Genomic DNA, 55,839 nt, shown 5'->3' on the forward strand with positions numbered 1-55,839 from the left:
GGCCGTCACCCGGGCCGGGAGGGTCATCGCCTCGAACGGCGTGTTGTGCGAGATGCTGGCCAGCTCGCTGCCGCGCACCGTCCAGCTCGCGGTCGGGTCGACCAGCGTCAAGTTGGCCGGTTCCCCGACCTCGAGCGGCCTGCCCTGGTCGTCCAAGCCGACGATCTCGGCCGGACGCTCGCTCATCACGCGCGCGACTCCGCGCCAGTCCAGCAGGCCCGGCTGCACCATGGTCCGCACGATGATCGACAGCGCGGTCTCCAGGCCGAGCATGCCGGGCCGGGCCGCGGCGAACTCGCAGCACTTGTCCTGCTCCGCGTGCGGGGCATGGTCGGTGGCGACGCAGTCGATGACCCCGTCGGCCAGCGCCTGCCGCAGCGCGGCGGCGTCGGAGGCTTCACGCAGCGGCGGGTTGACCTTGTTGACCGCGTCGTAGGTCTCCAACCGGGAGTCGTCGAGCAGCAGGTGGTGCGGGGTGACCTCGGCGGTGATCGAGATGCCCTGGGACTTCGCCCATTTCACCAGCTCCACGGTGCCCGCGGTGGAGGCGTGGCAGATGTGCACCCTGGCGCCGGCGTCGCGGGCCAGCAGGGCGTCCCGGGCGACGATGGACTCCTCGGCCGCCCGCGGCCAGCCCGCCAAGCCGAGCCGGGCCGCGGTCGCGCCCTCGTGCGCGACCGCGCCCTTGGTCAGCCTCGGTTCCTCGGCGTGCTGCGCGATCAGCACGCCCAGCGAGTTCGCGTACTCCAAGGCGCGGCGCATGATCAGCGGGTCGTAGACGCAGTGGCCGTCGTCGGAGAACATGCGCACCGCCGCGACGCCCGCGGCCATGGTGCCCATCTCGGCGAGCTGCTTGCCTTCCAGCCCGACCGTGACCGCGCCGACCGGGTACACGTCGACCAGGCCGACCTCCCGGCCGCGGCGCCACACGTGGTCGGTGACTACTACCGAGTCGGCGACCGGGTTCGTGTTGGCCATCGCGAACACCGCGGTGTAACCGCCGAGCGCGGCGGCGGCGGAACCGGACTCGATGGTCTCGGTGTCCTCGCGCCCCGGCTCGCGCAGGTGGGTGTGCAGGTCGACGAAGCCGGGCAGCAGGATCTGACCCTGCGCGTCGATGATCTCGGCCCCGACCACGCCGAGATCGGTGCCGATCTCGCGGATCTCGCCGTCCGCGACGAGCACGTCGACCGGCTCGCCCGCGCCGTACCGCAGTACGCCCTTGATCAGGACGGTGGAGTTCTCCGAGCCACTCATGCCACTGCCTCCTGTGTTCCGACGAGCAGGCGGAACAGGACGGCCATGCGCATGTGCACACCGTTGGTGACCTGTTGCAGCACTGCGGCTTTCGGGGAGTCCGCGACCGAGGACGCGATCTCCATGCCGCGCAGCATCGGGCCGGGGTGCAGCACGACGGCGTGGTCGTCCAGCAGGGCCAGCCTGCGCTCGGACAGTCCGTAGGTGATCGAGTATTCGCGGGCCGACGGGAAGAACCCGCCGTTCATCCGCTCGGCTTGCACGCGCAGCATCAGCACCGCGTCGGCGCCGATCAACTCGGCGTCCAAGTGGTGCGAGACGCGGGCGGGCCAGGTCTCGACGCCGACCGGCAGCAGCGTGCGCGGGGCGACCAGCACCACCTCCGCGCCGAGGGTGGCCAGCAGGAAGACGTTGGACCGGGCGACCCGGCTGTGCAGGATGTCGCCGACGATGACCACCCGCTTGCCCTCGATGTCGCCGAGTCGCTGCCGCAGGGTCAGCGCGTCCAGCAGCGCCTGGGTCGGGTGTTCGTGCGTACCGTCGCCCGCGTTCACGACGGCCGGGCCGGAGGCGCGTCCCGCCGAGACCGCCCACTCGTCCATCCACCGGGCGATCTGGTGCGCGGCGCCGGAGGCCGGGTGCCGCACGATCAGCGCGTCCGCGCCCGCGGCATGCAAGGTCAGCGCGGTGTCGCGCAGCGACTCGCCTTTGGCGACCGAGGAACTGCTCGCGCTGACGTTGATCACGTCCGCGCTCATCCATTTGCCCGCGACCTCGAAGGACACCCGGGTGCGGGTGGAGTTCTCGTAGAAGACCGTCATCACGGTGCGGCCGCGCAGTGTGGGCAGCTTGTGCACCTCGCGGCCGAGCAGGGCCTGTTCGAACCGTTCGGCCTCGTCGAGCAGTTCGGTCGCGGTGGCGCGATCCAGCGCGGCGACCGACAGCAGATGCCTCACGCGCCCGCCTCCTGTTCCGAGCCGTGGCGCAGGTAGACGCCGTCGCGGCCGTCGTGCTCGGTGAGCAGCACCGAGATGTCCTCGGACCGGTTGGTCGGCACGTTCTTGCCGACGTAGTCGGCGCGGATCGGCAGTTCCCGATGACCGCGGTCGACGAGCACCGCCAACTGCACGGCGCGCGGCCGGCCCAGATCGCGCAGGCCGTCGAGCGCGGAACGCACGGTGCGGCCGGAGAACAGGACGTCGTCGACCAGGACGACCAGCGCGTCCTCGATGCCGCCCTCGGGTACCGAGGTGCGCTCCAGCGGCCGGTGCGGGCGGCTGCGCAGGTCGTCGCGATAGAGGGTGATGTCCAGCGAGCCAAGCGCCGGGCGGACACCGGAGAATTCCTCGATCTTGTCGGTGAGCCGCGCGGCCAGCGTGGTGCCCCGGGTGGGAATGCCGATCAGCACGACGCGCGGCGCGTCCGGCTCGCCCGCGTCCAACGCGGTCTTCTCGATGATCTGATGTGCGATGCGCGCGATGGTCCGCCCGACATCCGAAGCCGACAACAGCTCTCGCCCCGCCGCCACCCCCTCGGGGGTATGTCGCTGCGATGTCTCGGCAGCGCCGGACTTGGCGGCCCGTTCTTCGGGCACGGCCATGCCGACCTCCTTCCCCGCCTCACCGGACGGTCCGTTAAAGGATGTCTTACGGCAAGCAGACTAGCAGCGCCCCCAACCGCCGTTTCACCAGCCGTATCCCGCTGTGAGCGGCGCCACGACCGGCACGCCCGCAAGCCACATCGGGTTCAGCCGCCAAATCGGTCTCGGCAACCCGGGCCGATCCGGTTCAGCGTCCATGTCGCGCGCGAAACCCGCGGATGCGATCGACACTGACCGAAAACCGCTAGCACATACGTTCGATGAGCGGTACGCTCGGCACCATGTCCGCATCGCTGCAGGGGTCGCTGCTCGACGGGTTCGGTGACACCGAATTCGGGTCGCTTCGCGATATCCGCCGCACCATGCTCGACCGCGGCGCCTGGGTGGATCTGTTGCCCGGATGGCTGTCCGGCGCCGACGCGCTGTTCGATCGGCTGGTCGAGTGCGTGCCGTGGAAGGCCGAGCGCAGGCCGATGTACGACCGGGTGGTCGACGTGCCCCGGCTGCTGAAGTTCTACGAGGAGCACGAACCACTCCCGGATCCCGCCCTGGCCGACGCGCGCACGATCTTGTCCGAGCACTACCGGCACGAACTCGGCGAGCCGTTCCGCACGGCCGGACTGTGCTACTACCGGGACGGGCGCGACAGCGTGGCCTGGCACGGCGACACCTTCGGCCGCGGCGCGACGCACGACACGATGGTCGCGATCGTGTCGATCGGAGCGCCGAGGGCGCTGCTGCTGCGACCGCGCGGCGGCGGGGCAAGCGTGAAATACGTTGTCGGACATGGCGATCTGCTGGTCATGGGCGGCTCCTGCCAGCGGACCTGGGAGCACTCGGTGCCGAAGACGCGCAAGCCCACCGGCCCGCGGATCAGCATCCAATACCGTCCGCGCGGCGTGCGGTGACATCCCGGCCCGCTGTGCGGCGGGCAACGGCGAGACCCACTTGACCTGAACCGTTGTCGAGGTTGGAAGCTCGTCCGCATGAGCTTCACAGCATTCACGCCGCCCCTGGTCGAGGACACGACGGTCGACCACACCGACGACGTCGCCGCGATCCGGCAGATCATCGCCAACGCCGAGACCGCGTTCAATACCAATGACGCCGACCTGCTGACCGGCGACTTCGCCGCCAACGCGGCCGTCGTCAACGCGGCGGGCGCGCTGATCACCGGCTTCGACGCCCTGCTCGACGCGAACCGCCGTGGTCTGGCCGGTTTCCTGAAAGACCAGTACGCCCACTACGAGGTCGCCGACATCACGTTCCTGCGACCCGACGTCGCGATCGCTCACAAGCGCGCCTGGGCGACCACGGCCGACGGCGAGCTCCTCGACCACGACCACGCCATGATCGCGCTCTACGTCCTCGTCAAACAGGGCGATCGCTGGTACACGGTGGCCAGGCAGAACACCCTGGTACCCAAGGACGAGTAATCGGCCGTGTCACCCGTTTTCGCATCCCACCACCTACCGTTAGCCTGGCATTATGAGCAATCCTGGGGCGGGGGTCTTGGCCGTGATGCCGCTGCACACGATCAGCGAGGTCTACGGCGAGGCCGGGCTGCGCGAACGACTACTGCTGGAAATCGCCGAGTTACCGGATACACCACGGCTGGCGGCGGCGCTCGATCTCGCGGCTGATCTGCATCGCGACGATCGTTATGGACGCGAACCGTACCTCAGCCATCTACTGCGGGTGGCGATCCGGATCATCAGCTACTACGAGGTCAGGGATCCGGACGTCGTAGCGGCGGGGCTGCTGCACGATGCGGTCGAGGATCACGCCACGGAGCTGGCCGCCGACCGTCCCGGCCCGACCGTAGACGCCGCGCTGGGCACGCTGACCGACCGGTTCGGTGAACGAGTGGCCGATCTGGTGGCCGCCGTGACCAATCCGGAACCCGACCCGTCGCGCGATCGGCAGGCCCAGTACCGCGAGCACGTCGCGACCAATCTGGACCGCGACCCGTGGGCTCGCGTCATCAAACTGTCCGATTTCACCGACAACGGCGTCGGCATCCTCTACGCCACCGGCCCCGCGATGCCCAGGCTCGCCGCCAAGTACCGCCCGCTCACCGCGGTGTACCGCGACTTGGTCACCCGGCCGGATACGCCCTTGGCCGAGCACGTCCGGCAGCACATCCTCGACCAACTCGACCGCGCGGACGAGCGGTTCGACGCCATTCTCGCGCACGACTGATCGCCGCCCGAACGTCGTGACCCTCACGGCGAGCGCAGCACCGACTCGACCAACTCACGCACCGCGCCCAGTAATCGATCCGTCTCGCCCGCGCGGACCATCCGCTGCACCAACTCGCCGCTGAGCGCACCCAGCAGCAGGCGGCCGACCACCTCGGCGTCCAGGTCGGGACGAGCTTCGCGCAGCAGCGTGGTGATGTGGTTGTCCCAGAACGCGTGGAACTCCGCGGTCCGCGGATGCGGCGGCACGGTGCGGTAAGCCACCATCAGCTCGGAATTGTCGATCACCAGCCGCGTCATCGCATCGAAGTAGGCGATCAGGCGGGCATCGGCGGGCGCGCCGGGACCCAGCGGCGGCGGCCCGCTGGTGATCGCCTCCATGAGCGTGAGCGCGCTCTCGGCGACCATTTCGTGCAGCAGCCCGGCGCGGTTGCCGAAACGATGGAAGATCGTTCCTTTTCCCACCCCGGCGGCGGCGGCCACGCGGTCCATGGTGATCGCCTCGGCGCCGTGCTCGGCGAGCAGAGCGGCGGTGGCGTCCAGGATCGCGCGCCGGTTGCGCGCCGCATCCACCCGTTCCTTCGGCCGTTCGCCGCCCATCGCACCCGCTTTCTGGACAACTTGACCGTCGGTCCATATTCTCGCGGAGGTAAGTGGACCGACAGTCAAGTTATGGAGTTCGTGATGCAGGCAATCGTAATGACGAGCACCGGAGATCCCGATGTGCTCGTGGCCAGCGAGGTTCCGGAGCCACGGGCGGGCGCGGACGAGGTGGTGATCCGCGCCGAGGCGATCCCCGTGCTGTTCCCGGAGACCAAGTTGCGCTCCGGGGAGTTTCCACTCGGCGCGCCGCCGCCGCTCGTCTTCGGTTTTCAGGCGGCGGGCGTGGTCACCGAGGTCGGCAGTAACGTCGATCCCGCATTGATCGGGCAGCGCGTGATCGTGGCGACCAAGGGTTTCGGCGCGTACGCCGAATTCGTCGCCGCGCCAGCGGATGCGGTGACGTTCATTCCGGACGGCCTGTCCGCGGTGGACGCGGCGGCGGTGCTGATGAACGGATCGGTGGCGATTCCGCTCCTGGAGACCGCCGCGCTGACCGGCGTGGAGACCGTCCTCGTCGAGGCCGCGGCGACGGGCATCGGCAGCGCCCTGACCCAGCTGGCGAAGGAGTACGGCGCGGCCCGCGTCGTCGCGACGGCCGGTGGCCCGGCGAAGGCGGCGCAGGCTCGTGAGCTGGGCGCCGATGTGGTGATCGACCACACCGACCCGGCGTGGACCACGCGGTTGCGCGAAACCCTCGGCGGGGCAACGGTGGACGTCGTCTTCGATGCGATCGGCGGTGCGAGCGCCGCCGAACTGCTCGATCTCATGACACCGCTGCGCGGCCGGATGCTGGGCTATGGCTGGCTGTCCGGCGCGCCCGCGCAGGTGTCGGCGAGCGATCTGATCATGCGGGGACTCACCTTCACCGGCTGCGCCGGACCGGACTGGCTCGCCCGGGTCGCCGAGGCGGGCACCGCCGTCCTGGCCCGCGCCGCGGAGGGCGGGCTCGACGCACTGGTCGAGGCGGTGCTGCCACTGGACCAGGCGAGCCGCGCCCACCGGCTGCTGGAGGATCGGGCACCACTGGGCAAGATCGTGCTGCGGCCGGAGCCCGGCGTGTCGTAGGACGACGCGAGGCCGACGCCGCCGCGGATAGTGTGGGGTCGTGCGGACTTCCCTGGAACTCCATGTCGGTGCGGCCAACGCACTCACCGCTCGATGGTGTGCGGAGGTAGGGCAGAGCGACTTCGTCGTGTCCGGCGCGGGCGTGTGGCCATTGTCGGCCCTGCTCGCGTCGGCGGCCGAGGGTCCGGCGCGGGACGAGCTCGCGTCGGCGATCGGAGTGCCCGCGGCGACCGGGCAGGATGGGGCGCTGCGGTTGCTGCGCGATATCGAACGCGCGGAAGCGGTATCGGCCGCGCTCGGGGTGTGGGTGCGCAACGATCTTCCGCTGCACCGGGACTGGTCGGGTCGCCTGCCCGCGGGCGTCCTCGGGCGGCTGGCCGGACAGGCCGAACTCGACAGCTGGGCGGCCGAGCACACCGAGGGGCTCATCGATCGATTCCCGCTTTCCGTGGATCCAGAGACGCTGCTGGTGCTCGCCACCGCGCTTGTCGCGAAGACCCGGTGGCGTGTGCCGTTCGATGCCGGGATGCTGACGCCGAACGAAGGCCCGTGGCAGGGTCATCGCGGCCCGGGGTTGTCTCGCACGAGCGCCCGCCTCGCCGACGCCGCGATTCTGGACGTGCCGCAGCCAGTGACGCGGGTCGTGGTCGAAGGCGTCGACGATCTCGACGTCCACCTCCTCCTCGGTCCGGGTACGCCCGGCGCCGTACTCGGAACCGGCCTGGCGGCGTTGTCGGGCGCGGTGCCGATCCGCACCGGCCTGCCGGTCGGGACCAATGGGCCAGGGCTCACCGTGCGCACCGAGCCGGTCCGTGCCGCCACCGACCAGCTGCGGATCGAGCTGCCACCCTTCGAAGTTCGATCGACCCACGATCTGCTCGCTCGACCCGGCCTGTTCGGACTGACCACCGCGACCGACTGCACCAGCGGTCATTTCCCCGCGATCTCCCCCGTGCCGCTGTGCGTAGGCCAAGGCGCTCAAGAGGTCCTGGCACGGTTCAGCCATGAGGGTTTCGAAGCCGCCGCGGTGACTGCGTTCGGCTTACGCGCGGCCAGCGGGGCACTCCAGAACCACCAGGCGACCGTCATCTCGGTGACGTTCGACCGCCCCTTCGGCTTCCTCGCCGTGCACCGGCCCACGGGTCTGGCAGTCGTCGCGGGGTGGATTGCCACCCCACCCACTTCCTCTCCCACCGGTTCGGTGTAATCGGTCTCGGCTCGCAGGCGCGGCACTCAAACACAGCGCGCGAAGTGCGGTGCGTGTTCGGGTCGCACGCCGCGGGCGATCAGGAACGGCGGCACGCTGCGCAGTACGGGAATTCGACGCAGGACGCGGACCGGCAACGGGGCACGAGGCGCACCGGCGATATCGATGCGTCCGTCGAGGGCGGGTGCGATGGCCCAGGCGTGCAGGAAGCGTTGCATCGCCTGCGTCGCCACCGTCGGGAACCGCCGCCGTCGCTGCACCTTCGCCAAATCCTTGGTGCCTACCGTGCCCGAGAGCAGGGGCGCGGCGAGAATCCTCGCCGCGGCGACGGCGTCCTGGACGGCCAGATTGATGCCGACACCTCCGGCCGGGGACATGGCATGCGCGGCGTCGCCGAGGCAGAGCAGGCCGCCCGTGTACCACTTTGTCAGACGGTCGAGCTTCACCTCGAGCAGCTTCACCTGGTCCCAGCTGGTCAAGGCGTCGACACGGTCTCGGAGCCAGGGTGCGGCGTCGGCCAGGGTTCGCATGATGTCCTCGACCGGCCCGCGGCGCGCGGACTCGTCGGCGCCCTTGGCGATCAGGGTCGCGCACTGCCAGTAGTCGCCGCGGTCGAGCAGGACCGCCACCCGCCGGGCGGTGACGATCGGCAGCGCGCCCGCGGGATCGATCTCGGTGCGCGGCAGGCGGAACCACCACACATCCATCGGCGTCGACCACTTGCGGGTCGGCAGCCCGGCCGCCGAACGCAGCACCGATCCGCGACCGTCACAGGCCACCGTGAGATCGGCCTCGATCGCGCCCGTCGCGCCGTCGAGGGTCCGATAGGCGACGCCGCCGACCCGGCCGTCGATCCAGATCAGATCGGTGGCCTCGGTGTTCATCCGCAGCCGGAAGGTCGGTTCGGCCTCGGCGGCACGCGCGAGCAGATCCAGCAGATCCCACTGCGGCACCATGGCGATGTACTTGTGCTTGCCCGGCAGGTTCTTCAGCGTCACGAACGTCTGCACGCCACCCCCGACCGGCAGCTGCACCTGATCCAGTTTGCGCGCGGGCAGTTTCGCGAACTCCGCGCCAAGGCCCAGCTCGTCGAGCAGGTCGAGGGTGGTGGGATGCACGGTGTCGCCGCGGAAATCCCGCAGGAAGTCCTTGTGCTTCTCCAGCACCGTGACCTCGACACCCGCACGGGCCAACAGCAGTCCGAGGATCATTCCGGCCGGTCCCCCACCGACCACCAGGCAGGTCGTGCGTTCCATCGACTGTCCCTTCCTCGGTCGCCGTATCGCCGCAAAGGTGTCGCTGTTCGCGCGAAAGCCTAGTGCGGTGCGAGCGCCGCCGGACCTGGATCGGCGACGGTCGTCCGGTTCCGCGGCAACCTCACCCGATCTCCCTGCGCAGGACGAAGAAATACGGCTCGGCCATGCCGCGCAGGTCCATCACGCCGAGCAGGGTGTGCTCGTCCGCGCGCCGGAAGTGATCGATGATCGGCAGGTGATCGTAGATCATGGCGGCACTGGTCACGCCGCGGTATTCCACCTCGCGCAGACGCGCGGTCGGCGCGTGGGTTCGCAAGGCGGGTCGCAGGATCGGCAGCATCCTGCGCACAGCGCGCACTCCGGACAGTGGCACGCGCCCGGCCAGTGCGAGTGGCACCCGTCGCGGATCGACCGGAAACACCGCATCCCCCGCGGTGAACAGCAGCGGATGCACAGCGTCGGGGCTATCGAATTGCTTGCCGTACCACCCGGACGCCTCCAGCACGCCGTCGAGTGGATGGCCGGTGTGCAGTTCGGCGCCGCGCCAGCGCCCGGTCGTGATCGCCTCGACCCGGGCCGCGGGAAGGCGGTCGAACAGTGCCCATGCCTCCTCCGTGGTGCGGACCTCCAACACTGTCGGCTCGTTCGGGGCCATGTCTCCCAACTTCCTCCCAAAGGCAACGTTGCGATAGATATCGTATCGTTCTCTCAGGATGGCGGCTGCATCCTCCCCGCCTGTCTGCGGCCACGCGAGGACACCGTCGAGATGCTGTCATGATGTCGGATGTGCTCGAACAGGTCGATTCCCCCGATCGCACCTCGCCCGCGCGGGTCACAGCCGCGGCATCGGGAAAGACTCCGCGGCTCGGTGTCTTGGACTGGGTCCGACTGGGATTGCTGCTCGCCGGTCTGCTGTGCGTGATCACCGGACTGCTGCCCCACGACGACGCCATCGCGAACATGCGCCGGATCAGTCCTCTGCTGCTGTTTCTGGGCAGTGTGATCGTGCTGGCCGAACTCACCAGGCAGGCCAAGGTTTTCGACGCCATCGCGCATCGCATGGCGATCCTCGGTCGCGGTCACTACCCCGCTCTGTTCATCCTGTGCGTGCTGTTCGCCTCGGCCACCACGATCCTGCTGAATCTGGACACCACGGCCGTGCTGATCACCCCGGTGATGCTGGCGCTGGCTGCGCCTGCCCGCATTCCGCCGCTGCCGCTGGCCATGACCACCCTGTGGCTGGCCAACACCGCAAGCCTGCTGCTGCCGGTATCCAACCTGACCAATCTGCTCGCCGCCGACCGGGTGACGCTCACCGCGACGGAATTCGCGGCGAAAATGTTGGCGCCGCAAGTCGTTTCCATTGCCGCGACGATGGTCTGCCTGTGGCTCTGGTATTGGCGGCGCGGGCGACGCGAGAGTGATCGCTATGTGCCGCCCGACCCGATCCGACCCGCGAATTCCCGGGAACGCGCACTACTTTTCACCACAGCGGGGGCATGCCTGCTGTTCATCGTCGCGATTCCCCTCGGCGGCGACCACATCGGCATCGCGGCCACTTTGGCGGCGGGCATCGCGGTGGCCGGTTTCGCGGTCTTCGACCGCGGCGCCTTGCGGCTGTCGCTCATCCCATGGCGGCTGCTGGTTTTCGTGGTCGGCCTGTTCCTGGTGGTGCCCACTCTGAGCCGATTCGGCCTCGCCGATCTCATGCACACCTTGATCGGCGACGACGGCGGCGCGTCCGGCGCCTACCGGGCCGCCGCCGCGGGCGCCGTCCTGTCCAATGTCGCCAACAACCTCCCCGCTTACACCGCAGGGGAGGCGGTGATCCCGGCGGGAAACGGGAATCAGCTTCTCGCGCTGCTGATCGGGTCGAATATCGGCCCCATCGTCACCCCGTGGGCATCGCTCGCCACACTGCTGTGCCTGGAGTTCTGTCGCACGCATGACGTCCGGGTTCCGATGGCGCGCTTCGTGCTCACCGGCCTCGCCCTCGCGCTCGTCGCCACCACGGGCGCCGTCGCGGCGCTGCTGGTGACGGGTTGAGTGCTCCACGGCACATTCACGCTCTTGACCTCGAGCGCGGTCGAGGTAAGAGGATTGGGCCGAGGCCGAATCGAGAAACACTTCGATTCGATCTCGCACGCCGAACCACCCGGTTCCGGTGGGGCTCCCGCTGGTCCATCCGTACACCCCCAGCGGGAGTCAGCGTGTACCCCCAATCGTGCTGCGCGCCCACCCGCTACAGCCCGCCCTGGTCACCAGCCGACAAGGACAGCCGCCCAGCTGCGGGTTTCCGCTCGGGACGACCCCACCAGCGGCTGTCGTGTGTTCAGGCGGAGACGGTGATCTCCCACTCGTAGACCGTCAACTCCGAGGACCCGGTCGTGTGGACCGGGTCGGTGCGGACGATCTCCCATGCGGCATCCAGGTTTTCGGCCCGGATGACGTAGGCGCCGCCGGTGCCATCGGTGAATTTGCCGCTCTCGACCAGGTGACCACGCTCGAGCAACCCCGTCAGGAACTCCCGGTGCGGTTCGATCACGGCGGCGTCGAAACGCGGGGTGCGCATCACCAGCACGAGGTACTTGTTCACGCCTCGGGCTCCCGGCGAGGAGCGCGGGTGGCCGCCGCCGCGGCGCGCACCTGCGGCGCCACCAGGACGACCTGACCGAGCACACCGTTGACGAAGGACGGCGAGTCGTCGGTGGACAGCTCCTTCGCCAGCTCCACCGCCTCGTCGACGGCGACGACCGGTGGGACGTCGGTCGCGTGGAACAACTCCCACACCGCGATGCGCAGAATCGCGCGATCCACCGCCGGAAGCCGCGACAGGGTCCAGTCCTGCAAGTACGACTCGATGGTGCCGTCCACCCGGTCGAGGTCGTCGGCGACGCCCTCGACGACGGTGCGGGTGTAGGGGTGCACCGGCGCGACGGCCTGGTCGCGGGTGGCGAGCTCGGCGCGCTCGTCGAGCAGTTCGGCGGCGTCGACGTCCCTGGCCTCGGCCTCGAACAGCAGATCAACCGCGCGCCGGCGGGCCTTGTGCCGAGCGCCGAGCTTCTTGTACGTGGACTTCTTGTCCACGGGCTGTTCCGCCACGGTCACATTATCCCGGATCGGCTGGTCCGCCGGATCAGGCGTTGACCCGGCCGAGGTAGCTGCCGTCGCGCGAGTCGATCCGCAGCTTGTCGCCGGTGTTGATGAACAGCGGGACCTGGACCTCGGCGCCGGTCTCCAGGGTCGCGGGCTTGGTGCCGCCGGTGGAGCGATCACCCTGCAGGCCGATATCGGTGTGGGTGACCTCGAGCTCGACCGAGACCGGCAACTCGACATACAGCGGCACGCCCTCATGCGTGGCGACCTGCACGGTCATGTTCTCCAGCAGGAAGCGGGCTCCGCTGCCGATGGTCTCCTCGCCGATGGAGATCTGGTCGAAGGTCTCGCCGTCCATGAAGACGTAGTCGGTGCCGTCGTGGTAGAGGTAGGTCATGTCGCGGCGGTCGACGTTGGCGGTCTCGACCTTCACACCGGCGTTGAAGGTCTTGTCGACCACCTTGCCGGACACGACGTTCTTCAGCTTGGTCCGCACGAAGGCGGGGCCCTTGCCCGGCTTGACGTGCTGGAATTCGACGATCTGCTGGAGCTGGCCGTCGATCTTCAGCACAAGGCCGTTCTTGAAGTCGCTGGTGTCCGCCACTGTCTTCGGATCTCCTCGTTCTACCACTTGGTCTCGGGCCGACCGGCGTCAGTCGACGACGGTCAAGTCTTTGCTGGTGTGGGTGAGCAGTTCCGGGCCCCCTTCGCGCACCACGAGCGTGTCCTCGATCCGGACCCCGCCGCGGCCGGGAAAGTACACACCTGGTTCGACGGTCACCGCCACGCCAGACAGAAGTGTACCGGTTCCGGTTTTCGCGATTCCGGGCGCTTCGTGGATCTGCAAACCCACCCCGTGGCCGAGACCGTGCACGAACAACTTGCCGTGCCCGGCGGCCTCGATCACCGCCCGCGACGCCGCGTCGACATCGGCCACCGGCGCCCCGGGGCGCAGCGCCTCGCGCCCCGCCCGCTGCGCCTGCTGGACCAGCGCGTACACCTCCCGCTGCCAGTCGGTCGGCGCGCCGAGCACGAAGGTGCGGGTCATGTCCGAGTGGTAGCCGCCGACCACGGCACCGAAGTCCAGCTTCACGAAGTCGCCCGCCGCCAGCACGGCATCGGTCGGCCGGTGATGCGGGACAGCCGAGTTGGCTCCGGTCGCCACGATGGTTTCGAACGACACCGCTTCGGCGCCGTGCTCGAACATGGCCCACTCCAGATCTCGGGCCACCTGACGCTCGGTGCGCCCGGGACGCAGCCCGCCACGGGCCAGCAGCGTGGCCAGACCGGCGTCGCCCGCCGCGCACGCCGCCCGCAACTGTTCGACTTCGTAGGCGTCCTTGACCATGCGCAACTGCTCGACCAGTCCCGGCGTCGCGACGAGGTCCAAGCCGGTTCGCTGCTCGAGGAAGCCGCGATGCTGGTCGACGGTCACGACGTGGCTTTCGAAGCCGACGCGGCCGAGTTGCCACTCCCCGGCCAGCTGCACGATCCGGCGCGCGGTGGCCCGCGCTATCTCCGCCCGCAGGTCCGGGACCTGCTCGGCGACTTGGGTGCGGTACCGGCCGTCGGTGGCGATCACGCTGCGGTCCTCGGCGGCGCGGGTGTCCCAGGAGTGCACGAGCAGCGCCGCATTGGAACCGGTGAACCCGGTCAGGTACCTGATGTTCACCAGATCGGTGACCAGCAGGGCGTCCACCCCGTTCTCCACCAGCAGGCTGCGCAGCGCGCCACGCCGTGCCGCGTAGTCGGGCGCGTGGCCCTGGCGATCGGAACACATGGGTCAAAACTACCGCCGACACGCCGCGGGCCGTCACGCAACACGTGCTCGATGCGCCGCGCGCCGGTCGCGATCGGCCGGTGTGCGACCTGATGGGCTGGCGCACAAGGGTTTTCGTTTGCCAAGACGACAGTGCGGAGCATTCGCTGTTCACATTCGCTCGAATTGTGCACATTTCGGCCCGGCGCGACTTCCGGGCGCCGGTGCGGGGCGAGGGTGGAGACATGTCTCCTTTCGCGTTCACCGCCCTCGCCGCGTGGTGTGTGACATTGACCGTGCTCGACCTCCGGGAACGACGCCTTCCGAACAGACTGACCGGTTTCGGCGCGCTGGCGGTGCTCGGATACGCGTCGATCGCAGGGCAATTCACGGCCGCGGCACTCGGTGCGGCATTCCTCGCCACGCCGTATCTGCTGGTCCACTTGGCCGCACCCGCCGCGCTGGGCGCGGGCGATGTCAAACTCGCGGTCGGCCTGGGCGCGGCGGCCGCGCTCGGCGGTGCCCAGGTGTGGGTCTGGGCGGCGCTCAGCGCACCGGCGCTCACGGCCTGCGTCGCGTCCGTCGCGCTGGCCGCTCGGCACATGCGCCCGTCCGGCAGCGCCGCGGGCGACCCGCGGTTCACCGTGCCACACGGACCTTCGATGTGTCTGTCGACGCTGCTCGTCCTCGTATCGCCGGTCATGGACTCCGGCTGAGCCGCGCTGCCGCGGCGCCGAAGAGTCCCCTTCGAGGCGCGAACCGGACAACCCGTCGGGCGGATGGTGAAGCCAGCGAATACAGCGCACTTCGTCGGTACGATCAATCGCAGGCAACGACTTCCCCGAGCAGCCGCTCGAGCTGCGGTAGCGAGGTGCGGCCCTCGGCGAGTTGCCACTCGAGTGCGCCAGGACAGCGATGCAGCGTCGAGAAGGAGCCGCCGAGTGAATCCGAGGCATCCATCGCGGAGGCCGATCATCGTCGGAACCGACGGGTCCGCCGAGTCCATCGTCGCGGTGCGCTGGGCGGCACAGACCGCCGCGCTGCACGACGCGCCCTTGCACATCCAGCTCGTCATGGAGTCGCCGCCGGGGTCCGACACCGACAACCCGCCGCGTCCGGCCGCGCTGCTACGGGTGCGGGAGGCGGATGAGGCGATCGAACGGGCCGCGAACGCCGCCGAAGCCGCCGCGCACGTGGTCCGTGACATCGCCATCGGCACCGAGATCCGCACCGCGCACATCGCCACCGCCCTGATCGAGCGCTCCCGGAACGCGGCGATGCTCGTGGTCGGCACGCGCGGTGTCGGCCGGATCCAGCGCGTGCTGCTGGGATCGGTCAGCGCGGCCGTCGCACGGGATGCGGACTGCCCGGTCGCCGTGGTGCCCGCCGAGGCGCCGCTGTGGGATCGGGCGAGCACCAGCCCGGTCGTCGTCGGGGTGGACGGTTCGGGCGCCGAGCAAGCCGCCATCGAGGTCGCCGTGACCGAGGCATCCCTGCGCGGGGTCGAACTGGTGGCGGTGCACACCTTTGGCGACATCGAGGCGCCCGCGGCGACCGGCAGCGACGGGACAGCCTTGCGCCGGAGCGAGGAAGCGGTGCTGGCCACGAGCCTGGCCGGATGGCAGGAGCGGTACCCGGAGGTGCCCATTCGCCGTGAGGTCGTGCGCGACCGCCCGGAGCGACGCCTGCTCGAACGCTCTCGTGACGGCCAGCTGCTCGTCGTCGGCAACCGCGGCCGCGGTGTCCTGGGCCGTCTGCTGTTCGGCTCGGTCGGCGACGCACTGCGGCGGTCGGTCGATCGCACCATCGTGATCGCCCGCTGACCTCCCCGTGCCGCGCGTTCCGGCCCGCCGCGGGCGTGCGCGTCATCACGGCGGGCCGCGTTCCGGAGCACGGGCGCCGACATGGGAAGATGGACGACGTGCTGCGTTGGATAACTGCCGGAGAATCCCATGGTCCCGCTCTCGTCGCCATCCTGGAGGGGATGGTGGCAGGCGTCGAGGTGACATCCGAGGAGATCTCCGCGCAGCTGGCGCGCCGCAGGCTGGGATACGGGCGCGGCGCACGGATGAAGTTCGAGGCCGACAAGGTCACCGTCATCGGCGGCGTGCGGCACGGGCGCACGATGGGCGGCCCGGTCGCCATCGAGGTCGCCAACTCGGAGTGGCCGAAGTGGGTCACCGTGATGTCGGCCGACCCGGTGGATCCGGCCGAGCTCGCCGAGCTGGCTCGCAACGCTCCGCTGACCCGGCCCCGCCCCGGGCACGCCGACTATTCCGGCATGCTCAAGTACAACTTCGACGACGCCCGCAACGTGCTCGAGCGGGCCAGCGCCAGGGAGACCGCCGCGCGCGTCGCGGCGGGCACCGTGGCGCGCAACTTCCTGCGCCAGGCGTTCGGCGCCGAGGTCGTCTCGCATGTGATCTCCATCGGCACCGCGCAGAACACGACGGGCATCGTCCCGACCGCCGCCGATCTCGCCGCGGTGGACGAGAGTCCCGTGCGCGCGTTCGACAAGGATGCCGAGGCGGCGATGATCGCCGAGATCGAGGCGGCCAAGAAGGACGGCGACACGCTCGGCGGCGTGGTCGAGGTGGTCGTCGAGGGCCTTCCGGTCGGACTCGGCTCGTTCACCAGCGGCGAGAACCGCCTGGACTCGCGTCTCGCGGCCGCGCTCATGGGTATCCAGGCCATCAAGGGCGTCGAGGTCGGCGACGGCTTCGAGACCGCGCGCCGCCGCGGCAGCCAGGCGCACGACGAGATGCGGCCCGGTCCGGACGGAGTGCTGCGCTCCACCAACCGCGCGGGCGGTTTGGAGGGCGGCATGACCAACGGCGAGGCGCTGCGCGTGCGTGCGGCGATGAAGCCGATCTCCACGGTGCCGCGCGCGCTGTCCACGGTCGACATGACGACCGGCGCCGAAGCGGTGGCGATCCACCAGCGCTCGGACGTGTGCGCCGTGCCCGCGGCGGGTGTGGTCGCCGAATCCATGGTGGCGCTGGTCGTGGCGCAGGCCGCGCTGGAGAAGTTCGGCGGCGACTCGCTCACCGAGACGGCCGAGAACATCACCAGCTACGTCAAGCGCATCAGCACCCGCCCACACGTCCCCGCGGACAGTCGGTCGCAATGATCGTGCAGACCGATCCGCGCGCCCCGCGCGTGGTGCTGGTCGGACCGCCGGGAGCGGGGAAGTCCACGATCGGCCGCAAGCTCGCCAGGGAACTCGGTGTCGAGCTGTACGACACCGACGCCGGTATCGAGCGCGAGACCGGTCGCACCATTCCGGAGATCTTCGCCGAAGACGGTGAGCCCGAATTCCGCAGGATCGAAGAGCGGGTGGTGCGCCGCGCCATCCTGGCCGAGCGCGGCGTCGTCTCTCTCGGCGGCGGCGCGGTGCTGTCCGCGGACACCAGGGCGCTGCTGCGCAACCGCACCGTCGTCTACCTGGAAATCAGCGTGGCCGAGGGCCTGCGGCGCACCGGAGCGAGCACGCAGCGGCCGCTGCTCAACGGCGCGGATCCCGGCGCGAAGTACCGCGAGCTGATGCGCACCCGCCGCCCGCTCTACCGCGAGGTCGCCACCGTCCGGGTACGCACCGACGGCCGCAGCCCGGGCCGGGTGGTGCGGATGATCATGTCCAGGCTGGGCATGGAACCGGCGGAGCGCGCCGCGACCGAGCCCGGTCTCCGGCCGCCGTCCAGCGGAATCCCACAGGGCAGCAGCCGCTCCCGGGCCAGGCGCCGCGCCAGAGCCAGGGCGGCCGCTCGGCGCAAAGCCGCGGAACAAGGCGAGAGCACCGATACCGGGGCCGGTCCCGCGCAGGAACCCGGAGCCACCACAGCTGCTCGGGTCCGTCGCGCCCGCAGGGGGTCCACGAGCGAACCCGACGCCGCCGGCGGTGTGGGTACCGGTGACCCGTCAGCAGGCAGCCGAACCAGGCGCGCCCGCGCACGCCGTGCCCGCGCACGGGCACGGCAGCAGTCGACAACAGCACCAACAGAATCGGAGCAAGCCACGTGACAGAGCCGAGTCGTCTCGAAGTCCGGACCGCCGACCCGTATCCGGTGATCATCGGCCGCGGGTTGCTCGGCGAACTCGTCGAGTCGGTCACCGGCGCGGCCACGGGTGTGCGCACGGTGGCGATCTTCCACCAGCCGCCGCTCGCCGAGACCGCCGAGGTGGTGCGCAAGGCGTTGGCGGACACCGGCATCGACGCCCACCGGATCGAGATCCCGGACGCCGAGGCGGGTAAAGACCTCGCCGTCGCCGGGTTCTGCTGGGAGGTGCTCGGGCGCATCGGCCTGACCCGCAACGACGTCGTGGTCAGCCTCGGCGGCGGCGCGGCGACCGACCTGGCCGGGTTCGTCGCCGCCACCTGGATGCGCGGGGTGCGCATCGTGCACGTGCCCACCACGCTGCTGGCCATGGTCGACGCGGCGGTCGGCGGCAAGACGGGCATCAACACCGAGGCGGGCAAGAACCTCGTCGGCTGCTTCCACGAACCGGCCGCCGTGCTGGTCGACCTGGCCACGCTGGAAACGGTGCCGCGCAACGAGATCGTGGCGGGCATGGCCGAGATCATCAAGGCCGGTTTCATCGCCGATCCGGTGATCCTCGACCTCGTGGAGCGCGATCCGGAGGCCGCCCTCGATCCGGCCGGTGACGTGCTGCCCGAACTGATCCGCCGCGCGATCCAGGTGAAGGCCGACGTGGTGGGGGCGGACCTGAAGGAGTCCAGCCTCCGCGAGATCCTCAACTACGGCCACACCCTCGGCCACGCGATCGAGCGGCGGGAGCGTTACCGCTGGCGGCACGGCGCCGCCGTCTCCGTCGGCTTGGTCTTCGCCGCCGAGCTGGGCCGCCTCGCGGGACGGCTCGACGACGCCACCGCCGACCGCCACCGCGCCATCCTGTCCGCCGTCGGCTTGCCGACCAGCTACGACGCCGACGCGCTGCCCCAGCTGCTGGACGCCATGCAGACCGACAAGAAGACCCGCTCCGGCGTGCTGCGCTTCGTCGTGCTCGACGGCTTGGCCAAGCCCGGTCGCCTGGAAGGGCCGGATCCGACCCTGCTGGCGGCCGCGTACTCGGCGATCGCTCGCGAGGACAGCCCCAGCGGCGGCGCGGTCCTGCTGTAAGCCGGGATTCTGCGCATGGCCGGGGCCGTGCGCACTGCTTCTGATACGCGAACGGCGCGTCCCTCGGGACGCGCCGTTCGTCGTCGGCTCAGACCGCGGTGCCCGCGGCGGAGTAGAGCGACGGCGGCGTGGACCGGCCCTTGCCGCCCTGCCGCTCGGCCAGCATGCGCCCGAGGCCGACGCCGATCAGCGCGGGCACGAAGATCAGCAGGATGATGAACGACGCGCCCGCCGTCACTTCGAAGAGCAGGCCGTTGTCCCCGAGATCGAACCGGGGCAGCCAGTCCAGAATCCAGGCGACCAGACCGCTGCCGACACCGCCCGCGACCGCGGCTTTCAGCCACAGCAGGGTCAGATCGGCTCCGCGTTCCGGGTCGGGGCTGGTGGCACGGTCCCTGCGGCCGTCCAGCACGCCCCACGCCACGATGGCCCCGACCAGCACGATCAGGCACAGAATGCGCATCAGCGCGCCGTGCGTCGGCCAGTACACCATCGCGAACCCGAGCAGGACACGCATCGCCACCACCAGCGCGCCGAGCACGACCGCCCGCAACACCCAAGCACTCATGCCGAACACCATAGCTGTGTTCTCGGGTAGCGCCTACGGCTCCGGGGATCTCAGTTGGACGGAACCCAGAGGTCGTACCTACCGCTACCGTCATTTCGCGGAACGCACTGCGCCCGATCATTCCAGAGCGGCGCGTCCTTCAGGCAGCTTGCCAGCGAGACGTTCGACGCCGATGACACGCATTGGAACCCCCAGGTCGGCTGCGCCGATGCGCAGCCATCGGCCTTTGCCACCGACTGTCCGCCGAACACGAACGCGGACGCGGCGATCGCCATCGCGGTGACGACCCCGATTCGAATGCACACAACGCTCCCCTCCCTGTGAAACACATTGGCTAGCAGAATAATACGGGGGTCACGGCAGCGGAAGAGCATGGCCGCCACCAGCAGAACTCGTATCAGGTATCGGATCGATTTCCCTCGTCCAGCGCAGCCGCCATCTCAGCGCGCGGCGCTGGCTGCCCGGTGAACAGCTCGACCTGCCCGTATGCCTGGTTCAGCAGCATCTGCAGACCGCTGACCACCGTGTGCCCGGCTCGCGCCACCGCCTCGGCCAGCGGTGTCGGCCACGGGTTGTAGATCGCGTCGAGGACCACCGGGGCCGCTGCCACCGAAGCCGCGACGGCTGCCGCCGCCGTCGCCGGGATGGTGCTCACCACGGCGCCTGCCGCCGCGCATACGGCAGCGAGGGAATCCGCATCGAATCCGGCCGGAGACGCAACCATCCCCAGCCGCTCGGCGAGTTCCAGTGCACTGCGCGCCCGTCCGGCGTCCCGCGCGACCACGGTCACCGACTCGGCGCCCAGCTCCGACAACGCAAGCAGAGCGGGCCGCGCGGTGCCGCCCGCACCCAGCACGACGCCCTGACCCAGCTCCGTGACTCCGCCGCCGCGGAGCGCGCCGAGCACGCCGTCCACGTCAGTACAGTCAGCCAGCCAGCCTTTGTCGGTGCGGACCAAGGTGTTGGCCGATCCGACCAGCACGGCCCGGTCGGTGCGCTCGTCCGCATAGGCCAGTGCCGCTTCCTTGCCGGGCATGGTCACCGAGAGCCCGACCCATTCCGGCCCGAGCCCGTCGACCAGCCCGGGCAGCTGCTCGGCCGAGCATTCGATGCGCTCGTAGGTCCAGTTCAACCCGAGCGCGCGATACGCGGCCAGATGCAGCTGCGGCGATCGTGAGTGCGCGATCGGCTTGCCGAGCACCGCCGCCTTGCGACTATCGGCCACCGCTGTCCTTGGAGCTGTCGAGAATGCCGCTGCGCTGCGCCCGTGCGATCAGGCGCAGATGCTCTTGGTAGTCGTCGGTGAACAGGGTGGTGCCCTGCTTGTCGACGGTGACGAAGTACAGCCACGGCCCTGGCTCGGGGTTCTCCATGGCACGCAACGCGTTCAACGACGGCGCGGCGATCGGGGTCTGCGGCAGACCACGCATCGCATAGGTGTTCCAGGGCGTTTCCTGGGCGCGGTCGGCGTCGGTGGTCGCCACCTCGGTGCGATCCAGCGTGTAGTTCACCGTCGAGTCGAACTGCAGCATCTGATCGACCCGCAGCCGGTTCACGATCACCCGTGCCACCTTGCCCATGTCCTGGGGTTTCGCCTCACGTTCCACCAGCGAGGCGGCGATCAGCGTCTCATACGGCGTCAGTTTCGTTTCGGCGCCGGACTGCAGCAGTCCGGTGGATTCATAGCTTTTCGCGCTCGCGCTCACCAATTGCCCCAGGATCTGCTCCGGCGTCCCGCTCGGATCGAAATCCCACGTGCCCGCGGCGATCAGGCCTTCCAGCTGCCTCGTCCGGTCCGGGCAGTCCTTGACACCCTGCACCGCCCACGCGGGCACCCCGAGCGCGGCAAGGTCCAGGCTCGCGCCCGCGGCATCGAGCTGTTCGTAGGTCACGCATTTCTGGCTGGCGCCGGTGCCGATGCAGCTGGCCTCCGCGATCTTGCGGTAGATGCCGTCATACCGCCCGCCGGTGCTCATGTCGTGTTGGTCGTGCAGCAGCCGTCCCTCGGAGACAACCAGGTTGCCGACCCTGGACTGCTTTCCGACCAGGGCGGACACCGCCTCCGCGGCGGGGCTGCGGCTGGGGATGGCGTAGAAACCGGGCTGCACCGCGCTCATGTTCGAATTGCGTACGGCCGCTTCGTAGAACGCGCCCGTGCTCGCGACCACACCGCGTTCGACCATGGTCGCGGCGATCTGCTGGGCGGTGTCGCCGGGATGCACCTGCACGACCACCAGAGGTCCGGCCGGACCGGCGTAGTCGTCCGGGGCGCCCAGGCTGTCGACGAGCTTCATGCCCGCGAAAATCGCGGCACCGGCGAACAGGAGCACGAAGACACCGGCGACCATCCATAGGTTCCTGCGCCGCCGCTTGCGCTGAACGGCCTTACGCGAGGCAGCGCGCGAACGCCTGCCGCGCCGCGAGCGGGTGGGACGCTCCGGCTCGACGCGCTTCGGGCGGCGCGCCGTCTCCTGCCGAGCGGCCCCGGGGCGCCGGGCGCCACGCCGCGGGGCGGGCGGTGGCGGCGCGGGTGGCTCGTCGTCATCCACGTCATCCACGTCATCCACGTAGCGAGGGATGACGGCGGTGTCGTCGTCGTAGTCGTCGTACACGTCGCGCTCGTGCGCGGCCCAGGCCTGGTCGTCTCTGCGGTAACGCCGATCAGCTTCACGCTGTCGGAACAGTTCCTCGGCCCGCGCCCACCGATCCGTCATGCATCGTCTCCGGACGACGCAGAACGTCCCGTTTCCACCGACCTCAACACCGCACTCCGTTCGTCCAACCATCCTTGCAGGATCGACACGGCCGCCGCCTGATCGATCACCTGCCGCTGGCCACGCGCGCGAACTCCACTGTCCCGCAATGCACGTGCAGCAGACACCGTAGTCAAACGTTCGTCGGAAAGCCGGACCGGCACCGGCGCGACAGCGGCCCGCAATCGTTCAGCGAATGCGGTGGCCAGCGTAGCGGCAGTGCCCTTCTCCCCGCGCAATGTTCGCGGTAATCCAACGATGACCTCGACGGCTTCATACTCCCGCACAATTTCGGCAATTCTCCCGATATCGGGTGCGGGGGCCTCGCGGCGCCGCTGTTTCGCCCGCGGCACGGTCTCCACCGGCGTGGCGAGAATGCCGTCGGGATCGCACGCGGCGACCCCGATCCGGACGCTGCCGACGTCGACACCGATCCGTCTGCCTCGACCGGGATCGGTGGCGGGATCCGGACGGTCGGCGCCGCGGGGCGCCGACCGCTCCGGTTCTTCGGCGTCGCCCATCACCCGGCTAGTTCGGTCACCCGCGCGCGGACCGCGGCCAGGCCCGCCGGAATGCCCGAGGGATCCGATCCGGCGCCCTGGGCCATCTCGGGCTTGCCGCCGCCCCGCCCAGCGATGCTGGGGCCGAAGCTGCCGACCAGATCACCGGCCTTGATGCCGAGTTCCTGGGCGGGCTTGTTCACGGCGACCACGAACGGCACCTTGCCGTCGGTGTTGCCGAGCAGCACCACCACGGCGGGCTCACTACCGAACCGGCCGCGGATATCGGTGGCCAGCGTCCGCAGATCGCCCGCGGGCACCCCTTCCGGCGCGGCCACGGCGACCAGCAGCAGACGACCGATCCGCTCGGCCTCGTCGGCGAACTTGCCCGCCGAGGAGAGCACCGCGGCCATCTTGGTGCGCTCGAGCTCCTTCTCGGCCGCCTTGAGCCGCTCCACCAGCTGCTCGACGCGCCCGGGCACCTCTTCCGAGGGCACCTTCAGCGCGGAGGCGACACCGGCCAGCAGGGCACGCTCCTTGGCCAGGTACTTGTAGGAGTCCAGGCCGACGAACGCCTCGACACGACGCACGCCGGAGCCGACCGACGACTCGCCGAGCACCGTGATCGGGCCGATCTGCGAGGAATGCTGCACGTGCGTGCCACCGCACAGCTCCATGGAGAACGGGCCACCGATCTCCACCACGCGGACCTCGTTGCCGTAGTTCTCGCCGAACAGCGCGAGCGCTCCCATCTGCTTGGCCTTCGGCAGGTCGGTCACGAAGGTGTTCACCGGGAAGTCGGCGCCGACCGCGTCATTCGACACGGCCTCGATGTCGGCCTTCTGCTGTTCGGACAGCTGGCCCTGCCAGTTGAAGTCGAAGCGCAGGTAGCCCGGCTTGTTCAGCGAACCCGCCTGCACCGCGTTGGGGCCGAGCACCTGCCGCAGCGCGGCGTGCACCATGTGCGTGCCGGAGTGCCCCTGCGTGGCCCCGCGCCGCCAGGCCGGGTCGGCCTGCGCGAGGACGACATCGCCCTCGGTGATCTGGCCGTGTTCGACCGTGGTCTTGTGCACCCACAGCTTCTTGGCGATCTTCTGCACGTCGTTCACCCGCAGCTTCAGGCCCGACGACGCGGTGATCGTGCCGCGGTCGGCGATCTGGCCGCCGGCCTCGGCGTAGAGCGGGCTGCGATCCAGGATCACCTCGACGTCCTGGCCCGCGGTCGCGGTCGGCACCCGCACGCCGTCGGCGATCAAGGCCAGCACCGTGGCTTCGGAGGTCAGCTCGTCGAAACCGGTGAACTCGGTGGCGCCGCGGTCGACGAGCTCCTTGTAGATCGTGAGGTCCGCGTGCGCGTGCTTGCGCGCCTGGGCGTCCTCCTTGGCGCGCTGGCGCTGCTCGGCCATGAGCGAGCGGAAGCCTTCCTCGTCGACCGACAGTCCGGCCTCGGCGGCCATCTCCAGGGTCAGATCGATCGGGAAGCCGTAGGTGTCGTGCAGGGTGAACGCGTCCGATCCGGCGATCGTCGTGCCGCCCTTGGCCTTCACCGCGGCGGCGGTGTTGTCGAACAGGGTGGAGCCGGTGTTCAGCGTCTTGAGGAACGCCGTCTCCTCGCCGACCGCGACGGTCTCGATGCGGCGGTAGTCGGTGGCCAACTCCGGGTAGGAGGGGGCCATCAGATCGCTCACGACCTTCATGAACTCGCCCATCACCGGCTTCTCGGCACCGAGCAGCCGGGCCGAGCGCACGATGCGGCGCAGCAGGCGGCGCAGCACGTAGCCGCGACCGTCGTTGCCCGGGTTCACGCCGTCGGAGATCAGCATGGCGGCGGTGCGGGCGTGGTCGGCGATCACGCGGAAACGCACGTCGTCCTCGTGCCGCACGCCGTAGGAGCGCCCGGTCAGCTCCTCGGCCTTGTCGATGATCGGACGCAGCAGGTCGGTCTCGTAGACGTTGTCCACGCCCTGCAGCAGCAGGGCGATCCGCTCGACCCCCATGCCGGTGTCGATGTTCTTCTTCGGCAGCGACCCGACCGGCGGATGCCCCAGCTTCGGGCTCAGCTCGCCACGGATGTCCTGCATGAAGACGAGATTCCAGATCTCCAAGTAGCGGTCCTCGTCGGCGACCGGCCCGCCGTCGCGGCCGTGCTCGGGTCCGCGGTCGTAGTAGATCTCCGAGCACGGGCCACCCGGGCCGGGCACGCCCATATCCCAGTAGTTGTCCTTGCCGTCGCGGAACTGGATGCGTTCCTCGGGAATCCCAGCGACCCGCTTCCAGATCTCGGCCGCTTCCGGGTCGTCCTGGTACACGGTCACCCAGATCCGCTCGGGATCGAATCCGTAACCGCCTTCGTCCTGCGGCTTGGAGATCAGCTCCCAGGCGAGGCTGATCGCCCCCTCCTTGAAGTAGTCGCCGAAGGAGAAGTTCCCCGCCATCTGGAAGAACGTGTTGTGCCGCGTCGTGACGCCGACCTCTTCGATGTCGCCGGTGCGCACGCATTTCTGCACGCTGGTCGCCCGCGGGTAGGGCGGCGCCTCCTGACCCAGGAAGTACGGCTTGAACTGGACCATGCCCGCGTTGACGAACAGCAGGTTCGGGTCGGCCAGGATCAGCGAGGCACTCGGCACCTCGGTATGGCCGGCACGGAGGAAATGGTCCAGGAAACGCCGTCGGATCTCGTGGGTCTGCACAGATATCCAGCCTACCGGTGCGATGCACGCGAATATCCATCGCCCGGGCGCGGTGCGTCCCCGGGAGCGGTCGGCGAACCCGATCCGGAAGCGGCCGGGTCTCCGGCGTCATACCCACCGGCTCGAGCATCGCTCTCTCGGGTGGCCGGGCCTCACCCTCGGACGATGCGGCGCAATTTGTCGACTCGGGGGCCGATCTCGCGTTCGTGGCCGTGGTCGGTCGGGTGGTAGTAGTCGACGCCGACCAGTTCGTCGGGCGGGTATTGCTGGGCCAGCACGCCGTCCTTGTCGTCGTGCGGGTATCGGTAGCCCTGCGCGTTGCCGAGCGCGGCCGCGCCCGGGTAGTGGCCGTCGCGCAGGTGCGGCGGGACCGCGCCCGCCTTCCCCGCCGCGACGTCGGCCATGGCCGCGCCGATCGCGGCCACGACGGCGCCGGACTTCGGCGCGGTCGCCAGGTGGATCGTCGCCTGCGCGAGCGCGAGCCGTCCCTCGGGCAGTCCGACCATCTGCACCACCTGCGCGGCGGCGGTGGCCGTCTGCAACGCCATCGGATCGGCCATGCCGATGTCCTCGCTCGCGTGGATCATCAGCCTGCGCGCGATGAAGCGCGGGTCCTCGCCCGCGCTCAGCATCCGGGCCAGGTAGTGCAGCGCGGCGTCGACGTCCGAGCCGCGGATCGACTTGATGAACGCGCTGATCACGTCGTAATGCTGGTCGCCGGCCCGGTCGTAGCGGACCGCGGCCTTGTCCACGCTGGCCTCGACCAGGTCCACGTCGACGGTGCCGTCGAGCGAGGATTCGGCCGAGGCTTCCAGCGCGGTCAGCGCCCGCCGGGCGTCGCCACCCGCGATCCGGACTAGGTGGTCGAGCGCGGCGTCGGTGACGGTGTACGCGCCGTCGAGCCCGCGCGGGTCGGCGATCGCGCGGGTGAGCACCACGCGGATATCGGCGTCGGTGAGCGAGCGCAGTTGCAGCACCAGCGAGCGCGACAGCAGCGGCGACACCACCGAGAACGACGGATTCTCGGTGGTCGCGCCGACCAGCAGGACGATCCGGTTCTCCACCGCGGCGAGCAGCGCGTCCTGCTGGGTCTTGGAGAAACGATGCACTTCATCGATGAACAGCACGGTCTGCTCGCCCGCCGACACCCTGCGACGGGCCATATCGATGACCGCGCGAACCTCCTTGACACCGGCCGAGAGCGCCGAGAGCGCCTCGAAACGACGGCCGGTCGCCTGGGAGATGAGCGCGGCGAGAGTGGTCTTCCCGGTGCCGGGCGGGCCGTACAGCAGCACCGACGCCGCACCGGAGCCCTCGATCAGCCTGCGCAGCGGAGAGCCGTGGCCGAGCAGATGCTGCTGCCCGACGACTTCCTCCAGCGTGGCGGGACGCATCCGGACCGCCAGCGGCGCGCCCGCGTCCCTGCGCACCACCGTGTCGATCGAGTGCTCCGCGGGCACCGCTGCCCCGGGCACGTCGAACAAGCCATCGCTCACGACCGCGCCTCGCTGGCGGGGGGCTCCGTCGTGCGCGAATGCGCGCTGTGTCCTCGCTTCACTCGCTGACGCTCGCTCACGAAAGGTACGTTACCGAGCCACACTGACAGCACCGCATGCCCTTGCCTGAACCATCGCGGTTCGAGCCGCCGCGCGAGTCCGGGCCCCGTCCCCTAGGCCGAGTTGCGTGTCGTCGGTCGTTCGGATGTGATCAACACCCGTGACCGAAAACGTGCTCGTTTCAGATCCCGGTTCCCTCGGGAGTTTCGCTCGCCGCACCCTGCTCCGTGGTGGCGCGGCCGCAGCCACGGCCACCGCGGTATTCGGCGCCGGACGCGCGAGCGCCGCGACACCTGTGTTCCGCCACGGCGTGGCCTCGGGCGATCCGCTCCCCGACGGCGTGATCATCTGGACCCGGGTCACCGTCTCCGACGCCGCGACGCCCGGCTCCGGCGTCGGCGCCCCGGCGAGCGTGCGCTGGGAAGTCGCCACGGACGATCGGTTCGCCGCGGTCGCCGCCTCCGGTACCGCGACGGCGAGCGCAGAATCCGATCACACCGTCAAGATCGACGTCTCGGGTCTCGCGCCGGGAGCCGAGTACTTCTACCGCTTCAGCGCGCTCGGTGAGACCTCGCCGGTCGGCCGCACGAAGACCGCGCCCGCCGCCGCGGATTCGCCCGAGCGCCTCCGGTTCGGGGTCGTCTCGTGCTCGAACTGGGAGGCCGGATACTTCGGCGCCTACCGTCATCTGGCCGCGCGTTCCGACTTGGACGCGATCGTGCACCTGGGCGACTACATCTACGAGTACGGCCCCGGCAAGTACGGCGGCCGCACCGGCGCGGTACGAGCGCACGAGCCTTCCAACGAAATCGTCACCCTGGCCGACTACCGCATACGCCATGCGCAGTACAAGACCGATCCCGATCTGCTCGACCTGCACGCCGCACTGCCGTTCATCTGCACCTGGGACGATCACGAGTCGGCGGACAACTCCTGGTCCGGCGGCGCGAACAACCACGACCCCGCGACCGAGGGCAGCTGGGCCGACCGGCGAGCCGCGTCCGCACAGGCCTACTTGGAGTGGATGCCGGTCCGGGCGGCCGGTTCCGGCCCGCAGGCGCGCATCTACCGCAGGCTGCGCTTCGGCACCCTGGCCGAACTCGCCATGCTGGATTTGCGCAGCTATCGCGACCAAGAGCCGAAGCGGGGAGCGGGCTGGCGGGAGGCCGACAACCCGGCGCGCACGATCACCGGCAAGGCTCAGATGGAGTGGCTGACCGCCGGCCTGACCTCGGCGCCGGTGCGGTGGAAGCTGGTGGGCAACTCGGTGATGATCGCCCCGCTGGTCTTCCCGCCACTGGAACCGGCCACCACGGCGGCGATCACCAGCACCATGGGCATCCCGCAGTCCGGCCTGTCACCGAACGGCGACCAGTGGGACGGCTACACCGCCGATCGCGCCCGCCTGTTCCAGGCGATCGTCCAGCAGCAGATCTCCGACGTGGTCTTCCTGACCGGCGACATCCATTCCTCGTGGGCGGCGGACCTGCCCGTGAACGCGGCGAACTATCCGGGTGGCGCCACGGTGGGCGCCGAGTTCGTCGTGCCGTCGGTGACCTCGACCAGTATCGGCGACATGGTCCAGGCGAACACCGCGCCGATCGCGGAATCGATCAAGGCGGTCAACCACCATCTGCGCTATGCCGAACTGGATTCGCACGGATACGGCGTGCTGGAGGTCACCGCGGACCACGCGCAGATGGACTGGTACTACCTGCTGAACGTGGCGGACCCGACTTCCGCTGTCCGCCATGGCGCTTCGTTCGCTGTCCGCTCGGGCGGGCGGATCGAGCCACGGCAGATTCCGCTCGGCTGACGGGCAGCCCCCGAGTTCGACGAGTCCAGCCCTCGCCCGTGCCGCGAGTGCTGGACGAGTTCGGCCGGACCTAGTCCGACCAGCGCTCTTCCAGCCTCGCCGAGACGTCCTCGGCGAAGTCGCCGACGATGTCGTCGCCGGTGCACCTGGCGTCCTCGGCGAGCGCGGCCCAGCGGTTGATCAGGGCCGCCGAGCGCGGCACCGACAGCCCGTGCTCCCTGGCGGCCGCGATGCGCGTGTGATCGGCGGGCAGGAACCAGTAGGTGGACAGCCAGACCCAGATCAGCCGGGCTTCGAGGATCCGCTCGGCGAGCAGGTCGTCGTCGGCCAGCGCGGGCCACACGCCCACCACCTCGGCGCGCCATGCCTCCACCATCTGCCTGGCGCGCTCACGGGAGAGTTCGACATCGCACAGGCAGCCGGGGAAGGACACCAGCGCGTAGGCGATGTCCAGGGTGGCGTCGCGGAACCCGCCCCACTCGTAGTCGAGGAAGCGAGCGCCCTCCTCGTTCAAGATCACATTGTCCGGGCACAGGTCCGACGGGCTGAACGCGCGGAAGCGGCCCGCGGAGTACAGCCGATTACCGCGCACGATCCGCTCGGCGATCTCCCCCGGCACCTCGATGCCCAGTTCGCGCTGCAGCATCCCGGGCACCTCGGCGATCGCCGTCTCGGCCTGCTGCGCGATGCCGTCCACCCGGTGCACCACCTCGACCCGCCGCAGCAGGGCGACGAAGTCCGCCTCGCGGCCGACGGTGGCGGCGTGCATCCGGCCCAGCGCCTGCGCGAACGCCATCAGCGCGTTGCGGGCGGCCGGCTCGGCACCGGACTGCAACACCGCGGTGAGCAGGGAATTCTCCCCCAGGTCGCTGAGAATCAGCAATCGATCGGGCAGGCTGTGGGCGACCAGGTACGCACCCGGCCGCTGTTCCCGGCTGAGCGCGGTGGTGAACTGATACGACACGGTCTCACGGAGAAACGCGGAGTCGATGCTGGCGACGCCGGGCGCGAGGCCGCCGGTCCGGCGATCCTGTGCGGCCCCGCGGACCTGCTTGATGATCAGGGTTCGCGGCAACGAGAAGGCGTTTTCCGACACACGCACACGTAGGACCGTCGTCCTACCACTACCGCTGAGTTCGATCGGATCGCTCAGCTTTACCGGAGCACCCATTCGCTTTGTGAGCAACTGCTGCGCTGCGGACACGACTTCGGCGGCGCGTTCGGCCAATAGTGCGGTCATCGCCTCTCAAGTTACTCGCATCCGGTCACTTCTAGCGAGCGGTTACACAACCTTTCCGCGTCGCCCGGCGTGTCTTCGGCAAGGTCGGAGGGCGAAGGCCGGTTGCTTGACACCTTTACACCCGTCGGGTTTTCTCATCGTCAACTGCCCTGCGCCACATCGCAAACCAGTTGAGTGGAAAGGTCTTCGCATGACCGAAACCCCGCCTCCCGCACCGAAATCAGCTGGCGGCGCCCCCTCCCCGGACGACGACCAGCGCTTCGCCGCGCGGCCAGGGCAGCATGAGAGCGCCGACCCACGGACGCCGGGTCCAGGGACCGGCCAGGCCCGCCACGAGATGGCGGGCTCGGCCGGATATCCGCAGTTCCAGGGCCCCGGCGCCGCGCAATACGGCAGCGAACCGCTGGAACCGCCGCCGCCGGTGGACGCACCGCACCCCAGCTACGGCCCACCGGGCACCGGGCCGGGCTGGACGCCGTCCGGCCCGGCGGCAACGCAGCAGCCGGTCTACGGCTATCAGCAGGTTCCCGCCGGTCCCAGCACACTGGACGTCGGCCGGGCGCTCAGCTATGGCTGGGCGAAGTTCCGGGCCAACCCGGGCCCGTGGGTCGGGGTGACCGCGGGAGGCGTGGTCGTCTATCTGGCGTTCGTGCTCGTCGTGCAACTCACCGACCCGACGACCATGCTGCCGCTACTGCTCGTCTTCCTGGCGGTCATGGCCGCGGTGTGGTTGTTGCAGTCGGCCATGGTGCGCGGCGCGCTGTACGAAACCGACGGCACACCACCGCCATTCGGCGCGTACTTTCGCTTCTTGAACGCGGGAAACGTACTGCTCACCGCGCTGCTGGCATTCCTGCTGACGTTTCTCGGCTCGGCGATCTGCCTGATCCCGGGTCTGATCGCCGGCTGGCTGTGCATGTTCTCGCTGCACTTCGTCGTCGATCAGGATCAGGGCCCGTTCGAGGCGCTGAAGTCCAGCTTCAGCCTGGTCGTCGCCAACGCCTGGCAGGTCCTGCTGCTGGCGCTGGCGGTGCTGGTGGTGACCTTCCTGGGGCTGCTGCTGTGCGGTCTCGGCCTGCTGGTCGCGGGCCCGGTCGCCACCATCGCCGTGACCTACGCCTACCGCACGCTCACCGGCGGCACCGTCGCCGCGGTGTGAACCGGGCGCTCAGGACCGGCCTCGCCGCCGAACGGAACCGGAACTCGCTCAGCCCTTCTGCTGACCCGGCTTGACGTCGAGGCCCGCTTCCTTGCGCTGCAGCTCGGTGATCGGGGCGGGCGCGTCGGTCAACGGGTCGACGCCGCCGCCGGTCTTCGGGAACGCGATGACCTCGCGGATCGAGTCCTCCCCCGCCAGCAGGGCGGTGACCCGGTCCCAGCCGAACGCGATGCCGCCGTGCGGCGGGGCGCCGAAGGCGAAGGCGTCCAGCAGGAAGCCGAATTTCTCCTGGGCTTCCTCGTGGCTGATGCCCATCACCTTGAATACCCGCTCCTGCACGTCACGCCGGTGGATACGGATCGAGCCGCCCCCGATTTCGTTGCCGTTGCAGACGATGTCGTAGGCGTAGGCCAGCGCGGAGTCCGGGTCGATGTCGAAGGTGTCCAGCGATTCCGGCTTCGGCGAGGTGAACGCGTGGTGCACCGCGGTCCAGGCGGAATGGCCCACGGCCACATCGCCGCTCGCGGTCGCCTCGGCGGTGGGCTCGAACAGCGGCGCGTCCACGATCCACACGAACGACCAGGCGTCCTCGTCGATCAGCCCGACCTTGCGGGCGATCTCGACGCGCGCCGCGCCCAGCAGCCCGCGCTGCGCCTTGGCCGCGCCGGCCGCGAAGAACACGCAGTCGCCCGGCACCGCGCCGACGTGCTTGGCCAGGCCGTCGCGCTCGGCGTCGCTGAGGTTCTTGGCGACCGGACCGCCCAGCGTGCCGTCTTCGTTCACCAGGACATAGGCCAGACCCTTGGCGCCGCGCTGCTTGGCCCACTCCTGCCAGGCGTCGAGCTGGCGCCGCGGCTGGCTCGCGCCGCCGGGCATGACGACCGCGCCGACGTACGGGGCCTGGAACACCCGGAACGGGGTGTCCTTGAAGAACTCCGTGCACTCGGTGATCTCGACACCGAAGCGCAGGTCGGGCTTGTCGGTGCCGAAGCGGCGCATGGCCTCGGCGTAGGTCATGTGCGGGATCGGCGTGGGGATCTCGTAGCCGACCAGCTTCCACAGCGCGACGAGGATCTCCTCGGCCAGCAGGATCACGTCCTCCTGCCGCACGAAACTCATCTCGATGTCGAGCTGGGTGAACTCGGGCTGGCGGTCGGCGCGGAAGTCCTCGTCGCGGTAGCAGCGGGCGATCTGGTAGTACCGCTCGATGCCGCCGACCATGAGCAATTGCTTGAACAGCTGCGGGCTCTGCGGCAGCGCGTAGAAGTTGCCCGGCTGCAGGCGGGCGGGCACCAGGAAGTCGCGCGCGCCTTCCGGGGTGGAGCGGGTCAGCGTGGGGGTCTCGACCTCGACGAACTCGTGGCGAGCCAGCACCTCGCGGGCGGCCGCGTTGACCTTCGACCGCAACCGGATGGCGTGCGCCGGACCCTCGCGGCGCAGGTCCAGGTAGCGATGCTTCAGGCGCGCTTCCTCGCCCGGCTGCTCGTCCAGCTGGAACGGCAGCGGGGCGCTCTCGTTCAGCACCTCGAGCTCGGTGACGTTCACCTCGATGGCGCCGGTCGGCAGCTCCGGGTTCTCGTTGCCGCTCGGCCGCGGTTCCACGGTGCCGGTGACGCGCACGCAGTATTCGGCGCGCAGCCGGTGCGCCTGCTCGGCCGGTGCGCCCTCGCGGAACACCACCTGGGCCACGCCGGACGCGTCGCGCAGATCGATGAAGATCACCCCACCGTGGTCACGCCGCCGCGCCACCCAGCCGGTGAGAGTGACGGTCAGACCGGCATGCTCGCTTCGCAGCGAACCAGCCAAGTGGGTGCGCAGCACGGGGTTCCTTTCGACGACTCTGGCACCGGCGCGGTGTGACCAGGTGCGGGTCCATCGTAGTGAGACATATTCGACGAGTGGAAACCGATATCGCCACACGCGTGCCAAGCTGTATACGACTCGGCCCGTCCGGCGCTCGATACCGGTCACGGGCCACACCAGCCCCGCCCACCACGAGCGCGAGTCTTACGAGCGCCATTCGCGGCCCGGTTCGCGTCCGAGTGGCCGAAGCGCATGCGACGAAGTCGCGGTCTCGGCCGCTCGGACGCGAGCCTTCCCGGGCCGCGATTACGCCGCGACGCAGTCGCGGCAAATCCGACACAGGAGCGATGACGATGACCTTCAACGAGGGCATGCAGATCGACCCGGATCGCGTATCGTCCGGCGGCCCCGGCATGGGCGGCAAACTCGCGCTGGGCGGCGGTGCGGGCGGACTCATCGTGCTGGTGCTGACGCTGCTGCTCGGCGGCGATCCCGGCTCCGTTCTCGGCAACTTCACCGGCGCGCCGGATCAAAGCCAGACGCAGCCGGGTACCGCGGGCACGCCGAGCCACTGCAAGACCGGCGCCGACGCCAACAAGTACCTCGACTGCCGGGTGGCGCTCACTGCCCAGAGCCTGGACGCCGTGTGGTCGGCCGAGCTGCCGAAGCAGACCGGCAAGCGCTATGTGGAGCCGAACGTCGTGCTGTTCTCCGGCGCCGTCTCCACCGGCTGCGGCAACGCCACCAGCGAGGTGGGCCCCTTCTACTGCCCGGCCGACCGGACCGCTTACTTCGACACCAGCTTCTTCCAGGACCTCGTGGATCGCTTCGGCGCCAGTGGCGGTCCGCTCGCGCAGGAATACGTGGTGGCGCACGAATTCGGCCATCACATCCAGAATCAGCTCGGCGACATCGGCCGCGCACAGAGCGATCCGCGCGGCCCGCAGTCCGGTGCGGTGCGCACCGAGCTGCAGGCCGACTGCTACGCGGGCATCTGGGCGCATTTCGCGGACGAATTGCCCGCACCCGGCGGCGACCAGCCGTTCCTGCGGCCGCTGTCGGACAAGGACGTCGGCGACGCGCTCTCGGCGGCAGCGGCGGTCGGCGACGACCGCATCCAGCGCGCGGCGCAGGGAAGAGTGAATCCCGAAGCCTGGACCCACGGCTCCTCCGACCAGCGGCAGAAATGGTTCCTCACCGGCTACCGGACCGGTCAGGTCCGCGCTTGCGACACCTATTCGGCACCGGATCTGAACAACCCGTCCGCCTTGCGGTAAAACCGGATTCGATCGACGGCACCGCGCGCCGGTCGCCACCGCGAGCGACGCGCTGTCCTGGTCGACGGCAGTTCACCTGCGCCGCAGGCGAATACGGACAGCACCGGAAGATGGGATCGATGCGAGGAACGAAAGCCGTTCTGCTGGTTGTGATGCTGACCCTCGGGGTGGCTTCGGGCACGGCCGCGGCCGACCCGGCCGCCGACCGGCCCAGCGCACTACCGCCGATCGCGGCGCCACTGGCCCTGTTCACCCTGACCACCATCCCGGACGGCTGGCAGACTCGGACCGATCTACGCCCGCAGCTGGAGATCTTCGCCGACGGCCGGGCGGTCAGCAGTCCCGACGCCGTTGCCGCCGATCGCCGCCCGGAGACGCCGCCGAAGCGGATCGAGGGCCACATCCGGCCCGATGCGCTGAAAGCCGCGGTGGCCGAGACCACCGCGCTGGCCGCCGCGGATCTCGGTGTGCCGAGGGCCGCCGACCAGAGCAGCCGGATCATCGACTACATGCCCCAGTCCGCGGCAGAGGACGTGCACCTGGTCGTGTACGCGCCCGAGGCCACCGACGGGCTCGGCGCCGAGCAGCAGGCCGCGCGCAAACGCTTCGCCGACCTCTACAAGAAACTGCTCGACGCGTTCGTCCCGGACAACTGATGACGATGCTCGGCCCGAGCGGATCACCGCCGTGCGGGCCGAGCTCGAATCGTTGTGCTCCGGACTAGAACTGGTCCTGTTCGTAGTCCGAGCTGATGATCTCGTCGGAATGCGTCGCACCGATGACGTCCGGCGTGGACTCCCCCAGCGGACCGGTGAGATCGTCGTTGCCGGTGGGGCTGGAGTACGGCTGCACCGTGCGCGAGTGTTCCTCGTCGTCGTTTCGTTGCCCCGCTGCGGCCGCCGGGCCACCCAGGAAGCTGTTGCCTCCGGCCGCGGTAGTGCCGGGCGCGCCGGTACCGAACGGCGTGCCGGGGATACCGGTGACGGGGCGGATCGGTGCGACCGGGGTGCCGGGCAGGCCCGTGGGCTTGGGTACCGAGGGCGTGCTCGGGGTCCCCGACCGACCGGGACTGCCGAACAATCCGGAGGGCGAACCGTGGTTGGTGCTCGGGCTCGGCGTGGTGTGCACCGACGACGGCGTGGTCAACGGGCTCGACGTGCCGGGTGTGGAGGAGTCCAGACCGGCCGCTCTGGTCGCGGTGTCGGTCGCGGCCGACTGGGCCTGCTCGAGGACCGGCTGGCCGACGTTCTGCGCCAGCGCCTGCGCGGCCTCCTGCGCCTCCGGTCCGACCAGCTGCTGCACCATGCCGCTGAGTTCGGCGGTCTTGCCCGCCAGATCACCGCGGGTGGCGTTGACCACGCCGACGGCCTGGCCGAGGTGCTCGGTGGCCGACGCGACCAGCGCCGCCTGCGCGGGCGGGGTGAGAATGACCGGGGCGAGCGCGGTGGCCTGGGTGGCGAACGACGAGGCGATGCCGAGCAGCTGCGCGTTGCCCTGCTGGACCACCGCCGCGGCGCGCTGGGTGAGTTCGGAGATATCGATGCCGCGCTGGCTGGTCTCCTGGCCCTCGACGTTCGCCTGCTGGCTCGCGGCTTGGGCGTTGCGGGCGGCCTGGCCCTGCCACACCTGCTCGACCGTGGCCATGCTGCCCCGGCCCACCTGCATGGCCATCTCGATGACCTTCGAGGACTGGCCGAGGATCGCGGTCGGATCGAGCGCGCCGATGATGCCGGTGCCGAAGCTGCCGAGCAGGTCGAGGATCGGCTTCATCAGCAAGTCCACGCCGGGCAGCGCGGGCAGTGCGACGCCCTGCATCAGCGCGGCGACCGGATCGGCGGGCAATGGCGGCAGCGCGGCCGCCGCCTGATTCACCTGATTCACCGCGGTGGCGACCGAGCTCGGCGCGTCGGCGAGGGCACCGCTCAACACGCCGTCGGTGTGCGCGAGCGCGGCCTGGACCACCGGCGCCGCCGCGGCGTTCACGTCGCCGAGCAGGGCGGACACCTCGTGCGGAACGCCGGGCGGATCCTCGCCGCCTGGAACGCCGTTCAATCCGGGAAGTCCGGCGGGACTCGCGCCGATCGTCTGCTGATCCTCGGAGATCTTGCGCGACAAGACGAATGCGGGCGGCTCGATCGGTGGCATGTCCTCGGGCAGCTGTGGCAGCGGTAGATCGAGTACCGCCCGAGCCGGTGAATCATGTAAGGCGTCCAGCACCGTCTGCTGGCCGATGGCGACGTTCTGATCGGCGGCGTGCGCGACGGCCTGCTCCTCCGGGGCGATGACCCCGCTGTCGAGCGGTCTCATACCAAGCCCCCGATCTCGCCCGTCTTCGATCCGAGCGCGCCCGCATTGGACCAGTCCATGGCGTCGAAGGCCGCCGCGGCGCTGAACGCCGACTCCGACAGCTTGGCGTACTTGGCCGACAGATCGTTGATGTCCTTGGCCTGCAATACCTGCGCGGCGGCGAACATCGCCAGGTAGTCCGCGCCGATCAGCCCGAACACCGGAACCAGCGCGGCGACGTTCTTCACCGCGTCGATATTGCCCGCCCCGGCCAGATCACCGGCGATACCCGCGTTCGTGGCGGCGAACGCCCGGACCGCTTCGGTCTCTACCGAGAGATCACTCATCGAGTTGTCCCCCCAAATCGTCGTGAACATGCGTCATGAACTTCGTCGTGACCGGTCCCGCTCCCTGCCGAATCGGCAAGGGCCGCTACGGTTGCGCTCAATATAGCGGACCTTACCGGCAAGTTTCGAGCCCGAACGCGCCCCGCGACAAGGCAATCGGCAGCGAATTGGAACGTGTTGCAAATTAGAACAAGTTCTATATTCTCTCTGCCATGAAGGTCGCAGTGACCGGCGCAGCCGGCTACCTTGGCACGAACCTGCTCCGCCTCCTCACCGAGCGCGGGCACCAGGTCACCGCCATCGATCGCGCGATTCCCGGCGAGGCGGCGGCGCCCGGCGTCACCTGGGTGCGCGGGGATGTGCTGGATCCGGCGTCGATGCGCGCCGCGCTGGCCGGCGCCGAGGTCGTCTACCACCTGGTCGCGGTGATCACCCTGGCCGACAAGAACGACCTGGCCTGGCGGGTGAACACCGAAGGCGTGCGCGTCGTCGCCGAGGCGGCGCTGGCCGTCGGCGCGCGCCGCATGGTGCACGCCAGCTCCATCCACGCGTTCGACCAGTACAGCTGCGGCGGCCGGATCGACGAGCAGGTTCCGCGGTCGACCGGCTCTTCCCTGCCGGTCTACGACCGTTCGAAGTGGGCGGGCGAGGTGGAACTGCGCAAGGTGATCGACCAGGGCCTGGACGCGGTGCTGTGCAATCCCACCGGCGTCTTCGGCCCGCTGGACTACGGCAAACCGCTGTCCCGGATCAACCGGACCCTCAAAGACGCGGCGCTCGGACGGGTGCCCGCCATGATCGGCGGCGGATTCGACCTGGTGGACGTGCGCGACGTCGCCGAGGGCCTGCTGCTGGCGGGCGAACGCGGCCGCACCGGCGAGAACTACCTGCTGGGCGGATCGATGATCTCGATGCTCGAGCTGTGCCGGGTCGCCGCGGCGCACGGCGGCAAGAAGGGCCCGAGGTTCGCCATCCCCGCCAAGCTGGTCTCCGGTGTCATCCCGGTGCTGGCGCCGATCGGCAAGCTGTTCGACTCCGACATCGTGTCCAAGGCCGCGCTCGGCGCGCTGATCTCCGCTCCGATCGTCGACCACGGCAAGGCCGCGCGCGAGCTCGGATACCAGCCGCGCTCCCTCGACGAGACCGTTCGCGACCTGGTCACGTTCTTCGCCGACCCCGCTCGGCTCGCGCCGCCCGGCGCCAGGCGGATCGCTTGACAGGCCTTAGAACACATGTTCGACTGAAGGGGTGCGGTGGCAAAGCCAAACCCTGGACGCCGAGGACGGCGCTCTGCCTGGGCTGTCCCGGGCAGGGTTGGTGCGCACTGTGCGGACACCCGAGTTCGAAGGCATCACCTTCCATGAGGTGCTGTGCAAGAGCGCGCTGAACAAGGTGCCCGAGGCGACGAATCTGCCGTTCCAGTGGACGGTCAATCCCATGCGCGGCTGTTCGCACGCCTGCCGCTACTGCTTCGCCCGCGGCACGCACGAATACCTGGACTTGGACGCGGGCCGGGACTTCGACACGCAGATCGTCGTGAAGACGAATATCGCCGCGGTGCTGCGCAAGGAACTCGGCAGGCGGTCCTGGCGGCAAGCACCGGTCGCGCTCGGCACCAACACCGATCCGTATCAGCGCGCGGAGGGCCGGTATCGCTTGATGCCGGGGATCATTCGAGCGCTGACCGAGTCCGGCACCCCGTTCTCCATCCTCACCAAGGGCACATTGCTGCGCAGGGATCTGCCGTTGCTCACCTCGGCTGCCGGCCAGGTGCGGGTGAGTCTGGCGGTGTCCATCGCGATTCTCGACGAGGATCTGCATCGCAGCCTGGAAACGGGCACGCCGTCACCGCGTGCGCGACTGGACTTGGTGCGCACCCTGGCCGACGCGGGATTCGCGGTCGACGTCCTGGTCGCCCCCGTCATCCCCTATCTCACCGACAGCAGAGCCCACCTGGAGGCCATCTTCGGTGCGATCGCCGCGGCCGGTGCGAGCTCGGCCGTCGCGTTCCCGATGCACCTGCGCGGCAGCACCAGGGGCTGGTTTCTGTCCTGGCTGGCCGAGCACCATCCGGCGCTGCTGCGCCGCTACCGTCAGCTCTACGGCCACGGCGCGTACGTGACCCCGGAATACTCGGCGTGGCTGCGCGCACGCGTCGATCCACTGCTGGCCGAGCACGGTTTGACCCCGCGCAGGCAAGCCGAACCGGAGACACGGCCCGAAACCGCGGACACGACCGACCCGCAGCTGGCATTGTTCGCCTGACGCCGCCATCGCCGAATCTCGCGGATCCGCGCGCTTCACCGGGCGCGCACCGCATCCGACGGAGTAGTTTGGCGATGGCACCTCTCAGCGACGAGGAAGTGAAGCAGGCACATGGTTTCACACCAGAATGATGTCGGCACAGCGAAATTGGAAAAGGTCGTCATTCGGTTCGCCGGGGACTCCGGCGACGGAATGCAGCTGACCGGCGATCGCTTCACCCATGAGGCCGCCGCCTTCGGCAACGACCTGGCCACCCAGCCCAACTTCCCGGCCGAGATCAGAGCGCCGCAGGGCACCCTGCCCGGCGTCTCCTCGTTCCAGATCCAGATCGCCGACTACGACATTCTCACCGCGGGCGACCAGCCCGACGTGCTGGTCGCGATGAACCCCGCCGCGCTCAAGGCGAATCTGGAGGATCTTCCGCGCGGCGCCACCGTCATCGTCAACACCGACGAGTTCACCAAGCGCGCCCTCGCCAAGGTCGGTTACACCGCCGACCCGCTGGCCGACGACACCCTGTCGGATTTCGTGGTGCACCGGGTCCCGATGACGTCGCTCACCCTGGGCGCCACCGAATCGACCGGGGTGGGCAAGAAGGACGCCCAGCGCGCCAAGAACATGTTCGCCCTCGGTCTGCTGTCCTGGATGTACGGGCGCCCGATCGGCGGAACCGAGCGGTTCATGCGGGAGAAGTTCGCCGCGAAGCCGGACATCGCCGAGGCCAACGTGCTGGCGTTCCGCGCGGGCTGGAACTACGGCGAGACCACCGAGAGCTTCGCCACCACCTACGAGATCGCGCCGGCGAAGCTGCCGCCGGGCACCTACCGGCAGATCACCGGCAACACCGCGCTCGCCTACGGCCTGATCACCGCAGGTCAGCTCGCGGGACTGCCCGTCTTCCTCGGCACCTACCCCATCACGCCCGCCTCCGACATCCTGCACGAGCTGAGCAAGCACAAGAACTTCGGCGTCACGACCTTCCAGGCCGAGGACGAGATCGCCGGTATCGGCGCCGCGCTGGGCGCCTCGCTCGGCGGCGCGCTGGGCGTCACCAGCACCTCCGGGCCCGGCCTCGCCCTCAAGAGCGAGACCATCGGCCTCGCGGTGATGACGGAGCTGCCCCTGGTCGTCATCGATGTGCAGCGGGGCGGTCCCTCCACCGGCCTGCCGACCAAAACCGAGCAGGCCGACCTGCTGCAAGCCCTGTACGGCCGCAACGGCGAATCGCCGGTGGCGGTGGTCGCCCCCCGCTCCCCCGCCGACTGCTTCGCCGCAGCGGTGGACGCGGCGCGGATCGCCCTCACCTACCGCACACCGGTGCTGTTGCTGTCCGACGGCGCGATCGCGAACGGTTCGGAACCCTGGTCGATTCCGCGAGTGGCGGATCTCGACCCGATCGACCCGGCGTTCGAGCCGGAGGGCGACGACGGCGACCCGTTCCAGCCCTACACCCGCGACCCCGACACGCTGGCGCGCCCGCTCGCGGTGCCCGGCACCAAGGGGCGCGCGCACCGCATCGGCGGACTCGAGAAGGCCGACGGCAGCGGCAACATCTCCTACGATCCGGCCAACCACGAGCTCATGGTGCGATTGCGCCAGGCCAAGATCGACGGCATCGCGGTGCCGGATGTCGAGGTGGACGATCCCGACGGCACCGCTGAGCTGCTGCTGATCGGCTGGGGCAGCTCCTACGGGCCGATCGGCGAGGCGTGCCGGCGCGCCCGCCGCCGTGGCGTCCCGGTCGCCCAAGTGCACCTGCGCCATCTGAATCCGTTGCCCGCGAACCTCGGTGAGGTCTTGCGCCGCTACCGCATCGTGGTCGCGCCGGAGATGAACGGCGGCCAGCTGGCCATGCTGCTGCGCGCGAGGTACCTGGTCGACGTGCGGCCGTGGACGAAGGTCGCGGGCACCGCGTTCTCCGCCCAGGAGCTGGTCGGCGTCATCGACGCGGCGCTCGACGGGTCGATCGGGGAGATGGAACAGAACAAGGTCTTCGCCGCACGGGCGCGGGCCACGTACAGAACACTGCCGCACGACCTCCGCCCACAGCCCGGCGCCGGGGCGAGCCCAGGCCAGGCAGCCACCGACCGCACCATCGCAGGGGGTAACGCATGACCATCGTGGAAACCTCGCTTGTCGGCACGGACCTGGGCCTGACCGGGGTGTCCGGGGTGCCGTCCGCGGACGGACCGCAGAAGGTGAAGGACTTCACCTCCGATCAGGAGGTCCGCTGGTGCCCCGGCTGCGGCGACTACGTGATCCTGGCGACGGTGCGCGGCTTCCTCGCCGAACTCGGATTGCGCAGGGAGAACCTGATGTTCGTCTCCGGGATCGGCTGCTCGAGCCGCTTCCCGTACTACTTGGACGCCTATGGCATCCACTCGATCCACGGTCGGGCCCCGGCGATCGCGACCGGCCTGGCGGTCAGCCGTCCCGATCTGTCGGTGTGGGTGGTGACCGGTGACGGCGACGCGCTGTCGATCGGGGGCAACCATCTCATCCACGCGTTGCGCCGCAATGTGAACATGACGATCCTGCTGTTCAACAACCGGATCTACGGGCTGACCAAGGGCCAGTACTCCCCGACCTCGGAGCAGGGCAAGATCACCAAGTCCACCCCGATGGGTTCGCCCGACCACCCGTTCAACACCTTGTCGGTGGCGTTGGGCGCGGAGGCGACCTTCGCCGCCCGCGCGCTGGATTCCGATCGCGCGGGACTCACCGAGGTGCTGCGCGCCGCCGCCGAGCATCGCGGCACGTCGTTCGTGGAGATCCTGCAGGACTGCCCGATCTTCAACGACGGCTCGTTCGACGTGCTGCGCCGGGAGAACGCCTCGGATCATCTCATCCCGCTGCGGCACGGCGAACCCATCCGGTTCGGCGCCGAAGGCGAATTCGCGGTCGTGCGGAGCGGTTTCGGGCTGAAGGTGGCCCGTACCGACAGTGTCGCGGAGTCCGACATCGTGGTGCACGACGCGTACGCCGACAGCCCGGAGTACGCCTACGCGCTGTCGCGACTGTCCGATCAGGGGCTCGACCATGTCGTCACCGGCGTGTTCCGCAGCGTCTCGCGGCCCACCTACGACGACGCCGTGCGCTATCAGACCGAGGTTGCACGGGAGAGGAAACCGATCGGTCCGGAATCGCTCCAGGACCTGCTCACCGGGCCGGAAACCTGGACGGTCGGGTAGCGGCTCGGCACGCACCGGCTCCGGAGGACGTGACGTACCAGGCCGCACGCGCTCGGCGAAGCCGGGCGGACGGTTGCGGGATCAGCCGAGCGCGGCGACCTCGGTGTCGGTGAGCACGATCGGCGACACCACGTCCTTGGCCCGCGCCAGCTGCACGGCCCGATACAGCGGCCGCTCCTCCAGGCCTGCGTCGCGTGCCTCGGCCTGCAATTGCTGCACCAGCATGGCGGAAACGGCCACCGCCGCGGCCAGTTGACTGGCGGCGAGCGCGTCGGCGAGCCTGCGCAGGCCGAGCAGATGCAGCTCGCGGCCGCTGCCCGCGTCGGTGTACATCGCCAGCGGGATGACCTGCGAGACCTCGCCCGCGGTGACGCGCAGGGCGATACGGCTCAGCCGCGCCGGGAACACCAGCACCTCGACACCTGTCGCCGACGACATCTCCACCTGTCGTTCCCCGAACAGCCTGCGGGCGTGAATCATCGTTCCCGACAGCCACATTCGCCGCCGCCGCAGGGCGATGGCGTACAGGACGGTGGGCGCGCCGACGACTACGCCGATGGCTACGGCGATCGGCCAGCTCACCACGGTCGCCGCCAGCAGCGCGGCGCCGAGTCCGATGCCCGATGCGGCCAGCGCGAGGCGGCGCAGCATCGGCGCGTACACCTCGGGCGCGACCAAATCGAGCCCCACCGGCGCGAGCGCCCGCTCGTCATCAGAATTCGTCGACACTGCTCCGCCCTCTCGCGACCCCGGCGTCGGTGCGCCGGTCACGCTACCGTGCCCACCGCTCGGCCGGCGGCGGGTTCGGCGCAGAGTACCCCGGTCGCGGCGTCCATGCCGCGCAACCGGTTGGCCGCGCCACTGTCGCCGCGCCGGGGGTGCGCCTATCCCGCCAGCGACTCCCGGATCACACCGACCACTTCGGCCAGCGGGATCTGCCGCTGCTCACCGGTCGCCATGTCCTTGAGCCCGATGGTGTTCTCCGCGATGTCGCGGTCGCCCAGCACCAGGGTGAACGTCGCCCCGGACCGGTCGGCCGCCTTCATCGCGCCTTTCACGCCGCGCCCGCCGTACGCGAGATCGACCCGCACGCCTGCCGCGCGCAGCTGCGCCGCGAGCACCACCAGCCGCTGTTTGGCGGCGTCACCCAGCGGCACACCGAAGACCTCGCAGCGCGCCGGGTTGCCCGCCGACTTGCCCTCGGCCGCCAGCGCCAGCATGGTGCGGTCCACGCCGATGCCGAAGCCGATGCCCGACAGGGGCTGCCCGCCGAGTTCGGCCATCAGGCCGTCGTAGCGACCGCCACCGCCGATGCCGGACTGCGCGCCCAGACCGTCGTGCACGAATTCGAACGTGGTCTTGGTGTAGTAGTCCAGGCCGCGCACCATGCGCGGGTTCACCACGTACGGCACGCCGAGCGCTTCCAGGTGGCCGAGCACCTGCTCGAAGTGCGCCTTGGCCGATTCCGAAAGGTGATCGATCATCAGCGGCGCGTTCGCGGTCATCTCGCGCACCTCGGGCCGCTTGTCGTCCAGGACGCGCAGCGGATTGAGCTGGGCGCGGCGCTTGGTCTCCTCGTCCAGCGGCAGCCCGAACAAGAACTCCTGCAGCAGCTCCCGATACTGCGGGCGGCAGGTCTCGTCGCCCAGCGAGGTGATCTCCAGCCGGAAGCCGTCCAGCCCGAGCCCGCGGAATCCGGCATCGGCGATCGCGATCACCTCGGCGTCCAACGCCGGGTCGTCGACGCCGATCGCCTCGATGCCCACCTGCTGCAGCTGCCGGTACCGGCCTGCCTGCGGCCGCTCGTAGCGGAAGAACGGACCCGCGTAGCACAGCTTCACCGGCAGCTGGCCGCGGTCGAGGCCGTGCTCGATGACCGCGCGCATCACCCCGGCGGTCCCCTCGGGACGCAGTGTGACGCTGCGGTCACCGCGGTCGGGGAAGGTGTACATCTCCTTGGTGACCACGTCGGTCGACTCGCCGACACCGCGGGCGAACAGGCCCGTGTCCTCGAAAACCGGCAGCTCGATATGTCCGTACCCGGCCAGTCGGGCGGCGCGGAGCAGGCCGTCGCGCACCGCGACGAACTCGGCCGAGCCGGGCGGCACGTAGTCCGGTACCCCCTTCGGGGCGGAGAAGCTGCTGGTCTTGGTCACGATGCTCCAGTTTCCACCACTACGCCCCCGCAAGTCCAACCGGTTCGCCGAACCGCCTCTCAGGAAGGATGCGGATCAGTCTCAGGAAGAAATGGCACACTCTTATCCCGATGTCACCGGATACGGGAGGAACGTGGTAGTGCCGAGCAACGAACAGCGACGAGCAGCGGCGAAACGCAAGCTGGAGCGTCAGCTCGCCAACCGAGCCGAGCGGGCACGCAAGCGCAAGCAACTCACGATCGCCGGGTCGGTGCTGGGTATCGTCGTCGTGGTCGCCGCCGTCACCGGGGTGTATTTCCTGACCCGCGGCGACGACAGCGGCTCCGACGCCGCCGACGCCTCGCTGTCCAGCGCCCCCAGCGCCGCCGCGCCGCCCGCGGCCAAGGCCAAGCCCGCTACGGTCGACTGCGTCTACAGCGACAGCGCCAAGCCCGCCGACAAGCCCGCGAACAAGCCGAAGGCCGACGGCATCCCGACCACCGGGGTCGATGCCAAGGTCAGCGTCAGCATGGAGACCAGCCAGGGCCCGATCGGACTGACCCTGAACAACGCCGAGTCGCCGTGCACGGTGAACAGCTTCGTCAGCCTGGCCGCGCAGAACTACTTCGACGGCACCGACTGCCACCGGATGACCGCGGACGAGGGCTTGAAGGTGCTGCAGTGCGGTGATCCGACCGCTACCGGAATGGGCGGGCCCGGTTATCAATTCGACAACGAGTACCCGACCGATCAGTACGCGCCGGACGACCCGAACGCCACCGAGAACGCGATCGTCTACAAGCGCGGCGTCCTCGCCATGGCCAACGCCGGTCCCGGCACCAACGGCAGCCAGTTCTTCATCGTGTACGCGGATTCCCAGCTGCCGCCGCAGTACACGATCTTCGGCACGGTGGACGACAACACCCTCGGCACCCTCGACAAGATCGCGCAGGTGGGCCAGGACAACTCCAACGGCCCCGGCGACGGCAAACCGAACCAGCCGGTCACGATCCAGTCGGTGCGCATCGACCGCTGATCGTCGAATTCCCGGGCCCGCTGCCGCGTCGGCAGCGGGCCCGAGCCTGGTCCGGAGTCATCCAGCCCGAGCGAGGATAGGCGAACCTTTGTTCGGCTAGGGTGTCCTTGTTCCGGAGATCGTCCGGCTCGTTCCGGCGCGCGCCGGAAATGTGCGATATATGCTGATAAGCGGCACGCTCGTTCGATTGTGCCGACCTTTGTCGGGTAACCTCGAACCAAGGAGTTCCGCAGCGTAGTCACCCCCTCGGCAGGACGACCTGGTGAGAGTGTGCGCCACGCCGCGAGTACTCCGGGTGTCCACGTTTGCAGGCGGGGACCCGCTGCACGGGACTACAGTTCGCGTGGCGGCGTCCGTGACGAAGCACCACCATCATCCATAGTGATCACTGCAGCATCGGGGAGCAGCCATGTCCGAGGAACTGGACGACATCGGCCGGGAAACCGCGGCCATGATGAGGACAATGTTGCAGCTTGCGACACTCGTCGCCTTGAAGACCCGTGAGCGTGGTCAGAAGGAAATCGAAGCGCGAGTCAAGCTCGCCGAGGCCCGTGCCAAAGAGGCCAGGGAACTGCAGATCCGGGAGGCCCGCGACGCGAAGGCCAAGGATCCGCGGAACACGGAGCTGGCCCGGCTGATCGAGAAGCCGATCCCGGAAAAGGGTGTGTCCCTGGAAAAGGACCGCTTTTCCGCGCAAGCCGAGGCCTCGCGGATGGCCGCCACGGCCGCCGCCAACGCCAGACCTGCGATGCAATACGACTCCGCGGAACGCCGCATGGCGATCGCCGCCCATCTCGCGAAAATGGGTGTCGCGCCGGAACTGGCCGCGGTGCGGATGCTGATCGAAGTAGGGCAGGCACAACCGCCTGGCGAGGCGGTGCGTACCCGTCCCGGCGAGGCGCCGACGGTCACCCGAGGGGCGAGAGAACAGGAATCTCGCGGCCTGGAACGGACCAGATAGGCAGAGGAGCGAACGCCCGCTGGAGTTGTCCAGCGGGCGTTCGTCTTTCGAGGCAAGCGCGAGAACCGCTGCCGCGCAGTCGGTTACGTGAAGTCGCCGATCGTCGGATCGCCGAACATGCCGTGCTGCGGCGATTTCGTCGGCAGCGGGCTGAGCATGTCCTTGTGCCCGTTGCGCACACTGCAGTACTTGAACGGCCCCTTCGGGTCCAACAGCTTCGCCATGTGCGGGTCGGCATGGTCCAGGAACCACACGCTCAGGCCGGTCCGCCCGTCCTGGCGGTAGTGCTCCCAGGCTCGCCACAGCGCGTCCAACCGAGCGACCGCCTCGGCGTGCTGCCACCACTCCGGGCACCACACCGTGTCGCTGAGATCGGTGACCTGCCTGCGGTACACCACCGCGAGGTAGTTCTCGACGAAATCCACCACGCCCGCGTAGATCGTCGGTTGTTGCTGCTGTTCGGTCACAGTGGCCGAACCTCCTCGATCGGTCCGTACTCCGGCGGCGGCGTCGACTCGCTCAGCGAGGGCGAGCCGATCAGGTCGGTGATCTCCGTTTTGCGCTGCGGATCATGACGCGAGATGGACTGCTTCACGGCGGCAGCGTACTCGCCCTCCCACCACGGCACCGTGCGCAGCAGCACCGGCGGCGCTCCGGACGGGAAGAGGATGGCCCGCCCGCGCGGCAGCGTCGCCAGCGCGTTGACCGTGAACGTCTTGGACGAACTCAGCGAGCGCGAATAGCTCTTGCCGCCTTTGGATTCGGAGACAGATTGCGAGATCGCGTCGTATTCGCCGAGCACGTCCGAACGTTCCTGCAGGAACTTGGTGTCGTCCACGCCGCTGCCGAGCACCTTGATGTTCGCCGCCGACCACAGAGCGTTCATGCCGCTCTCGCCCCAGCAGCGCGCGCCCTGCGCCCACGACTGCAGCACCGTCATCACCACGATGCCGCGCGAGCCGAAGTGGCTGTACTGCTTGGGCAGATCCTTCCAGCGCACCACATTCGCGGCCTCGTCGAGCACCGCGAGCAACGGAACCGCCAGTCGCCCACCGGCCGACTGCGAGGCCTTGCGCATCGCGACGTCGATCACCGCCTCGGTGAGCGCGCTCACCAGCGGGGCGGCCGAGCCGCGGCCCTCCAGCGACAAGCTGTACAGCGTTCCGTTGTTCTCCAGGAACTCCAGTTCGTCGAATTCCCTGCGGTCGCCGCCCCTGGTGATCCACGGGTGCACGTTCGACAGCTTCAGGCAGCGGATCATCTTCTTGGCGGTGCCGAAGATGCCGCTGCGCGTGCGCGGATCGGTGTTGTACTGCGAGGAGAGGCCGGAGGCGGTGTAGTGGTGGCGGGCGGCGCGCAGGAGCTCGATGGGCTCGGTGTCCTGCGGGTTGGTCACCCATTCCCAGACCTGCACGATCGGGCGGCTGCCGTTGCGGTCGCCGACGGCGGCGGCGAGGAACAGTCCGGCCAGCAGATCCTCGGCCTCGGGATCGAAGAAGGCGTCGGAGTTGGTTTCGCGGCCGTCGTCACCGTCGGCGAAGTGCCCGGCCAGCCGGGCCGCGCGCATCTCGCACCCCTCGCGCTTGGCGTCCACCCAGGACAACGGATCCCAGAACCAGCTCGGCTCTTCACCCGCGACGCCCTGCGGGTCGAAGACGAACGTGGGACTTCCCTTGGATTCCCGGACGTCTCGGGTGGCGTCCACCACGTCGCGCTTGTTCGAGGTGGCCAGCACCGGCCCGATCGCGGTGAGGATCGCCGGGATCACGCGGGAGGTCGACTTGCCTTGACGGGGGCCCCAGATGTCCAGGTGCAGATCCTCGTACGAGCCGTAGAGCATGACGCCGTCGGCCACGCCGATGCCGATCGGCACGCCGGGAACGCCGCCGTCACGCAGTTTCACACCGAGTTGCTGGGCCTTCTCCCGGACACCTGCCTCGGTGAGCATCGCGATCGCGCCGCCATTGCCCATCACGTCGGCCTTGTCGTCGACCGGCAGCCTGCCTTTGGATTGGCGCTTCTGCAGCTGCTTGCGAATCATCAGGTAGCCGACCACGCTCAGGATCACCAGCAGGACGATCGCCGTGGCCGCGCCCGGCCACTGCAGCTTTCCCCTGGCCAGGTCGGCGGCGATCGCGATCGGGTTGATCGGGACGTTCTGCGGACTGCCCGCGAGCATGTTGCCCAGATGGAGCGCGAGCCAGAGGGTTCCGAAGATCGCGAAGCCGGCGTAGATCAGGATCAGGCTGACATCGGGTCCGGGTACGGCCGGATCCGTCACCTTTTTCTTCTTCGCCATTTGTGCCTCCTGGGTCGGCCGTCCGGTGGGGAAAGCGGGTGGTCAGCGGAACGCGTCGAGCCGCCAGCCGTCGGGTGTGCGTACGACGGTGGCGATCACCGTCGCGGGCGGCAACGCCTCCTTGCGCCCGTTCGGGTAGACGACGGTCTGCTCGATCCCGATCTTGAACTGCTGGACGTTCGGATCGGTGTGGATCGGCGCCTTCTCGCCGGACGCGAACGTGAACGCCTCCACACGCGCCCCTTCTCTCGCCCAATCCGCCCACTGCAGCGACGACTTCGGTGTCTCCACCGCGGTCGGCGCCGTGTCCAGCATACGAATCAGGCTGGGGCCGAGAAACTTCCGTGCCCGGGACAGCGAGGCACCCTGACTCTCGGTGGCGGGCTCCCAGCGGTAGATCTCGCGCAGCGCCGCGACCGCCACGCCGTCGGGGGTCACCGGATCCGGCGCGGGAGCGACCTCGAGCAGGCGGGTCGTGGACGTAGCCGGATGCGCCGCATCGGATCCCGTGTCCGCGCGGTCCGCGCGGCCACAGGCCGCGCTCAGCACCGCGACGCTCAGCACCAGCATCACCACCAGTTTCGCGCGTGCACTTGCTCTGCCTTTCCAGGCTAGCCGTATCGCACCGCGCCGCGGCAGCCCCGCGACCGCGTGTTGGGGACCGCGGGTACTCATACCCGCGATTCCCGCGCTCGGCTCCGTCATGACCGTCGAGGCGCCTGCACCAATCGCTTGGTCCCTCATGCCCACGCCTCGCCGACGCTCGGCTCCGGCACGAGCGCGTGCGCGGCCGCGTTCATCGTCCGCCCGCTCACAGCACCCTCCTCGCTCGTCCGTCGCCCGGCACCGGGACTTCCGAGACGCCGCCCGCGGATCGGGCGTCCGCTCCCGGAACGGACTGGATCATCCGGCCGTTGCCGGTGTAGATGCCGACCAGCGCCGGTCCGCGCGGACCGAATGAACTGAACACCAGATCACCCGGCTGAACTCTGCTCATCGGCACCTCAACGCCTGCCTCCCATTGCTGTTCGGCCGTGCGCGGCAACGTCACGGTGCCGGAGGACGCCGCGAACACCGCGGCCGAGGTCAGGCCGGGCCCGTCCAGACCACCTCCGCTGGGCCCTTGTGGCCCGCCACCGCCCCAGACATAGGGCGTGCCGAGCCATTCGTGTGCTGCTTGGACGACCTGGTCGCCGGTCGCGCTCTCCCCCGGCGTGAACCGGCCGAGCGAGCCCGGCGCGCGGTACTGCGCCTCCATCGCGAGAATATTCCGCACATACGGCTGGGTCTCGGCGTAGTGGGCCGCGAGCTGGTTGGGCATGCCGCCCGAGGCGAGCACCGCGCCCTCGCCCGCGTTGTAGGCCGCCAGCGTCAGCGCGACGACGTCGCCTTGCACTCGGCCCTCGGACTGCCATCGCAGGATCTTGTGCGCGATCGCGCACATGTAGCGGCCCTGGCCGATGATCGCGTCGCCGTCGTCCCACACACTGGCCACGCCGTTGCCGTCGGCGTCGATGACATACGGTTGGCCGTCATCGGGATTGATGCTTGCCGCGGTGCCCGGCAGGAACTGGGCCAGGCCTTGCGCACCCGCGGGCGAGACCGCGCCGCGCCGGAAACCGGACTCCTGCCTGCCCTGCGCGGCCAGCAGCGACGGCGTGATCTGCGGGCAGATCGAACCCGCGCGCCGGTACCAGATCTCCAGTTCCTGCGGCACCTTGCCCGCGGCGAGCGCGCCACCGGCGGTACCGAAGCCGAGGCTGCACCGCGGATCGCTGGAATAGGCGTGCGCGCCACCGATGTCCGGGGTCGGCGCGCCATCCAGCCAGGGCAACGGGTCGATCTGCCGCCCGCCGGTGAACCGGCCGCCCGGCACGATCTCGAAATGCAGATGCGGCCCACTGGATTCGCCCGCCGAGCCGACCGCGCCGATGTGCTGACCGGCGGTCACCGTGTCGCCGGCGCGGACCAGCACACCCGAGTCCCACATGTGGCCGTAGACCGCGGAATAGGAACGACCGTTGGTGTCCACCGAATCGACGACGATCCAGTTGCCGAAACCCGACGCCGGACCGGCGGCGACGACACGGCCGTCGGACACCGAGAAGATCGGGGTGCCGTCGGTCGCGGCCAGGTCGACACCTCGGTGCGCACCCCCGCGGGAGCCGAAAACGTCCGAGACGGTGAAGGTTCCGATGGCCAGCGGCAGTGTGCGGCGCAGTGGGCCGACGCCCGCCGCCAGCGAGGGAGTGGCGGTCGCGGCCGGATTGGTCTGTGTGCCGGTGGGGCTCGTGGTCGACGCGGCACGCCGATCGCCCGGCGCGTAGCCGCCCAGCGGCGGCAGCGCCGACTGCGACCCGAGCACCGAGCCGCCCTCGCAAGCGTCGTCCACCGCGGGCATGACGATGACCAGCACGACGGTCACCAGTCCGAGCACCGCGCCGAGCGCGGTCCACAACACCGATTTGCCGCTCATCGCCGCACCCCGGCAGAATGCCGCGCGCAGGCGTGTTTCACGTCCGGCGCCGGGCTTCGTTGAGCGTGTCGGCCAAGGTGCGGTTCATCTCGGCGGCAGCGGCCAACTGCTGTTGCAGCAGCGCGACCTTGCGCCGCAACGCGGTCGCGTCCATGCGCTCCAGGCTGGGGCCTTCGGCCGCGCGCACCCAATTCCGTACCGAATTCGTGTGCACACCGATCTGTTCGGCGACCACGCGACAGGCCTCCGATTCGCTGCGCAGCTTGCCCGTGAGCGCGATGACCTGCGCGACAGCGGCCTCGCGCACCTCGGGTGAGACGCGGCGGTAGGAGCGGTGCGGCATCATGCGGCACTCCCCGGCGAATCCGTTCCCCGCGACGTCGATTCGGTGAATTCGCTGAAGCGCTGGTTGGTGTCGTGGATCCCGCTTTCCTTCTCCGACAGCGTGAATTCCATGTGGAACGGGATGCCGGGCCTGCGGTCCTCACCGATCTTCAGCAGGAACTTACCGGTACCGGGCGGAGACGGCCGCTGCTGTCCCGGCTTGAGCGCCTCGCCCGTCAGCGCTTGCGGTGCGGACCATCCGGTCACCATCTCCTCCTCGGCCGATGTGAACGGAACCGTGCTGTCGAGTCGTTTGATCTCCTCGGCCGGGAGCGCGCCGAAGATCTTCGCGCGCGCCCGCTCGAGGAAACCGAGTGCCTTCGCGATCGCGGCTTCCGATCCGAGTGCTTGCAGGTCCTTGATGGTGTGGCTGATCATGATCAGCGCGGTGGCGATGCCGCGCTGTAGTCGGGTCAGCTCGTCGACGCGGTCGACCATGAAGTCGCCGAGACCGAGTACCTGCCACAGCTCGTCCATCACCACCTGGAAATAGCGCTGCGGGCCCAGCTTCGCGTCGGCCAGCACGTGCGCGGCCTCGACCGAGGCGAATCCGTCGGCCCAGCAGGCCAGCATGACCGCGGCCTTGAGCTTCTTGTCGCCGGTCGGGATGTGCGAGACGTCCATGCACACCGCGACCGCGCTGGTGTCGATCGGCACGGTGGTCTGTCCGTTGAAGACCGCGCCGAACGGGCCCTGGGTGAGCGCGCGCAGCGAGCGGCGCAGGCCCTTGATCGCCTCCTGGTACTCGGCCGTGCTGTCGGCGCCCGCGTCCAGCATCAATTCCTCACCGCCACTGACGATCACGTCGAGGAGGTTCTCCATGATCGGCGGCTTGTCCGGCGTATACCCGCTGCCGGGCCGGTACAGGATGCGCAGTGCGGTGGAGATCAGCGTCTCCTCGTAGTCGCGCACGCGGTCGCCGCGCACCAGTTCCACCAGACCGGCGATCAGCGTCACCTGCCTGGCGCGCAGATCCTGCAACACCTGCAGCTGCAGGGCCGGGAACTCCTCCAGCCGCGGAACCACCGCGCCGAGCACGCCCGCGGCCAGCGGGTTGAGCTTGCCGTGCCCGTAACCGAGGTCGATCACCTGACCGCCGACCAGCTCGACCATCTTGCGGTAGTCCGGCTTGACGTCGGCCAGGATCAGCGGCGTGATCCCCTGCGCGATGCCGCCGAGCACGATGCGGCGCACCAGCGAGGATTTGCCGAAACCGTTGAGGCCGAGCACGAACAGGCTGGGCGCGGTGATGAAGCTGCCGCGCATGAACCAGTTCATCGGGTCGAAGCAGACCGGGGCCCCGGTGTGCAGGTGGGAGCCGAGCGGGGTGCCGATCAGCGGCGCACCCGCGCCGACCGACCACGGCCACAGTCCGGCGACCTGCGCGGTGGTGGCGCGGTACTCGACCGGCCGTCCGACCACGTTCATCCGTCCGCCGCCCGGCCCGGCGTAACCGCGGTCGGTGAGTTGCGCTGTGCTGCGGTCGAATCCGTCCTCGATCGTCTGCTCCGCCCTGGCCGCGTAGTTGCGGCGGCGGATGTCGTCGGTGCGGACCCGGAACTGCGCCCACGCCGCCCGCAGACCGCTGCCCTCACGGGCGATCATCTCCAGCTTGGCGCGGGTGGCGTCGTCGAGCAGTGGAGGGCCGGACTGTTTGCGCCGATCCGCCTTCGCCTTCGCGCGACGGGCCGCCTTGTCCTGGTACGGGGTACCCATGGCGCGGTCGGCCGTGTAGTCGACCTTGGCGGGCCGTGCCACCCGGCCGTTGCTGGCGCCGTTGCGATCCGGCCGCCGAGCGATGCGCTCGGTGGCCGCGTCACGGGGAACGCGGGAGCCGCGCTCGCCGTGGGCTCGGTCCGCGCCCGGTCGCGCGCGCCGCTCGGCTTCGCGTGCCGCGCGCCGATCGGACGTCTCGACGCCCGGCCGGTCCCCGCCGTTCACCCGCGCCGAATCCCGTGCGGGGTGCCGCGGCCGGGCCGGCCGCTGTCCCCACTCGTCCCGGGCGGATTGCTCGAGCCGTCTGCGGCGCGCGTCCTCGTCCCGTTCCCGTACGGGTGGCTCGTAGTCCCGTGCCATGAATCGCTCACCCCGCCAGTGCCTTCGGAATAGTCGCGTGCTCCGGCAGGATCACCCCGCAACCGAGCGAAGCCGCGAAGGCCGCCGCCTGGTAGCGGTAACACCGCCGAATCTTCAAGCGCGCCTGGGTCGACAGGTCGCGCGTGATGGCTTCGATGCGCGGCAGGTCGCCGCGCAGTGGCTCGGTGATGGTCACCAGCGCCCCGAAGCGGGTCACACCGTGACCCCTGGCCTGCTCCTCGCGGGCCTGCTGGGTCGCACCCACCCGCAGCGTCGCCGCCGCGGACACGACCCCGCGTTCGCTCTGTTGGGCCACCAGCGCGTTCTTGAAATCGTCGTCGACGATTTCGGCGGCGTCGGCGGCTGAGTGCGGACGGTACACGATCGCGATACGTTTGCGCGGGACTTCGGGATTCGGCGCGAGCAACCGCTGCAACACCCGCTCGTCGACCGCGCCCTCCGGGGCCGCGTCCATCTCCCAGGTGACCGACCGGCCACCGTCGTGCACCAGGTGATCCCACTTCTCGTCATGGGACACCGGGCCCGCGTCCGCCCAATCCAGGCCGTGCCCTTCGGGTTCGCCCGCGGCGACCTCCAGATCGGCCTGCGAGGCGGGGTCGTAGCTGCGCCGGATGAACGCGATCACCTCGTCGGCCGACATCGGCTGCGCGCGCACGCCCGCCTCCGCCAGCGCGGCGCAGATACCGGGCAGGCGGCGGCCGATCTCGACGGCCTCCTCCGCCGGGTTCTTGCGGCGCTCGGCGGTGGTGGCCTTGAACGTGATCGCCACGCGCGGCAGCAGCTGCACCCGCTCCTGCGGCAGCTCGGTGGCCAGTTCGTACATCACCTGCTGGGCGAGTTCCGGCGCCTCCGGCCTGGTGATCGTGGAAACTTCGGTCAGCAACCGGTTTCCGGTCTCCGGCACGGTGTCGATGACCGGAACGACGGCGACGATGTCGCTGGTCTGGCCGACCGAGGCCAGGAAGGTGCCCCACGCCGAGACCCATCGGTCGATGACGGGTTGGTCCACCGCCTCGTGGCCTTGCGGCCACGCCCGCAGCACCACCGTGTACTGCGCGAATTGCGGCAGGTGGATCATGCCGAAGCTGTAGCCGCCCGCGTCGATGCCCTCGTAGAGCCTGGAGGGCGCCAGCAGACCGGGCAATCGCGTGACGCCGCCCGGAATCCGGGAGAAGCGGCCCCCGCGGTACACATGCTCGCCACGACTACGCGAGCGCATCCAGTTGAACATCATCAATCCCGTCTCGTAGCCCGAACGACCTCCGGTCCGCCATACCAAGGGAACCATGACGACGACACCGGTGCCGCCGACGATCAGACCCCACTGGAAGCCGCCGACCATAGCGGTGATCAGCGCCGTGATCACGACCGCGAAGCCGAGCACGGTCTCCTCCCAGCGCAGGCCGAAAAGACCCGCGCTGCGCGGCTTCTGCCAGAGCCCGTACGAGCGCCGCTCGTAGGTGTCGGTGACTGTCATCGCGGAATGGTGCTCCTCCCGAGGTCGGGTGAACGGTTCGTCCAGCGGTCGCCCGCGACGTCACCCATGGCTTGTTCGGCCCGGTTCAGTCCGCCGCTCGCGGCCCGCGCCGCGCCGATCCGGCCTGCCGCCCTGGCCGATCCGGAGGCTACTCCGGCCGCGCCCGCGGGTCCGGAGGCGCGCGGGGCCGCGCCGCCTTGACCACCGCCACCTCCCCGGGGCGGGGTGGGCCGCGGCACGCCGCCGCCACGCGGGCCGCCCGCGCCGCCCGGCCGCGGACCGGTTCCGCTGCCGCTCACGTAACCCGCCGCGCCCGGCGCCGCAGCGCCCTTGACGCCAAC

The 55,839-nt window shown here is 69.7% G+C and carries 51 protein-coding genes and 1 pseudogene (1 of these 52 cut by a window edge); 21 read left to right on the forward strand and 31 right to left on the reverse strand.

Annotated features, from left to right (window positions below):
* The 3 genes in view from ON34_RS15790 to pyrR are tightly spaced (each overlapping or abutting the next) and all read right to left on the reverse strand, a layout consistent with a single transcriptional unit that may run on beyond the window.
* Positions 1 to 1,257, reverse strand: the 5' portion of a protein-coding gene (locus tag ON34_RS15790) for a dihydroorotase (protein WP_040780057.1). Its footprint begins 66 nt before the window's first position; only the first 1,257 of its 1,323 coding nucleotides appear in the window; its start codon is at positions 1,255 to 1,257; its stop codon lies off the left edge, out of view.
* A complete protein-coding gene (locus ON34_RS15795; RefSeq protein ID WP_040780058.1) occupies positions 1,254 to 2,213 on the reverse strand; it encodes an aspartate carbamoyltransferase catalytic subunit in 960 nt (319 codons plus the stop codon). Before ON34_RS15795 ends, ON34_RS15790 begins: the two co-directional genes overlap by 4 nt.
* The gene (pyrR, locus tag ON34_RS15800; protein WP_040780060.1) at positions 2,210 to 2,857 is read right to left on the reverse strand and encodes a bifunctional pyr operon transcriptional regulator/uracil phosphoribosyltransferase PyrR; all 648 of its coding nucleotides are present in this window, start codon (positions 2,855 to 2,857) and stop codon (positions 2,210 to 2,212) included. Before pyrR ends, ON34_RS15795 begins: the two co-directional genes overlap by 4 nt.
* A gap of 281 nt (positions 2,858 to 3,138) precedes the next feature.
* On the opposite strand from pyrR, the gene ON34_RS15805 reads away from it, so the two are divergent.
* The 3 genes from ON34_RS15805 (at position 3,139) to ON34_RS15815 (ending at position 5,059) form a co-directional block, all read left to right on the forward strand.
* Complete coding sequence (locus tag ON34_RS15805; protein ID WP_040780123.1) at positions 3,139 to 3,765, forward strand: alpha-ketoglutarate-dependent dioxygenase AlkB; 627 nt, start codon at positions 3,139 to 3,141, stop codon at positions 3,763 to 3,765.
* Positions 3,766 to 3,843: 78 nt separating this feature from the next.
* Positions 3,844 to 4,293 carry an SgcJ/EcaC family oxidoreductase gene (locus tag ON34_RS15810; RefSeq protein WP_040780062.1) on the forward strand — a complete coding sequence of 150 codons (450 nt, stop codon included), beginning with the start codon at positions 3,844 to 3,846 and terminating at the stop codon, positions 4,291 to 4,293.
* A 52-nt stretch (positions 4,294 to 4,345) separates the two neighbouring features.
* The gene (locus ON34_RS15815) at positions 4,346 to 5,059 is read left to right on the forward strand and encodes an HD domain-containing protein (RefSeq protein ID WP_040780064.1); all 714 of its coding nucleotides are present in this window, start codon (positions 4,346 to 4,348) and stop codon (positions 5,057 to 5,059) included.
* Between the two features lie 23 nt (positions 5,060 to 5,082).
* On the opposite strand, the gene ON34_RS15820 is transcribed toward ON34_RS15815, so the two are convergent.
* Positions 5,083 to 5,658 (reverse strand): TetR/AcrR family transcriptional regulator, encoded by a 576-nt coding sequence (locus tag ON34_RS15820; protein WP_040780066.1) that lies wholly within the window; start codon positions 5,656 to 5,658, stop codon positions 5,083 to 5,085.
* Positions 5,659 to 5,742: 84 nt separating this feature from the next.
* Between ON34_RS15820 and ON34_RS15825 the strand changes: the two genes are divergently transcribed.
* A complete protein-coding gene (locus tag ON34_RS15825; protein WP_040780124.1) occupies positions 5,743 to 6,726 on the forward strand; it encodes a quinone oxidoreductase family protein in 984 nt (327 codons plus the stop codon).
* A 40-nt stretch (positions 6,727 to 6,766) separates the two neighbouring features.
* Complete coding sequence (locus tag ON34_RS15830) at positions 6,767 to 7,933, forward strand: serpin family protein (protein ID WP_051022703.1); 1,167 nt, start codon at positions 6,767 to 6,769, stop codon at positions 7,931 to 7,933.
* Positions 7,934 to 7,959: 26 nt separating this feature from the next.
* Here ON34_RS15830 and ON34_RS15835 read toward each other — a convergent pair whose 3' ends face one another.
* Positions 7,960 to 9,189, reverse strand: a complete 1,230-nt coding sequence (locus ON34_RS15835; RefSeq protein WP_040780067.1) for an FAD-dependent oxidoreductase — start codon at positions 9,187 to 9,189, stop codon at positions 7,960 to 7,962.
* Between the two features lie 121 nt (positions 9,190 to 9,310).
* Positions 9,311 to 9,844: a DUF4334 domain-containing protein gene (locus ON34_RS15840; RefSeq protein WP_040780070.1), complete on the reverse strand. Its 534-nt coding sequence runs from the start codon at positions 9,842 to 9,844 to the stop codon at positions 9,311 to 9,313.
* 122 nt (positions 9,845 to 9,966) lie between these two features.
* On the opposite strand from ON34_RS15840, the gene ON34_RS15845 reads away from it, so the two are divergent.
* Positions 9,967 to 11,235 (forward strand): SLC13 family permease, encoded by a 1,269-nt coding sequence (locus ON34_RS15845; RefSeq protein WP_083889480.1) that lies wholly within the window; start codon positions 9,967 to 9,969, stop codon positions 11,233 to 11,235.
* A 286-nt stretch (positions 11,236 to 11,521) separates the two neighbouring features.
* Here the strand turns inward: ON34_RS15845 and ON34_RS15850 are convergent, their stop codons facing one another.
* Genes ON34_RS15850 through ON34_RS15865 form a run of 4 tightly spaced genes read right to left on the reverse strand, consistent with a single transcriptional unit; the run spans position 11,522 to position 14,065 of the window.
* Entirely contained in the window at positions 11,522 to 11,785 is a 264-nt protein-coding gene (locus tag ON34_RS15850) for a YciI family protein (RefSeq protein ID WP_063821688.1), read from the reverse strand.
* Positions 11,782 to 12,291 carry a transcription antitermination factor NusB gene (gene nusB / locus ON34_RS15855; protein WP_040780130.1) on the reverse strand — a complete coding sequence of 170 codons (510 nt, stop codon included), beginning with the start codon at positions 12,289 to 12,291 and terminating at the stop codon, positions 11,782 to 11,784. Before nusB ends, ON34_RS15850 begins: the two co-directional genes overlap by 4 nt.
* Before the next feature lie 34 nt (positions 12,292 to 12,325).
* Positions 12,326 to 12,889, reverse strand: a complete 564-nt coding sequence (gene efp, locus ON34_RS15860) for an elongation factor P (RefSeq protein WP_040780072.1) — start codon at positions 12,887 to 12,889, stop codon at positions 12,326 to 12,328.
* 48 nt (positions 12,890 to 12,937) lie between these two features.
* Positions 12,938 to 14,065: a M24 family metallopeptidase gene (locus ON34_RS15865; RefSeq protein ID WP_040780075.1), complete on the reverse strand. Its 1,128-nt coding sequence runs from the start codon at positions 14,063 to 14,065 to the stop codon at positions 12,938 to 12,940.
* A 224-nt stretch (positions 14,066 to 14,289) separates the two neighbouring features.
* Between ON34_RS15865 and ON34_RS15870 the strand changes: the two genes are divergently transcribed.
* From ON34_RS15870 to aroB, 5 genes are all read left to right on the forward strand, one after another.
* Positions 14,290 to 14,760 carry a prepilin peptidase gene (locus ON34_RS15870; RefSeq protein ID WP_040780132.1) on the forward strand — a complete coding sequence of 157 codons (471 nt, stop codon included), beginning with the start codon at positions 14,290 to 14,292 and terminating at the stop codon, positions 14,758 to 14,760.
* Between the two features lie 225 nt (positions 14,761 to 14,985).
* Positions 14,986 to 15,867 carry a universal stress protein gene (locus tag ON34_RS15875; RefSeq protein ID WP_040780077.1) on the forward strand — a complete coding sequence of 294 codons (882 nt, stop codon included), beginning with the start codon at positions 14,986 to 14,988 and terminating at the stop codon, positions 15,865 to 15,867.
* A gap of 98 nt (positions 15,868 to 15,965) precedes the next feature.
* Positions 15,966 to 17,174 (forward strand): chorismate synthase, encoded by a 1,209-nt coding sequence (gene aroC / locus ON34_RS15880; protein WP_040780133.1) that lies wholly within the window; start codon positions 15,966 to 15,968, stop codon positions 17,172 to 17,174.
* Entirely contained in the window at positions 17,171 to 18,064 is an 894-nt protein-coding gene (locus ON34_RS37610) for a shikimate kinase (protein ID WP_040780079.1), read from the forward strand. Before aroC ends, ON34_RS37610 begins: the two co-directional genes overlap by 4 nt.
* Positions 18,061 to 19,182 carry a 3-dehydroquinate synthase gene (aroB, locus tag ON34_RS15890; RefSeq protein WP_040780082.1) on the forward strand — a complete coding sequence of 374 codons (1,122 nt, stop codon included), beginning with the start codon at positions 18,061 to 18,063 and terminating at the stop codon, positions 19,180 to 19,182. The genes ON34_RS37610 and aroB overlap by 4 nt, the downstream gene beginning before the upstream one ends.
* Before the next feature lie 88 nt (positions 19,183 to 19,270).
* Here the strand turns inward: aroB and ON34_RS15895 are convergent, their stop codons facing one another.
* The 7 genes from ON34_RS15895 to ON34_RS15925 form a co-directional block, all read right to left on the reverse strand.
* A complete protein-coding gene (locus ON34_RS15895) occupies positions 19,271 to 19,750 on the reverse strand; it encodes a B-4DMT family transporter (RefSeq protein ID WP_245548052.1) in 480 nt (159 codons plus the stop codon).
* Between the two features lie 50 nt (positions 19,751 to 19,800).
* On the reverse strand, positions 19,801 to 20,133 hold the full coding sequence (locus tag ON34_RS15900) for a hypothetical protein (RefSeq protein ID WP_245548053.1): 333 nt from the start codon (positions 20,131 to 20,133) through the stop codon (positions 19,801 to 19,803).
* Between the two features lie 14 nt (positions 20,134 to 20,147).
* Entirely contained in the window at positions 20,148 to 20,975 is an 828-nt protein-coding gene (locus tag ON34_RS15905) for a shikimate dehydrogenase (RefSeq protein ID WP_040780084.1), read from the reverse strand.
* A complete protein-coding gene (locus ON34_RS15910) occupies positions 20,965 to 22,464 on the reverse strand; it encodes an endolytic transglycosylase MltG (protein ID WP_040780085.1) in 1,500 nt (499 codons plus the stop codon). The genes ON34_RS15905 and ON34_RS15910 overlap by 11 nt, the downstream gene beginning before the upstream one ends.
* Positions 22,461 to 23,024, reverse strand: a complete 564-nt coding sequence (ruvX, locus tag ON34_RS15915; RefSeq protein WP_040780086.1) for a Holliday junction resolvase RuvX — start codon at positions 23,022 to 23,024, stop codon at positions 22,461 to 22,463. Before ruvX ends, ON34_RS15910 begins: the two co-directional genes overlap by 4 nt.
* Positions 23,024 to 25,693, reverse strand: coding sequence for an alanine--tRNA ligase (alaS, locus tag ON34_RS15920; RefSeq protein ID WP_040780087.1), 2,670 nt, complete (start codon positions 25,691 to 25,693; stop codon positions 23,024 to 23,026). Before alaS ends, ruvX begins: the two co-directional genes overlap by 1 nt.
* A 152-nt stretch (positions 25,694 to 25,845) precedes the next feature.
* Positions 25,846 to 27,189, reverse strand: a complete 1,344-nt coding sequence (locus tag ON34_RS15925) for a replication-associated recombination protein A (protein ID WP_040780088.1) — start codon at positions 27,187 to 27,189, stop codon at positions 25,846 to 25,848.
* 220 nt (positions 27,190 to 27,409) lie between these two features.
* On the opposite strand from ON34_RS15925, the gene ON34_RS15930 reads away from it, so the two are divergent.
* The gene (locus ON34_RS15930) at positions 27,410 to 29,065 is read left to right on the forward strand and encodes an alkaline phosphatase D family protein (RefSeq protein ID WP_245548054.1); all 1,656 of its coding nucleotides are present in this window, start codon (positions 27,410 to 27,412) and stop codon (positions 29,063 to 29,065) included.
* 70 nt (positions 29,066 to 29,135) lie between these two features.
* On the opposite strand, the gene ON34_RS15935 is transcribed toward ON34_RS15930, so the two are convergent.
* Positions 29,136 to 30,305 (reverse strand): phosphotransferase family protein, encoded by a 1,170-nt coding sequence (locus ON34_RS15935; protein WP_040780089.1) that lies wholly within the window; start codon positions 30,303 to 30,305, stop codon positions 29,136 to 29,138.
* A gap of 190 nt (positions 30,306 to 30,495) precedes the next feature.
* On the opposite strand from ON34_RS15935, the gene ON34_RS15940 reads away from it, so the two are divergent.
* Positions 30,496 to 31,464 carry a hypothetical protein gene (locus ON34_RS15940; RefSeq protein WP_040780090.1) on the forward strand — a complete coding sequence of 323 codons (969 nt, stop codon included), beginning with the start codon at positions 30,496 to 30,498 and terminating at the stop codon, positions 31,462 to 31,464.
* Positions 31,465 to 31,512: 48 nt separating this feature from the next.
* Here ON34_RS15940 and aspS read toward each other — a convergent pair whose 3' ends face one another.
* Positions 31,513 to 33,285 carry an aspartate--tRNA ligase gene (gene aspS / locus ON34_RS15945; RefSeq protein WP_040780092.1) on the reverse strand — a complete coding sequence of 591 codons (1,773 nt, stop codon included), beginning with the start codon at positions 33,283 to 33,285 and terminating at the stop codon, positions 31,513 to 31,515.
* Between the two features lie 335 nt (positions 33,286 to 33,620).
* On the opposite strand from aspS, the gene ypfJ reads away from it, so the two are divergent.
* Together ypfJ and ON34_RS15955 are read left to right on the forward strand one after the other, a co-directional pair.
* Entirely contained in the window at positions 33,621 to 34,544 is a 924-nt protein-coding gene (ypfJ, locus tag ON34_RS15950) for a KPN_02809 family neutral zinc metallopeptidase (protein ID WP_040780137.1), read from the forward strand.
* Positions 34,545 to 34,663: 119 nt separating this feature from the next.
* The gene (locus ON34_RS15955) at positions 34,664 to 35,200 is read left to right on the forward strand and encodes a hypothetical protein (protein WP_157172315.1); all 537 of its coding nucleotides are present in this window, start codon (positions 34,664 to 34,666) and stop codon (positions 35,198 to 35,200) included.
* Positions 35,201 to 35,264: 64 nt separating this feature from the next.
* Here ON34_RS15955 and ON34_RS15960 read toward each other — a convergent pair whose 3' ends face one another.
* On the reverse strand, positions 35,265 to 36,851 hold the full coding sequence (locus ON34_RS15960; protein WP_040780093.1) for a hypothetical protein: 1,587 nt from the start codon (positions 36,849 to 36,851) through the stop codon (positions 35,265 to 35,267).
* A complete protein-coding gene (locus tag ON34_RS15965) occupies positions 36,848 to 37,177 on the reverse strand; it encodes a type VII secretion target (RefSeq protein ID WP_040780140.1) in 330 nt (109 codons plus the stop codon). Before ON34_RS15965 ends, ON34_RS15960 begins: the two co-directional genes overlap by 4 nt.
* A 212-nt stretch (positions 37,178 to 37,389) precedes the next feature.
* Here ON34_RS15965 and ON34_RS15970 point away from each other — a divergent pair, with 212 nt between their 5' ends.
* From ON34_RS15970 to ON34_RS15985, 4 genes are all read left to right on the forward strand, one after another.
* Positions 37,390 to 38,394: an NAD-dependent epimerase/dehydratase family protein gene (locus tag ON34_RS15970; protein ID WP_040780094.1), complete on the forward strand. Its 1,005-nt coding sequence runs from the start codon at positions 37,390 to 37,392 to the stop codon at positions 38,392 to 38,394.
* Positions 38,395 to 38,425: 31 nt separating this feature from the next.
* Positions 38,426 to 39,442, forward strand: a complete 1,017-nt coding sequence (locus ON34_RS15975) for an Rv2578c family radical SAM protein (protein WP_040780095.1) — start codon at positions 38,426 to 38,428, stop codon at positions 39,440 to 39,442.
* Between the two features lie 111 nt (positions 39,443 to 39,553).
* The gene (locus ON34_RS15980; protein WP_051022710.1) at positions 39,554 to 41,557 is read left to right on the forward strand and encodes a 2-oxoacid:acceptor oxidoreductase subunit alpha; all 2,004 of its coding nucleotides are present in this window, start codon (positions 39,554 to 39,556) and stop codon (positions 41,555 to 41,557) included.
* Positions 41,554 to 42,633 carry a 2-oxoacid:ferredoxin oxidoreductase subunit beta gene (locus ON34_RS15985; RefSeq protein ID WP_040780097.1) on the forward strand — a complete coding sequence of 360 codons (1,080 nt, stop codon included), beginning with the start codon at positions 41,554 to 41,556 and terminating at the stop codon, positions 42,631 to 42,633. Before ON34_RS15980 ends, ON34_RS15985 begins: the two co-directional genes overlap by 4 nt.
* A gap of 81 nt (positions 42,634 to 42,714) precedes the next feature.
* Here ON34_RS15985 and ON34_RS15990 read toward each other — a convergent pair whose 3' ends face one another.
* Positions 42,715 to 43,362, reverse strand: a complete 648-nt coding sequence (locus ON34_RS15990; RefSeq protein ID WP_040780099.1) for a hypothetical protein — start codon at positions 43,360 to 43,362, stop codon at positions 42,715 to 42,717.
* Between the two features lie 155 nt (positions 43,363 to 43,517).
* The gene (gene hisS / locus ON34_RS15995; protein ID WP_040780101.1) at positions 43,518 to 44,789 is read right to left on the reverse strand and encodes a histidine--tRNA ligase; all 1,272 of its coding nucleotides are present in this window, start codon (positions 44,787 to 44,789) and stop codon (positions 43,518 to 43,520) included.
* 139 nt (positions 44,790 to 44,928) lie between these two features.
* Between hisS and ON34_RS16000 the strand changes: the two genes are divergently transcribed.
* On the forward strand, positions 44,929 to 45,804 hold the full coding sequence (locus tag ON34_RS16000) for a peptidylprolyl isomerase (protein WP_040780103.1): 876 nt from the start codon (positions 44,929 to 44,931) through the stop codon (positions 45,802 to 45,804).
* 409 nt (positions 45,805 to 46,213) lie between these two features.
* Entirely contained in the window at positions 46,214 to 46,765 is a 552-nt protein-coding gene (locus ON34_RS16005) for a hypothetical protein (RefSeq protein WP_040780106.1), read from the forward strand.
* An 83-nt stretch (positions 46,766 to 46,848) separates the two neighbouring features.
* On the opposite strand, the gene ON34_RS16010 is transcribed toward ON34_RS16005, so the two are convergent.
* From ON34_RS16010 to ON34_RS35565, 8 genes and pseudogenes are all read right to left on the reverse strand, one after another.
* Positions 46,849 to 47,232 carry a DUF4913 domain-containing protein gene (locus tag ON34_RS16010; protein WP_040780107.1) on the reverse strand — a complete coding sequence of 128 codons (384 nt, stop codon included), beginning with the start codon at positions 47,230 to 47,232 and terminating at the stop codon, positions 46,849 to 46,851.
* Entirely contained in the window at positions 47,229 to 49,064 is a 1,836-nt protein-coding gene (locus tag ON34_RS16015; protein WP_051022713.1) for a type IV secretory system conjugative DNA transfer family protein, read from the reverse strand. The genes ON34_RS16010 and ON34_RS16015 overlap by 4 nt, the downstream gene beginning before the upstream one ends.
* Positions 49,065 to 49,106: 42 nt before the next feature.
* Positions 49,107 to 49,634, reverse strand: coding sequence for a hypothetical protein (locus ON34_RS16020; RefSeq protein WP_245548055.1), 528 nt, complete (start codon positions 49,632 to 49,634; stop codon positions 49,107 to 49,109).
* A gap of 241 nt (positions 49,635 to 49,875) precedes the next feature.
* The gene (locus tag ON34_RS16025; RefSeq protein WP_040780108.1) at positions 49,876 to 51,540 is read right to left on the reverse strand and encodes a peptidoglycan DD-metalloendopeptidase family protein; all 1,665 of its coding nucleotides are present in this window, start codon (positions 51,538 to 51,540) and stop codon (positions 49,876 to 49,878) included.
* 37 nt (positions 51,541 to 51,577) lie between these two features.
* The gene (locus ON34_RS16030) at positions 51,578 to 51,886 is read right to left on the reverse strand and encodes a transposase (protein WP_040780109.1); all 309 of its coding nucleotides are present in this window, start codon (positions 51,884 to 51,886) and stop codon (positions 51,578 to 51,580) included.
* Positions 51,883 to 54,000, reverse strand: coding sequence for a putative type IV secretion/conjugal transfer ATPase (locus tag ON34_RS16035; RefSeq protein ID WP_083889478.1), 2,118 nt, complete (start codon positions 53,998 to 54,000; stop codon positions 51,883 to 51,885). The genes ON34_RS16030 and ON34_RS16035 overlap by 4 nt, the downstream gene beginning before the upstream one ends.
* Positions 54,001 to 54,007: 7 nt before the next feature.
* Positions 54,008 to 55,498: an SCO6880 family protein gene (locus ON34_RS16040; RefSeq protein WP_040780110.1), complete on the reverse strand. Its 1,491-nt coding sequence runs from the start codon at positions 55,496 to 55,498 to the stop codon at positions 54,008 to 54,010.
* Positions 55,495 to 55,839 (reverse strand): annotated as a pseudogene (locus ON34_RS35565) (hypothetical protein); the annotation flags it as partial. The pseudogene ON34_RS35565 and the gene ON34_RS16040, both read right to left, overlap by 4 nt.

Origin of the sequence: Nocardia pneumoniae NBRC 100136 (genome assembly GCF_000308755.1) — a bacterium.
In the GTDB taxonomy this organism is placed as follows: domain Bacteria; phylum Actinomycetota; class Actinomycetes; order Mycobacteriales; family Mycobacteriaceae; genus Nocardia; species Nocardia pneumoniae.

Excerpts from the sequence above, each read along its gene's own strand:
- ON34_RS15825 (WP_040780124.1), top strand. The coding sequence starts at position 5,743 with ATGCAGGCAATCGTAATGACGAGCACCGGAGATCCCGATGTGCTCGTG.
- ON34_RS15820 (WP_040780066.1), bottom strand. The coding sequence starts at position 5,658 with ATGGGCGGCGAACGGCCGAAGGAACGGGTGGATGCGGCGCGCAACCGG.
- ypfJ (WP_040780137.1), top strand. The coding sequence starts at position 33,621 with ATGACCTTCAACGAGGGCATGCAGATCGACCCGGATCGCGTATCGTCC.
- ON34_RS15935 (WP_040780089.1), bottom strand. The coding sequence starts at position 30,305 with ATGACCGCACTATTGGCCGAACGCGCCGCCGAAGTCGTGTCCGCAGCG.
- pyrR (WP_040780060.1), bottom strand. The coding sequence starts at position 2,857 with ATGGCCGTGCCCGAAGAACGGGCCGCCAAGTCCGGCGCTGCCGAGACA.
- ON34_RS15870 (WP_040780132.1), top strand. The coding sequence starts at position 14,290 with ATGTCTCCTTTCGCGTTCACCGCCCTCGCCGCGTGGTGTGTGACATTG.
- ON34_RS15980 (WP_051022710.1), top strand. The coding sequence starts at position 39,554 with ATGGTTTCACACCAGAATGATGTCGGCACAGCGAAATTGGAAAAGGTC.
- ON34_RS15810 (WP_040780062.1), top strand. The coding sequence starts at position 3,844 with ATGAGCTTCACAGCATTCACGCCGCCCCTGGTCGAGGACACGACGGTC.
- ON34_RS15985 (WP_040780097.1), top strand. The coding sequence starts at position 41,554 with ATGACCATCGTGGAAACCTCGCTTGTCGGCACGGACCTGGGCCTGACC.
- ON34_RS15895 (WP_245548052.1), bottom strand. The coding sequence starts at position 19,750 with ATGAGTGCTTGGGTGTTGCGGGCGGTCGTGCTCGGCGCGCTGGTGGTG.
- ON34_RS15955 (WP_157172315.1), top strand. The coding sequence starts at position 34,664 with ATGCGAGGAACGAAAGCCGTTCTGCTGGTTGTGATGCTGACCCTCGGG.
- ruvX (WP_040780086.1), bottom strand. The coding sequence starts at position 23,024 with ATGGGCGACGCCGAAGAACCGGAGCGGTCGGCGCCCCGCGGCGCCGAC.
- ON34_RS16030 (WP_040780109.1), bottom strand. The coding sequence starts at position 51,886 with ATGATGCCGCACCGCTCCTACCGCCGCGTCTCACCCGAGGTGCGCGAG.
- ON34_RS15960 (WP_040780093.1), bottom strand. The coding sequence starts at position 36,851 with ATGAGACCGCTCGACAGCGGGGTCATCGCCCCGGAGGAGCAGGCCGTC.
- ON34_RS15835 (WP_040780067.1), bottom strand. The coding sequence starts at position 9,189 with ATGGAACGCACGACCTGCCTGGTGGTCGGTGGGGGACCGGCCGGAATG.
- ON34_RS16005 (WP_040780106.1), top strand. The coding sequence starts at position 46,214 with ATGTCCGAGGAACTGGACGACATCGGCCGGGAAACCGCGGCCATGATG.
- ON34_RS16035 (WP_083889478.1), bottom strand. The coding sequence starts at position 54,000 with ATGGCACGGGACTACGAGCCACCCGTACGGGAACGGGACGAGGACGCG.
- ON34_RS15865 (WP_040780075.1), bottom strand. The coding sequence starts at position 14,065 with ATGTGTTCCGATCGCCAGGGCCACGCGCCCGACTACGCGGCACGGCGT.
- ON34_RS15965 (WP_040780140.1), bottom strand. The coding sequence starts at position 37,177 with ATGAGTGATCTCTCGGTAGAGACCGAAGCGGTCCGGGCGTTCGCCGCC.
- ON34_RS15970 (WP_040780094.1), top strand. The coding sequence starts at position 37,390 with ATGAAGGTCGCAGTGACCGGCGCAGCCGGCTACCTTGGCACGAACCTG.
- ON34_RS16015 (WP_051022713.1), bottom strand. The coding sequence starts at position 49,064 with ATGGCGAAGAAGAAAAAGGTGACGGATCCGGCCGTACCCGGACCCGAT.
- ON34_RS15815 (WP_040780064.1), top strand. The coding sequence starts at position 4,346 with ATGAGCAATCCTGGGGCGGGGGTCTTGGCCGTGATGCCGCTGCACACG.
- ON34_RS16025 (WP_040780108.1), bottom strand. The coding sequence starts at position 51,540 with ATGAGCGGCAAATCGGTGTTGTGGACCGCGCTCGGCGCGGTGCTCGGA.
- ON34_RS15940 (WP_040780090.1), top strand. The coding sequence starts at position 30,496 with ATGACCGAAACCCCGCCTCCCGCACCGAAATCAGCTGGCGGCGCCCCC.
- ON34_RS15840 (WP_040780070.1), bottom strand. The coding sequence starts at position 9,844 with ATGGCCCCGAACGAGCCGACAGTGTTGGAGGTCCGCACCACGGAGGAG.
- ON34_RS15805 (WP_040780123.1), top strand. The coding sequence starts at position 3,139 with ATGTCCGCATCGCTGCAGGGGTCGCTGCTCGACGGGTTCGGTGACACC.
- ON34_RS16040 (WP_040780110.1), bottom strand. The coding sequence starts at position 55,498 with ATGACAGTCACCGACACCTACGAGCGGCGCTCGTACGGGCTCTGGCAG.
- ON34_RS15910 (WP_040780085.1), bottom strand. The coding sequence starts at position 22,464 with ATGACGGATCGGTGGGCGCGGGCCGAGGAACTGTTCCGACAGCGTGAA.
- ON34_RS15845 (WP_083889480.1), top strand. The coding sequence starts at position 9,967 with ATGTCGGATGTGCTCGAACAGGTCGATTCCCCCGATCGCACCTCGCCC.
- ON34_RS37610 (WP_040780079.1), top strand. The coding sequence starts at position 17,171 with ATGATCGTGCAGACCGATCCGCGCGCCCCGCGCGTGGTGCTGGTCGGA.
- ON34_RS16020 (WP_245548055.1), bottom strand. The coding sequence starts at position 49,634 with ATGCTGGTGCTGAGCGTCGCGGTGCTGAGCGCGGCCTGTGGCCGCGCG.